Raw genomic sequence first — 55283 nt, 5'->3', positions numbered from 1 at the left:
GGATTCGGTCGAATCGTCGTAGACGTCGCGCGTCAGCGGGGCGCCGATCATGTCCGTATAGGCGTCCCGGATCGCCGCCATCAGCAGGTCTGTGACACGTGGCGAAGGCACCCTCGGCCACCAGGAGGTGTTCGTCATCGCGGCCCGGGCCACTTCCAGCCCTTCGAGGACGGTGCGAGCGAAGCCGACGGATTCCGTTCGGCCGATACTCGCCAGGTGGCCGGCGAGATCCTCGTGCGGCGTGATCTTTCCACGCGCACAGTAATCGTTGTCGTCGGAGACCAGCACCACGAACCCGGCGCTGTCGGCGGCTGCCAGATCGCAGAAGGTGTGCCAGATCAAGGCATCTCGATATCCCTTGTCGGTGGCGTCGAACGGCCGATGCGACGCCAGCGACCAGTCCACGAGCTGATCGTGAGCCGCCTCGGGGATCGGAGCAACCGTGAACCCGATCTCCTTGAACCGGTTACGGAGCTCGGACCGCAGTTCCTCGGTCGTGATCTCCGGCAGTTTGCGGAGTTCGGCGACCGACGGCAGATAGGTCAACGCAGGCGCGTCGAGGCGCGAGCTGCGCAGCTGATCGTGGATGGCGCGTACCGCGGTATTGAGCTCCCGGCGGGCACTCTTGATCCTCTGCTCCATATGGCGTGCCGATTCACGCACGACCACCTCCGGCACCGCGACGTCGACCTCTTCGGCCTCCACCGCCGCTACGAGCGCCTGCCATTGCGCGCTGCCGAAGTTCGGGTCCGACCTGATGATGTTGGTGTCGATGACCAGCAGCGGTCTCGGCATGTCGACATCATCGAATTCAGGTGTCATATCCCCTCATGCCCTCTCGATGCGGCGCCGTTCGATCGGCTCGGCGCTGACGACCATCGATCGATCGACAGCCGCCCTCCTAGTTACCGACCGCCAATGCCATTCTGAGCCTTGGCCGGACGGCGAGGTCGGGTCGGCTCGCTGCACGGCATCCTCGGCGAAGCGGGCGCGCGCGGCGAGGAACAGCCGGCGCGGGCGGTTGCTCGCACCGGCATGGCCGGGATGATCCATTTCGGCCGTATCCAATTCGGCCAGCTCACCGTCGGTGACGCCGAGGATGCGCCCGGCGAGCGGGTCGGTGAAGATACGCGGCCCGTCCGCCGAGACCTGCCGGGCCTATCACTGCCGCTACCACCGGCAACCACACATGGACTACGGATTCATGGCGCTACTCCGCACCACCTCAACGCGGTGAGTGAGCCAGGCATCCAGCGACCAGCGGCCGGGCCCGGCCCACAACAGGAAGATCAGCCCGAGCAGCATCGCGAAATCCGTTCGGGCGTCGTGCGCCATCCCCCAAAAGCCTTCCACACCCTGGAATCCACCGGGCTGCAGCTCACGCAGCTTGGTCAGCACGATCGCCAAGCTGATATCGATCAGCAGCGGCACCGCCGCCAGACGGGTCAGCAGACCTATGACTATCATGGCGCCGCAGGCGATTTCGACGACACCGTCGAGATTGGCGAAGAACGTCGGCGCCGGTATCCCGATCCTGTCGAACCGACCCGGCCCCAGCTTGTCCGGGTAAAGGAACTTCTGGATCCCCTCGCTGAGGAACACCAGCCCCACCGCCACACGGATGCAGATCACCGCAGCCGGACCGTCCGCGCGCAGGATGTGCGTCCACGACCACCGATCCGTTCCCGCCATCGGCACTCGCCTCCCGTTGTCGTCACCCGATACGGCACGAGAGCCTACAGACGAGCACTACGCACGTAGGGTCTCCTCGCTCGGACCGGCGGGCCGCACGACAGACCTCGGCAATGCCCTCGTCACCACGATGAACAGCGCCCAAGACATTCCAGCCGTCCTCGCCGCGGGTACGCGGTCCGACAAAGCAGACCTCCACCTCGATATACGACCGCGGCGTTGCCGGGGCAGATTTGCACTGGCGTCGGTACACGCCTTGAACACAGAGATTCACGTGCCGCAGAGCGGTCAGGACTTGTCGCCGGGTGTTCGAAGCAGCCGTGTCTGCAGCGCCAGATACAGTCGCACCGCGTCGGCAGGCACTGCGAACGCTGCACCGGTGAGCCCTTCTATTCGCTTGAGACGGTGCAGGACCGTGTTGCGGTGCAGGTGAAGGCGCTCCCCTACCGCCGACGTGGAGCCGCCGAGTTCGTACCAGGCCAGGGCGGTTTGGACGAGAGCGTCGGCGTCGTCGGGATGGAGTCGATCGAATGCGGCGAGCGTGTCCGAGAGGACGTCCGCGGCGAGTCCGGGGTTAGCCGCGATCAAAGCGCGGGCCGGTGACGAAGAATAGGTGTGGATTCCGGTGTCCGCCGGGCCCAGGCACCGGAATGCGAGCCGTGCTTGGTCCAGCGCGGCAGGCGTCGATACGAGGTCGGTGAACGGTTTGCTCGCACCGGCTCGCGCCTGCACGGTACCTAGCGCGCGGTCGAGCGTGGCGGGCGAGACTGCGGCGGCAAGGGTCACTCGATCGTCGGAGAGAAGGGTGCGGACGGTGGTGACTCCGGTCGCGGCAAGGCGAACGTCGCCGACCAGGACGACAAAGATGGCTCGGGCTGGCAGGCGCATCCTTCTGCCCAAATCCTCGCGCTGCGTCGGCGGGAAGGCGGGATCGAGCAGCGCCCGCAGCAATCGTTGATCGGGTTGTTCGGTCCCGACGACGACTACGCGCCGGTAGGCGTCGGCCGCCGCGACGGAGTACTCGTCGACGGTGGCCCACATCAGCGTGGACAGCTGAGGCAGAGCGGAACGGTCGTCATGATCAGCGCGTTCGACGATCACCGCCCAGAACGCCATGCCCGCGAGGCGGAAGGCGTGCAGCAAACTGTCCAGCGGGATCCCGCGCTCGGCCTTGAGGCGTCCGGCTCGGCGAGCCGGCTCGAGCGAATACGGATCCCCGGCAAGGGAATCCAGCAATGCCGCGAGGCTGTCGGCCACCAAGGTGGCCAATTCGTGGTGATCGAGTGCGGCGTCGTCGTAGTCGCCGTCGTCCTGTTCGATTCTGGCGGTCACCATTTCGGAGATCGCAGCCAAGTCCGCGCGCAGCTCGCGAACGAGGCGCGGGCGCTCGGCGTGCGTGTCCTGGGTCACTGTCGCCAACTTAGCGTGCATTGTGCGTGCGCACAACGGAAGTGTTCGAAGTGGAGGCGTTCGCCCGTCGCCACGCCGGACGGCTCCCGGCGACACTGAATTCCCTGATGAGTCACAGCATCCAGAGTGCTTCTCGCAGAACGCCTCTCAGGTCACATCGACACAACTACGATCGGAGTCGCCCATCATGTCCACTGCCACCCGCGAACTGTTCGAGCGCTACCACGCTTGCTGGGCGGACCGCGACCCAGACCGAATCATCGAACTCCACACCACCGACTCGGTGTTCCACCTGCACTCGGGCCAAGAACCCGCCCGAGGTCGCGCCGCCATCCGCGAGGCCGCGGCGGGGACATTCGCCCTGGTTCCCGACCTGACCTTCCACCTGATCTCGTTGCGCGTCGGAGACGATTTCTGGGTGGTCCAATGGCAGCTGACCGGGACCTCGGCGACCGGCAATCGCGTGTGCGTCGACCTCGCGGACTACGTTCTGGTCGAGGACGGCGCAGTCAAGGAGAAGCATTCCTACGTCGACGGAGTCGCGATGCAGGCCGCGCTGAAGTGAAAGCGCCTCGGTCACATCGCAACCCCATTGACCATGTCATCGAATAACGAAGCCCGGCCGCTGACGGTCCTCTCGTCGCGTTTGGCGAGCGGATCGGCCGGCTCGTGTGCGCGCGTTCGGATGCCCTGCCCCTCGACAGATTCGCGTAGGTGAGAGTTGCCCCCGCCCGCAAGGGTGGGGGCAACTCGAACACGTGGTGACCGGTTCTCCAGCTCGGACGTTCGAGGGATGGGTCGCCCAAAACGTCTCGGCGTTCCGGTAGGTCGCACCGCGTCCGGCGCATGAGGTCGCGTGGACGACAGAATCGCATCTCTGGATCGGCTCGGTGGGCCACCTGAACTAGATCCTGTCCGCCTACATGGCCTCAGCCACATGACATCTCAACCATCCGCACATGGCGAGTCGAGGGTGTTCAGTTCGATCGGCCATCGGCCATCGGGCAGCTTTCGCAGTGCCTCAGAGCTTCCACACGTAGGTGTTGGGAGCTGGTTCGACATACTGCAACAGACCCCAATCGAAATGTGCCCAGTAGACACGATTACGCCCGGAGTCGGGGTCGATTGCTCTGAAGGCTGCCACGTCTCCGACCCCGCCGAATCCGTCGACGACGTCAGTCGGTCCCAAGGTTCCATCGTGGAACTCGTTCCGCGTGCACGACCAGGGGGTCAAGTCGGCAACAGATTCCAACCGCGGCCGTGGGCAGTCGGGGTGCCGAAGAAGCTGCCTGAACAGCCGGGGATGAGGCGGAATCTCCATCCATTCAATCTGCAGACCGGGCCAGAACGGCAAATCCCACACCGCATACCGACCCTCGCGGTCGCCGTGGTGTTCGATCCGCTCCGAAGCCGGTGCACCCCAAGCTGTTATGTACTCAGCGATTGACCTGAAGTCGTTCGTCGCATCAGCGAACCACCACCGATGCTCGGCGACCGCAGCGTCGGCGCGGGTCGCACCGATCCGATCGAGCAGATCCGCCGCCTGAGCAGGAGCACTCGTGCACATCGCGTGAAGCATCGACAATTGGAAGTCATACAGCGTTGTCACAAGTTCGCCGGTCATCGTCCCTCCCCGTCGGCGCAATCCATGTCGAAAGTACCAGCTGACCGAAACGCACTGACATGCCGCTGCGCGGGTGATCTGAGCAGTGAGATCGACTGCGGCGCAGACCGTCCGATGATGCCGCGGGACGCGCGTACCCCTGGTGACAGAGCCGACCGCATGTCCCCTGAGCGCCCTGAACCCGGCGCGTAGCGTCCTCGGGAACGCTACGCGCCGAGCGTCTCCAGAACCCGCCGCGCCTGGTAGTCCGCCCCGAGCTGATTGGGATGGAACGGCGCGGCGGGGCCGACCGGGGTGCTGGAGAACGGGACCAGCCCTTCCACCCAGCGCACGCCTGGGGGTTGGCAGGCGTCGTGGCCGGTGCTGCCGGTGTAGGTGTCGACGAATTCCACGCCGGTGGCCGCGGCGATGCGGGTGAGCATGTCATTGAGCTCGATGAGCTTGTTGCCCAGCCAGATCGCGTCGGCGTCGGAGATGGGGATCTCCGGGAAACAGCCGCCGGTGGTGCCGACGGCTTCGAAGTAGTCCAGCAGCAGGATGCGGGCGTGCGGGGCGCGTGCCCGGATGCCCACGATGGTCGCGGTCACCCGGGTGGCGGTGACGTCGATGGCTTCGGTCATGACGTCGGTGTCACCGGTGATCATGGTGTCCAGGCAGGGCGTGGCGGCGGGATCGGTTGTCAGGCAGGTAAATACGGACTTGGCCAGGGCGGCGTCGTTGCCGCCGATGCCCAGGGTCACCAAATCCGTGGCAGAGGTGAGGCTGTCGAACTGCGGCGGATTGCTGCCCAGCGCCGTGGTCTGCGGGCTCGTCATATGTTTGGTCTCCGCACCGCCGCAGGTGGCGTCACGAAAGACCGGTGTCGACAGCGCGGCCGCCACTTGCTTCGGGTAGTTGCGCGCGCTTTGCAGGCAATGCACCGGCGTGAACTGCGTCGTGATCTGGCTGCCGGTGACATCGGCTGCCCACGAATCCCCCAGCGCCACATACTCCGAATAGGTGCGATCGGCGGCCGCCGATTCCGTGGCCAGTCCCGTCACTGCCGTCAGTGGCAGTATCGCCACCGCGGCGGCCGCCAGCAATGTACGCGTGGTCCCAAGCACTGTTTCTCCGCTCGAACTGCCCGACCCGGTGCGAATTGGACTAACGTCCAGCGGAAATCTAACACGGCCGTCGGGCATCGACCGACCGGAATCGCAACCAGCCATCCCGACGGCCCGAGCCCGCGAAATCTGCCGGTCTCTCTCCCTCTCCCCCCGCCAGCCGCAACCACGCTCGAGCGCCTCGGGGACCGGTGCTGATCGCGAAGCCTTCGAGTTGACGTCCGGTTATCACTGAAAAGTCTTTGCGTACGCGGATTCCCGCCAGGTGCCCCCAGCGGGCGCCGGGTAGGAACGTACGCCGCCGGCTTCAGAGCCATTCGATGCGGCGGAAGACGACATACAGCGTGCCGCAGAGCGTCGCCATGAGCGCGAGCACGGCCGGGTATCCCCAGACTTGCCGCAGCTCGGCCATGTGCTCGAAGTTCATGCCGTAGATCCCGGCGATCATGGTCGGGACGGCGAGGATCGCGACCCAGGCCGAGATCTTGCGCACGTCGGTGTTCTGCTGCATCGCGGTTTTCGCCAACGCGGCGCCGATGAGGGCGCTGAGGGAGTCGTCGAAGTCGTTGATGCGTTCGGCGACGGTGGTGTGGTGATCGGCGACGTCGCGCAGATAGCGGCGAACTTCCTTGGGCAGCGGTGTTTCCGGTTCGCTGAGCTGGTGGATCGGGGCGGCGAGTGGCTTGACCGCGCGCCGCAGTTCGACGATTTCGCGTTTGAGCTGATAGATGGGTTCGATGGCGATCCGGCGGCGCGGGGTGAAAATCTCCTCTTCCATGGCGTCGACGTCGAGCTCGACCGCTCGGGTGACCTCGATGTACGAGTCGACGACGAAATCGGCGATCGCGTGCAGCACGGCGCCGGGGCCCAGCTGGAGTCGCTGCGGGTCGGCCTCGAGGTCGCGCCGTACTCCGGCGAGGCCGGAGTGCTCGCCGTGGCGGACCGCGACGACGAAGTCGGGTGCGGTGAAAATGAGGATTTCGCCGGTCTGCACGATTTCGCTGACGCTGTGGAGTTCGTGCTCGACGTAGGCGACGGTGCGCATCACCGTCACGAGAATGTCGTCGTAGCGTTCCAGTTTCGGCCGTTGATGTGCTTTCACCGCGTCTTCGACCGCCAGTGAATGCAGCCCGAAGGTCCGCGCGATGTCGCCCATCTGCATCTCATCGGGTTCATGCAGCCCTACCCATACGAACCCGGTACCGCGGGCGCGGACCTCGGCCAGCGCGGCGGCGTGGGTGAATTTGCCGGGGAGCCGCTGCCCGTCGACGTACACCGCACAATCGACGATCGCCCGCGCGGTGGGGATCGGGACCTTCGGCAACACCGGAACCTGCCGGTCGGACCGGCGGAACGACGGGAGATGCGGAATATGCGACACCTAACGATGCTAGTCGGTTGCACATTCTTCCGCGCTCTCTCAGTCGCAGCATCTACCAGCGAGTTGAGCGCGATCAGAGCGATTGCCGACCACTTGCCGACGGTGACAGATTCGGACGCGAGGCAGGGCGCATCGGAGGCGTCACCGCCGGAAAGCGGCTTGTGCGGATCAGCGGAAGGCGTCGATCCCGGTCAACGCCCCACCGAGGACGAGTGCGTGCACATCGGCGGTGCCTTCGTAGGTGACGACGGTTTCGAGATTGGTCAGGTGCCGCATGACGGGGTATTCGAGGGTGATCCCATTCGCACCGAGCACCTGTCGCGCGGTTCGAGCCACATCCAGTGCGGCGTTGACGTTGCCCAGCTTGCCCATGCTCACCTGTTCGGGCCGCAGCGTCCCGGCATCCTTCAATCGACCGAGGTGCAGCGCCAGCAAGGTGGCGCGGTTGACCTCGAGGGCCATCGTGGCGAGCTTGTGCTGCTGGATCTGGAACGACGCGATCGGCTTGCCGAACTGGACGCGCGTGGTGCTGTAGTCGATCGCGGATTCCAGACAGGCGCGGGCAGCGCCTGCCGCGCCCCACACGATGCCGAAACGGGCTTCGCTCAGGCAGGTCAGCGGACCACGCAAGGATGTCGCGCCCGGCAGCATCGCCGAGGCGGGCAGCCGAACCTCGTCGAAGATCAATTCGGAGGTGGTCGACGCGCGTAGCGACACCTTCTTCCGAATGTCGCGGGTGGTGAATCCCTTGGCGTCCTTGGGAACCAAGAAGCCTCGAATGCCCTCGTCGGTCCGCGCCCACACCACGGCCACATCCGCGAGCGAGCCATTGGTGATCCACATCTTCGCACCGCGGAGCACCCAATCGTCACCGTCCCGGCGAGCGTAGGTCCGCATCGAGCCGGGATCGGAACCCGAGTCCGGCTCGGTCAGGCCGAAGCATCCGATGGCGTCACCCGCGGCCATGCGCGGCAGCCACTCCTGCTTTTGCTCCTCGGACCCCCAGTGGTGGATGGCGAACATGGCCAGCGAGCCCTGCACCGACACCAGACTGCGGATGCCGCTGTCGCCTGCCTCCAGTTCGAGACAGGCGAGCCCGTATGCCGTGGCGCTGGTTCCGGCGCAGCCATAGCCCTCGAGGTGCATCCCGAGCACCCCGAGTTTGCCCAGTTCGGTGAACAGTTCGCGAGGGACGCGGCCCTCGTCGAACCAATCCCCCACCGACGGCAGGATGCGCTCGCGCACGAACGCGCGAACGGTATTGCGCATGTCTCGTTCCTCGTCGGTGAGGACAGAGTCGATGGCGAGAAAGTCGAGTGGGGCCACTGCGGTGGACATGCTTGCGGATCTCCTTGACCTGACAGGCCGCGATACCTAGCCTAATCTTCGATTTTCGAAAATCGATGATTGGATCCTCACACATGGTCCCCCCGCTTGCCAACCTCCGCGTCCTGGACTTCTCCCGCATCCTCGCCGGCCCCTTCGCGACGATGCAGCTGGCCGACCTGGGCGCCACCGTCACCAAGGTCGAACGACCGGGCACCGGGGACGACACGCGCACCTGGAAACCGCCGCACGACGACCGAGGACAGGCGACCTACTTCCAGGCCGTCAACCGCAACAAGAGCACGATCGTCCTGGACCTGTCCGACCCGGCCGACCGCGCTCGAGCCCGGGAGATGGCGGTGACCGCCGACGTCGTCGTCGAGAATTTCCGCCCGGGACTGATGGCGGACTTCGGGCTCGACTACGACCAGCTCCAACCGGAGAATCCGGGCCTGATCTATTGCTCCATCACCGGTTTCGGACGCGGCCCCGGCGCCGGACTGCCCGGTTACGACCTGTTGATCCAGGCCCTCGGCGGCCTGATGAGCGTCACCGGGGCCCCCGACGCAGAGCCGCAGAAGGTCGGTGTCGCCCTCGTCGACGTGCTTGCAGGACTCTTCGCCACGACCGGCATCTTCGCCGCGCTGCACCACCGCACAGCGACGGGCGAGGGGCAGCGCCTCGACATCGACCTGCTGTCCTGCCTGCTCGCCGGACTGGTCAATCAAGCCAGTGCCTACACCTCGGCGGGTGTCGTACCGACTCGGATGGGAAACCAGCACCCCAGCATCGCGCCCTATGAACTGCTCACGTGCGCCGACGGTGAACTCGTCCTGGCCGTCGGAAACGACCGCCAGTTCTCCTCGCTGTGCGAGGTGCTCGGCGAACCTGAACTCGCGACCTCCCAAAGGTTCTCGACCAACACCTCTCGCGTTCGGAACCGGGTGGAATTGCGTGCCGACCTCGAGCGGCTGCTCGCCGCCCGGACCGCCGCAGAATGGACCGACCAACTGGCCGAAGCCCGTGTCCCGGCCGGAGTCGTCAACGACATCGCCGCAGCCTTCGCCCTCGCCGAGAAGCTGGGCCTCCAGCCTACCGTCGAAGTGCCGCGCGCCGACGGCAGCACCGTCTCGCTCTGCCGAAGCCCCCTCAACCTCTCGGTGACGCCGCCGGTCTATCGGTCAGCGCCACCGGACCTGCCCACCACCACTTCTGAGCGGTAGAGGATTACCGATCGGGTGGGTGACTATGGGTAAGCTCGCCAGGTGAGTCTCCCAGCCGCCTCCGCAGGTCGTAAGGGTCCTGGTACTGCGGGCGAACATGCGCTCGAAGAGCTCCGGCGGGCGATCGTGTCGGGTCGGTACCGCCCGGGTCAGCAGGTGCGGCAGGAGCGGATCGCCGCCGATCTCGGCGTCAGCCTCGCGCCGGTACGCGAGGCTCTTCGCGCGCTCGAACAGGAAGGCCAGGTCGTCTATCGGCCTCGGCGTGGTTACTTCCTCACCGAGCTCCGGGTCGCGGATCTGCGTGAGATCTACGAACTGCGGACGTTGCTCGAGACGCGGGCCGCACTGCACACGGTGCCGCTCCTCGACGCCGACTCCCTCGACCGTGTCGCGCTGGCTGCCCGCGACTGCGCCGAAGCGGCCGAGCGCGGTGATGTGGCGGCCGAGCTGGAGGCGAATCGCCGGTTCCATTTCGGCCTGCTGGAATCGCCCGAAATGGTGCACACCATGCGGGTCATCCGGCTGCTGTGGGACTCCACCGAGGCCTATCGCGCAATGTATTACAACTCGCCCGTCGAACGTTCGCGGACCGTCGCAGACCATGAGGCGATTCTCGAGCTGGCACGCCGCCACGCGGTCGGCGAGGTGATCGTCGCACTCGACGAGCACCGGGACCGGGCGTTGCGCGTGCTGACGACGATCCTCGACGACCCGGCTGCGGACGGACGGTGATCGCAGCGCGGCGCGCGAACGCCGATGCCGGTGCGCGCATGGTCTCGCCGATCGCCGCGCCCGGGTGATCGACTACCTCACAGGCTGTTTCGAATCGCAGGACCATAACTCCATCCGCTACATGAATGCGACTGGGCCGCATAGGAATTCAGCCACAGCCGTTAACGGTCCACGTCGGAGTCGATCAGCTGGAGCTCGAGCCACAGCTCCGACCGACTCGTCGGCGACTCGAGACTGATCCCGAGCAAGCGTTCGATGCGGTCCAGTCGGCGACGCAGCGTATGCCGGTGTATGCCCAATGTCTTTGCCGCCGGATCGATCTGCCCATTGTGAGCAAGCCACACCTCGAGTGTGGAGCGGAGTGCTTCCGAACCACCGCGATCGCTGTCGAGCAGCGGCGCCAGATGAGCTTCGGCGTAGGCGCGTGCACGATCACGATCGAAGCAGGCACTGAGCCCCTCACTGATCACTGCCGTGAACTTCGTTGTCTCCTGGCGTCGCGCGGCATCGTCGGCCGCCTGGCGACTTTCCCGGATCGCGCGCGCGAGCTCGCCCCAACTCGCCTCGCCGGAAATGCCCGGGAAGAGGCCCGAAACCGATGTCAGGCGCGCGAGTGCGGAGTTCGCCGAGGCGTGCGAAGCGATCACCGACAGGTGATCGTCGATGAGAGCGAAGGCGATCGCTCCGTGCGGGTGCACCTCGAACAGCTCGCATGCTGCCGAGAGGCGTCGCGGATCTCCTTGCGCGGTGAACACCACGATCGGTTCGGTTGGCAGACCTCCCCACAACTCGTCGGCCATCGCCTCCACCGTGGAGATCTGTCCGGCGATCAGCATCTTCATCGCTGCCTCTCGCGCACGAGCGAGCGCATCTCGTGACTGCTCGGTTCGACGGACGAACAGGGTCAACAGCGACGCGGCGATGGTGACGACACCGTGGTCGAGAGAACCGACGACACCCTCGCGACCGGCCACCAAGTAGCCCAGCACGCGGCCGTCCGCGGCGGTGAGCGGATGCGAGATGACATCCTCGCCACCTTCGGTCGAGAACACGATCTCACCGGGTCCGGACCGTCGTGCCCGCGCGGTCTGTTCGACCGCTCGTCGCGCACTGCGATGGGTGCTGTCGACGATGTCGCCTGCGGCGTCGAGCAGAGCGGCCCAGCCGCCGATGAGCTGCGCGGTGCGCCGAACCAAGGTCTTGGCCCCGTCGGCTGCCAGTGTGGCGTGGATCAGTCGCCGCTGTTGCTGGTGGCTGAGCTGAAGCCGGGCGTGGTCTTCGGACGACAACGCCTGATAGACGGCCTTTTCCAGCAGGATGAACGGCACCTCGAGTGGCACCTCGACCAGAGGCAGACCTTCTGCGCGCGCGGTGTCGAGGACCGCCGCGGGTACGTCGTCATACCTGAGACCGACACCGAACCCCAGCGCCGCAACACCGGCGGCGACCAAACGCCTGACCCAGTTCGCAATCTCCTCGTCGGAGTCGGACAGCGCCACTCCGGTGGTGAGTAATAGCTCTCCGCCGCTGAGAAACGCTGCGGGGTCGTCGAGTTCGGACACGTGGGCCCAGCTCAACTCCCGGTCGGCATGTTCGGCCCCCGCCCGGAGCGTGATTCGCAAGGTCGGGTCGGCGACGAGTTGACGGACGGTGAGCGGCACCCATCAAGTGTGCCACTTTGGCCCATCGGAAGTAGGAAATGCCCAATGTGGCCACTGGCAACAGGTTCGACCGACAGCGACACTTGCCCTAGCTCTGGCCCTGTCCAGATCCGAGCAGGATCGACCCGCTCGGCACATGACAAACAAACCCAATCCAACGAGGACGAATCCGTGACCGACTACACCTACCGGCTGGCGCAGAAACGGCAGCTCGTCACCGAGCTACCCGGCCCACGCTCACTCGAATGGGCTCGGCGTCGCCGCGCCGCGGTAGCGGCAGGCGTCGGCTCATCGGTCCCCGTGTACGCGGTCGATGCCGACGGCGGCGTGATCGTCGACGTGGACGGAAACTCGTTGATCGATCTGGGCTCCGGCATCGCGGTCACCAGTGTCGGCGCGTCGCATCCCTCCGTCGCCGCGGCTATCGCCGAGCAAGCAGCACACTTCACGCATACCTGCTTCATGGTCACACCGTACGAAGGCTACGTCCGCGTCGCGGAGGCACTCGCCGAACTGACGCCCGGTGACCATGAAAAGCGTTCCGTGCTCTTCAATTCCGGTGCCGAGGCCGTGGAGAACGCCGTCAAGATCGCACGCCTGGCGACGGGGCGCTCCGCGATCGTGACCTTCGACCACGCTTATCACGGGCGCACGAACCTGACGATGGCCCTGACCGCGAAAACCATGCCCTACAAGGCGCACTTCGGCCCGTTCGCGCCGGAGGTCTACCGAATGCCCGCGTCCTACCCTTATCGAGACGCCCACACTCTGACCGGCCCGCAAGCCGCGCAGCAGGTGATCGACCAGATCGAGAAACAGCTCGGCGCCGACGCGGTCGCGGCAATCATCTACGAACCCATTCAAGGCGAGGGCGGGTTCATCGTGCCAGCGGACGGATTCCTGCCGACCCTGGTGTCCTGGGCCAAGGACAACGGGATCGTGTTCATCGCCGACGAGGTGCAGACCGGCTTCGCGCGTACCGGCGAGTGGTTTGCCAGCACGCACGAAGGCATCGTTCCGGATCTGATCACGATGGCCAAGGGCATCGCGGGCGGCATGCCTCTGGCCGCGGTGACCGGCCGGGCGGACCTGCTCGACTCGGTCCATAGCGGAGGGCTCGGCGGAACCTACGGCGGCAATCCGGTCGCGTGCGCGGCGGCACTGGCCACGATCGAGACGATGTCGCGCCTGGGCCTTCCCGCACGTGCCCGGGAGATCGAAGCCCTGGTCAAGCCGCGTCTGCGCAAGCTTGCGGACGAGATCGACATCATCGGTGAGGTTCGTGGCCGAGGAGCGATGCTCGCGATCGAGCTGGTCCACCCCGGCACCGACACTCCGGACCCCGTGACCACGAAAGCTGTCGCCGCGCAAGCATTGTCGGAGGGTGTCATCGCTCTCACCTGCGGAACGTACGGCAATGTGATCCGGTTGCTCCCCCCGTTGGTGATCAGCGACGACCTCCTCGACGAAGCGCTCGGCGTACTCGAGACCGCTCTCCGCTCAGCCGCCGCGGCGCGCTGAATACATCCAGAGATCAATCACGAGGACATGACCATGATCGAAACCAAAACGCTGCTCGCCCAGCTACCGACATCCGTCTGGATCGGCAACAAGGAGACCGCGGCGGCAGCGGGCGGCACGTTCGCGGTGTACAACCCGGCCACCGGTGAGGTGCTGCTCGAGGTCGCCGACGCAGGCGCCGACGATGCTGCGGCCGCTTTGACCGCCGCAGCCGCCGCCCAGCAGGAATGGGCCGCGACTCCCGCACGGGAGCGGGCGCAGATTCTGCACAGGGCATGGCAGATCGTGATCGATCGCCGTGACGAGTTCGCCCTCCTCATGACGCTGGAGATGGGCAAACCGCTCGCCGAGAGCCAGGGCGAGGTGAACTATGGCGCCGAGTTCTTGCGATGGTTCTCCGAAGAGGCCGTTCGCATCAACGGGCGCTACAGCGAATCACCGTCGGGCAACGGGCGCATCCTGGTGACCAAGGAGCCGGTCGGACCGACACTCGCCATCACGCCCTGGAACTTCCCGCTGGCGATGGGCACTCGCAAGATCGCGCCCGCGCTCGCGGCAGGCTGCACGATGATCGTCAAACCGGCAGCGGAGACCCCGCTCACCATGCTTCTGCTTGCCGAGGTGTTCCGCGACGCCGGGCTCCCCGACGGCGTGCTGTCGGTGCTGCCGTCGACGCATGCGGCGGAGGTGACCGCTCCCCTGCTCACCGACGCGCGGCTACGGAAACTGACATTCACCGGGTCGACCGAAGTAGGCAAGATCCTGTTGCGGCAGGCCGCGACTCGAGTGCTGCGGACATCGATGGAACTCGGTGGCAACGCGCCGTTCGTGGTGTTCGACGATGCCGATGTCGACGCCGCGGTCGACGGAGCGATGGCAGCGAAGATGCGCAACATCGGTGAGGCATGCACCGCCGCCAACCGCATCTACGTCGACAACGCCGTGCATGACGAATTCTGCGCAAAGCTCACCGCCAGAATGAAAGCACTGCGGATCGGACCTGGCGATGTCGAAGGCACCCAAGTGGGTCCGCTGATCACCGACAAGCAACGCAAGCGTGTCGCCGCACTCGTGTCCGACGCGGTCGACAAGGGCGCTGTCGTCGCCACCGGCGGAGACAGCTATGGCGACACCGGATACTTCTACCACCCAACGGTTTTGACCGGCGTCTCCCCGGACGCGCGCATCCTCAGGGAGGAGATCTTCGGTCCTGTCGCGGCCATTGTCGGTTTCGACGGCGAAGCGGCCGGAGTGGCCGCCGCCAACGACACCGAATACGGCCTCGCCGCCTACATCTACACCAACGGTCTCGACCGCGCCCTGCGGGTTACGCGTGCCCTGCAGGCCGGGATGGTCGGCGTCAATCGCGGCATCATCTCCGATGTGGCAGCGCCATTCGGCGGAGTCAAGGAGTCGGGACTGGGGCGCGAAAGCGGTAGCGAAGGTATCGATGAATACCTCGAAACCAAGTACATCGCCTTTCCCTGACTGTTCCGGCCACCAAGGCAACGGATTGAGACGCACACCCGCTGGCATGACCGGAGGGCTGGGAACTACGGGGCGATCTGCTGACGAGGACGCAGTCCGCCGAGAACTCGATCTTGCATATACGTATACATCTACGTATAGTCATGGTTGTTGGGTAACAACGGATTCCAAGGAGCAAGCAACCATGTCCATCACCCTCACCGACCAGGACAAGCTCACCCTGCAGACCGCCGCGTACGGTGCCGTGTCGCTGATGTCGGCCGCCGCTGCTGCCGGTGGCTCGCCCCACAAGGCCGCCACCGACGGCAGCATCGCCCTGTCCTCGGCGACCGGCCTGGTCGGGCACGTGCTCGCCAAGCCGAAGGGCATGAAGCTGAATGGCAACTCCGTCGCCGGACTCGCCGACCAGGTGCTGCCTGCGCTGACCGCCGCGGTGGGCCTGCTCGAGAAGCAGGATCGGGCGGAGGCCGAAAACTTCCGCAGCACTGTCCTCGTCGCCATCGAAGCAACCGGCCAGCGCCACAAGGGCGAGCCCAGTCCCACCATGGCCGACATGGCTCGCAAGATCACCGCGGCCCTCGACGCCGCTTGATCGGGACCGAGAACCGGCATCGGACCGGTGATCTGGGGCGATGCGCGTCGAGAGGCCGGGCAGAGCTCGTATTGGCTCGAACGCCACCTGACCGCCATCGAAGCGGGAGCGAATCCGCAAACCCCCACCCCACGGCATCGGCCCCGACGATCTTGTTGTCGGGGCCGATCAGCACGGGTGTCCGGAGGGGGTCACCATGTTCGATCGGGCCTCAGCGTGGGCACGCGGCGAGCAGCGCGGCACCGAGTGTTTGCTGCATCGTGGCGTTGAGCCGGTCGTTCGGGATGTCGGTGTCTGCGCCGGTCCAGGTCATCGCGGCAACCCGGCTGCCGTCGTAGCTGGCGATCAGATAGGACTTCGAGCCGATACCGTTACCGCGGTTGCCCCATAGCCGCTCGGGGTTGCCGCAGGGGTCGGTCCCCATCATGAAGGCGCCGAGCCCGTAATACCCGGACACCCCTGGGGTTCTCATCTGTGTGAGCAGTTCGGCGGAGATGAGTTCGCCACCGAACAGCGCGTGGCCGAAGCGACCGAGATCTGTTGCGGTGGAAACCATATAACCGGCGGGCCCGAACCATGACGGACTCTGTTCCGCCGCCGCAAGCCGTTCATGTCCAACGCCGGTGCCACCGTCGTCGTCGAGACAGGTGCGGCCACCGGATCTGCCGAGCCGCAGCCGACCAGCACCGCCGAAACCGATGCCAGCAACCCGATTCGTCGTACCACCGCGCTCATCGACGCTCCCCCCTCGCCAGACATCCACACCATAACCGTTCGGCGGCGCGGGTGTTCGAATCCACCTTTCGGATCGGGAGAGAGCGGCCTCGAACGGATGGGACGGCGCGCAACTGGTCTCCGGCGTGTTCGTGCGTGAATGTTGCTGGCCTACAGCGGCATCGGGCGTCGACACTGCTGGTGGACATGACCGGGAGCGTTCGCTGTCGGCGTGCCGATCACGTCGGGAGCAATTCTCGTGCAATGTACGGTGAGGTATGGAAATACGTTCGGACCGCGGGGAGTCCGATCAGCCCGGGGCATCGATAACCAGGTTTCGCCGTCCACTCGCGATCGTGGCCGGCATCGTGGTGGCGATGCTCGTCGCGGGCTTGCTGCCGAGCTGGTGGTGCGGTCGCGACGCCGACAGCTGGTTCCGTGGGGATCCGGCGCGGGTGCGTGGGCTCGCCGAGGAGTCGGTGGCCTTCGAAGTCGAGGACGATCGACGACGAGCCACGGGCTCGGCAGGGGTGATCGACGGCATGTGGGGGCTGCTCGCGCACCAAATGACCGCGCTGGGACTGGCGCAAGTGTGTCTGGCGCACCCCGAATGGCGGGAACGCTACGCCCCTGTCGTGACCCGCGCGGCAACCAAGAGTCTGTTGCCCGAGATGCGCTCGGTATTCACCGATGCCTGGCACGGGGAGGACGGAGCAATCCATCTCGACAGTACGAACGGCCACGCCTATCTCTCCTATCCCGCCCTCGCGCTCGGGATGGCGCGCCTCATCGATCCGGCGTTTCCGGCCGACCTCGCGACGCGACATGACGCGCTGATCGCCTCCTACGAGCGGAGATTACTCGCCTCACCGACCGGGCTGCTGGACACCTTTCCCGGCGAGGCCTACCCCACCGACGTGGCAGCCGTCGCCGCCGCGATCGCGGTCCACGGCCGCGCGACCGGCATCGACCACACAGCGGTCCTCTCGCACTGGGCGCAGCAGGTGCGCGCGGTACAAATCGATCGGGACACCGGGCTGGTCATCCAGCGCATGGGTGTGAACGGGCGTGCGCACGACGCCCCCCGCGCCTCGGGGACCGGACTGGCGGCTTACTTCGTGGGCTTCGCGGACCGCGCGCTCGCCGAGGAGTTGGCGACCGGGTTGTTCGGCCAAGAGCGAAGTTTCCTCGGCTTCAGTGCGATTCACGAGTACGGCGACGGCTATCACGGCGCGGGCGATATGGACAGCGGTCCCCTGATACTCGGGAAGTCGGTCGCGGCCACCGGTTTCGCGCTCGCCCCGGCCCGTTCCTTCGGTCACCACGACGTGTTCACCCGCCTGTATCGCACCGCAAACCTCGTCGGCTTGCCACTGCGGAGCGGGACCCGCTTGCGTTTCGCCACCGGTGGGGTGATCGGCAACGCCCTGCTCCTGGCGTTCCTCACCTCCGGACCGGAGCTGGCGCGATGAGCCTTCCCAGTACCTCGCGGTTGCTCGCCGGCCTGCGGCTGATCCGTATGCCCTTGATCCTGGTCGTGTTGTATCTCGCCCTGTATCCCGTGATGGCGGCGTTGTCGCAGCGGCAGGGGTTCGGTTCGCCCGACGGCACCGGCCTGAGCTACCTGGCCGTCAGCGTCGCGCTCCTGACGTTGCGCATGGCGCTACTGGTCGTTGTACCGGCTGTCCTCACCTACCGTGTTGTGGCGTACGCGGTTACGCACATCCTGCGCCGCGTCGATTCGACAACTCCGCCCGACGGGGCTGGATCGAATGTCCGCGAGGCGGGCGAGGCGCATCGAGTAGGACCTGAGCGCGCACAAACTTCGTGACCAACCGCTTCGGGATGCGCAGGGGCACTCCGCTCGATGCCGCATGTGCAAGTGTTCGAGTTGTAGCGGTTCGAGCGTCCGTCTCTGTTGGTTGTTCAGTTCCGACCAGAGGTGATGTAGTAGTACATGGGGTCGATCATGTCGATGAGATGTTCGATTTCGTTGTCGGTGAAACGGTTTCGGCGGCTGATGGTGATCAGCACCAGGTCGTTGATCGCTTTGGCGATGGTGTCGAATTCGCTGATGGGTGGCGTGGGTGCGGTGCTCGTTGCGCCTCGCGACGGGTTTGCGCGTTTCAGTTCGGCGCTGGCGTTGGCGGCCAAAGTGCGAAGGATGCCGCCGGCGCCGCGTGGGCTTGCAGCGGCAGTGTGGTCGTAGAACTGGATGGCGGCTTGGATCAGTGCCGCTGGGCTGGGATGAACAAGGGAGTTGTCGGTTCGATCGGCGTCTGCGCGCTTGGCAGGCTGGTTCGCCTCTCTGTCGAGTTGGGCGAGGGATCGTGCTTTCGCTGTCAGGTAGCGCGCAACCAGGATGTCGCGGATGGTGCCGTATTCCGCGGTTCGGAGCAGGTCGATGGCTGCCTGTTCGTAGTCTTCTACGGTCGAACCAATCCGGTCGAATTCGGCGGTGGGGTCGGACCGGTCGAACCGGCTGGTGAGATCATCGAGGCGCAGTAGGGCTCGGATGTTGCCTTCGTGGCGGTGGCGTTCGCTGATGGTTGAGGGGAAGCAGGCCAACAACTTTCGTGTCCAGCTATCCATGTTGTCACCGAAGATCGTGGCGTATGGCTTCTGCTGTTCGGGATGGGTTGCATAGGCCATGCGGATTCGGCGCAGTCCGATGATGACATCGGCGAGTTCGTTTGCTCGCAGGGTGTCTTGTGGCTCCCGGGCGATGCTCGGAGCGGGTCCGCACAGCTCGATCAGCGTAGTGGCGATCGTGTGATGCGATCGCATTTCTCGGTCAGGATCTTCTTCGCCGAGGGCGCGGGCATGTTCGGCGTGGAATCGCGCCAGTTCGTGGTGTAACTGCCAGCCGAGGGCATCGGCGAATGTCATCTCGGTTTCTTTGATGGACCGGATCCGACTCAGTCCGGTGGGCTCGTAATCGGGTTTCCTGCACAGGGTCATTTCGGCGGCCGCCCCTGCGCGGGTGCAGCGTATCCCCATCATGCAATCCAGGCGCGCTGCCGGATCGACGAGGGCGATCCCGCGGCGCGCCCAGTCCCGGGCCGCGACCACCGGTTGCCGATCCCCGCGGCGCCGGTGTTGCAGGTGGCGTTCGGCCAGCTCGGCCGCCCAGAACAGCATGTCGGAGCGCTCATTACGGGTCGATGCATGGTCGAACTGTTCTTCCAGGCGAGGGATGTCGTAATGCCGGGCAGAGAACCGCGCCTCCAATCGTTGCGCGGCGACCCCGTCGCGCCGAGTGCCGGCGTGATGGCCTCGCGTGGCGAGCGCTGCGATCTGCTCTGGGACCGGAAGATTGTCGGCTGTCAGATTCTCGATGACCGCGGCGGCAAGTGCTTCGAAGGTTTTGAAGTGCTTCCACATGGTGGCCTTCGGGATCGGGCCCTCGGTACCGTCGCGTCGAATGTATCCACGGGCACTGCCGCACACATCGGCGAGCGTGAGACGTTCGATCGAACTGCCCGGACGAGGTGTGGTGATTCTGTCCATCATCACCTCCTCGGCGGCAGCGACGATCATCGCTTTGGTGTGTTCTTCGAGTGCACGGCCGGCTCGCGCCTGGTAACTCGTTGCACCGCGGTGCATTGCTGTAGACGACACGGCCTCGAGTTTATTGCAGTGCACATAGTTGTGTACTTGTCTATTCCGGCTAGGGTCAGCCATTGAAGGTGAAACCGGCAGCCCGGTTCGAGGGAGGACTCATCTGTGGACACGACTGGCGCGAAACACGCTCTGCTGCAACAGAATCTGGCAGCAGCGCGCGAGCCGACAGGTGCGGCGGGAATCGCCAAACGCGCCGCGAAGAACATTCCCAGCCCGCGCGAGCGCATCGAAATGCTCTTGGACCCGGGTAGTTTCATCGAAGTCGGCGCTCTCGTGAGGCAACCTGGACGTGCCGATGCCCTGTATGGTGACGGCGTGGTCACCGGCCGGGGCACGGTCGATGGGCGTGCGGTAGTGGTGATTTCGCATGATCAGACGGTGTATGGCGGATCGATCGGGGAGATGTTCGGGCGGAAGGTTGCCGCGGCGATGGACTTGGCGGCCGATGTCGGGTGCCCGTTCGTCGCGATCAACGATTCCGGTGGCGCCCGGGTACAGGACACGGCGACCTCGCTCGCCTGGTACGCGGCCCTGAGCCGACGGCAACTACGCATGTCCGGTGCAGTACCACAGGTGTCGTTGATGCTGGGCAAATGTGCTGCGGGGGCGGTCTATTCACCGATCAACACCGACGTGCTGATAGCGACCGAATCCGCCTACATGTTCGTGACCGGCCCCGACATCATCCGCGAGACCACTGGTGAAGAGGTCACCCTCGAAGAGCTCGGTGGCGCGTTCAACCAAGCCCAGAACGGCAACATCCACCACATCGCCGTCGACGAACGCGCGGCATTCGCCTGGGCGCGTAACTATCTGAACTTCATGCCGTCCAACTGCTTCGAGCAGCCACCCATCGTGAATCCTGGCCTCGAGCCCGGCCTCACCGACAGCGACCGCGAATTGAATGCGATCATTCCCGACTCGGACCGGGCCGGATACGACATGTACGACGTCCTGGCAAGGATCTTCGACGACGGCGACTTCCACGAGGTCGGCGATGCCGCCGCCCGCAACCTGATCACCGGATTCGCGCGGGTCGACGGCCGCAGCGTCGGCGTGATCGCCAACCAGCCGCTGGTGGCCAGCGGGGCGATAGACGCCCGCTGTTCGGACAAGTCGGCGCACTTCATCCGGCTCTGCGACGCATTCGGACTCCCACTGATTTTCGTCGTCGACACTCCGGGTGTCCTGCCCGGCGTCGAAGAGGAAAAGATCGGCGTCATCAAACGCGGCGGCCGATTCTTCTACGCCGTCACCGAAGCCACCGTGCCGATCGTCACCGTCATCGTGCGCAAAGCCTACGGTGGCGCCTACGCCGTCATGGGATCCAAACAACTCGGCGGCGACATCAACCTCGCCTGGCCCACGGCGCGCATCGCCGTCATGGGCGCCGAGGCCGCCGTCAGTCTGACCCAGCGCCGCCAACTCGCAGCCGTCCCGGAGAGCGAACGGCCCGCCCTGCGCCAGCAGCTGATCGACTTCTACAACGCCACCATGGCGACCCCGTGGACCGCCGCCGAACGCGGCTACATCGACGCGGTTATCGAACCGGCCCACACCCGGCTGGAAATCCGCAAAGCACTGCGCCTGCTCCGCGGCAAAACCATCCAGCACGGCCCCCGCAAACACCACCTCATGCCGCTCTAGAACACAACCGGCCGCTGACACGACATCCGTCCTTATCGACCCGACCGGACATCCGGTCTGCCTGTCGCTGGATCGACCGCGGCCGACACACAGGCGCGGGCCGAACATCCTCAACTCGGGATGGGCGTGAGTTGCCTGCGGGGTGCGGCGTTGGAAATGACGGGGCCACAACGACTATCGAGATAGAACTTGAAGCGCCATCATCAATCGGTCGGGACAGGTGCAGATAACTCAGCATGTCCGCTGACTGCCTCTGGTTAGCCTGAATCAGTAGCTTTTCACTGCGCCATCGACGGCCGACTGCAGTTCCGTACGGGCGAAACGAGCGATTTCGATGGGCCGCGAGGGCAGTTCCAGAACGGGTCTCCGGAAATGGAACGATGCACTGCGCACCTCCTCCTTGGTGGGTTCGATCGAGGGATCCAGACGTTCCCCGTAGCTGATGCCGATGCAGACCAGAGCGGGCGGCGCGCCCAGCTTGGCCGCCCGGAACGCGATGTGCCCGATGCCGCTGCCCACCGCCTGCACTCGGGCCGGATCGACGGTGTTGCAGGTGCCCTCCGGGAAAAGCGCCAGATAATCACCACGGGTCAATCGTCGAGCGCAGACGTCCATCATTTGCTGGCCTGCCGCGTTCACCGCACGAATGCCGTGGTCCTTGCCGCGGAATACCGGGATACCGCCCATCATGTCGATCTTGCGGCGCTGTTCGGGGTCGTCGAACAGCTCGTCCTTGGCCAACATGCGTACCCGCCCGATGAGGGGGCGCAACGGCGAACACCAGGCCATGGCCGCGACGGCGTGCGGATCGTTCTGCGACAGGTGGTTGAGCGCGAAGATTGCGGGCTGCTTGCTACGCAGTAGCTGCTGCAACTGCCCGCGCGCGCCCTCGTCGAATGTTACGCGCGGCCGGAACCGGTAACCCATCACCGCATGAGTCGCCAAGGCCCGCAGTCGATTCTGGCGATGTCGCAGATAGTGCTCGTAGACGGCGGTGCTGTTTTCCAGAAGGACGGGCGGTTGGTGCATGGCGCGACACACTACCGAGCCGGTCTCGGCACCGACAGGCGACAAATCACCGCCGCGCACGCGCGTCGCACTCGAGGTGCCGAGCCGGAACGAGCTCGTCGTACCGGCTCGAGACCATGCCGATCCGGCTGTCCGCGGACACGGTTCCGGCTCCCCCGGTGCGCTCGATGCATCGATCACCCCTGCTCATACCGGCAAGATCACGCCTGCGATATTCTGAATATCGTTGTATCCATATTTGGCGAATTGTGGGTGCGCGACACCGCATCACCGGTCGCGCGACACAGGCGGACACCCTTTGGTGAACGGAGAATCGGTGGCGAGAATCACACCGGCAGCGCGCGTCTACGGAGGCCTGTCGGCGAACGAACGGCGGACCGAGCGCCGGAGCCGGCTCCGCGAAGTCGCGATCGAAACATTCGGCGCGGGGGTTGGATACCGCAACACCCGGCTGGCTGAGCTCTGTCGAGCCGCGGGCCTGTCGACCCGGCAGTTCTACCAGGAGTACGACACACTCGAAGATCTCCTGAGCGAGTTGTACCTGCACATCAACGACACGGTAGAACAGCGCGTGCTCGATGAAGTCGGCCGAACGATAGGGCAACCACTGACCGACCGAGCAACGGCAATGGTGCGTTCCTATCTGTTCGCTCATTGCGCTGATCAGCGCTGTGCCCGGATCGCCTTCGTCGAAGTCGTCGGCGTCGGCGAGCGGATGGATACCCAACGCCTGCAGTGCCGGTCGCGGTGGCTGGACTTGCTCTGCGACCTGTTCGACAGCTTCGCCGCGCGTGGGGAGCTCGCTCCCCACGACGTCCGCCTCACCGCCAGCACATTCGCCGGCGCGATCAACGGACTGATGCACGACTGGGCCGTCGGCTGGATCGATGCCACCACGGACCAGCTCACCGAGAGCGTGTTGCGCATCCTCTTCGGAGTTCTCGGCATCCCGCACCGGACCGAACCACCGGCTCCCCCGCTCGAAGCCGAGCAGCCACCGGTGCGCCGCCGCCCACGCGATCGCCGGGCAACCATTCTCCGCGTCGCCTCCCGCGCTTTCGCCGAACGCGGCTATCACCGCACATCGATGACGGATATCGCCTCGGCGATCGGCATCACGCATGCCGCGCTGTATCGGCACTTCCGCACCAAGCAGGACCTCCTCGGCTCCTGCCTGCGCGAAAGTCTCGACTTGATCATCACCCGTGTCGATGCTGCGCGCGAAAACTCTGCCAACGACAGCGGAGCGCTGCAGGAGCTGGTGCGGGTGACCCTGGAGATCCGGGGACTCGCCCGGCTGTGGCAGCTCGAATTCCGTAGCCTCACACAGGCCGACCGAGTGGGCGTCCTCTCCCGCGCGGTTCGCCTGACTCAGCTCATCCGCGAGGCCATCCACCTGCGCCGACCCACTCTGACCACGACGGATCGCGAAGCACTGAGCTGGATCGTGCTGTCAGTGGTGACCAGCCCGTCCAACCACCGCACTCAGCTGCCCACGGAGCTCTTCGCCACGGTGCTCGACTCCGCCATCGATGCGGTCACCGGCGCCACCTGTCCCGGTGGCAGGACCGCGTCCAGGCTCGATGTCACCGAGTTCGACGAGGCGGGAACGCCATCCGGCTCCGAACCACGACCGGAGCAGATGATCGTCGCCGCCGCGCGGTTGTTCAACGAACGTGGCTTCGGCGCGGTGAGTATCGAGGACATTGGCGCTTCGGTCGGCGTCAGCGGGCCCGCGCTGTATCACCACTTCGCCGGCAAAACCCATCTCCTCAACGAGATCATCGACCGCAACAACGAATGGGTCGAGATCTACGCCCAGCGCGCACTCACCGAAGGCGGGGAACCAACGGCATCGTTGCGGCTCGTGCTGCGGTACTACATCCAGTTCGCCATCGAACAGACCGACCTGGTCGGCACCGCTGTCAGCGAGGTCGGGCACCTTCCCGACGATGCCGCGGCCAGGTACCGCCGAATCCACCGTGAAGGCAACATCGGCTGGGCGCGCCTGCTGCAGTCGCTGCGCCCGGAGCTGTCGATGCCCGTGGCACGAGTGCTGATTCACACCATCACCACCGTCATCACCGATGCGGTCCGCAACCCTCGGCTGACCCGCCGCAACGACCTGGCCGACCTGCTGTACGTCGTCGGCGAGCGGATCGCCCTCGCCGAGCTTTCCACCCAGCCTTCGCCTGAGCTTTACCCAGAGTGACTTAGGACTGAATCCAGGTGGACGTTCCAGCTCAGCGCCACTACACGCCGTCCAGCGAACTTATCATCGAGTTACTTAGCTTGCGTGGACGCAAATGCTGCGACATCATGGCTCCGCGGCGCGATGTGCGCTTCGTCAGCACCTGCCCCATCGCGGCGGGTCCCGTCGAGAGGTGATGGGCCGGTGGGCCACTACAAGAGCAACATTCGCGATCTGGAGTTCAACCTGTTCGAGGTCTACGGTCTCGACACCGTTCTCGATTCGGGCACCTTCGGCGACCTCGACGGCGACACCGTGCGCATGATGCTGTCCGAGGCGGCGAGGCTGGCCTCTACAAGATCGGCCTCAACGCCGTGCGGTTCCTGCTCGCCGTCGGTGACCTACTCGTGGCATGGCGGCTCATCGTCGCGGCTGAAATCGCTCTCGCGGCACTCGATTCCGACGTTTCCGCGGCCGACGCCGCCTTCTACCGCGGCAAGATCACTGTCGCCTCGTTCTTCACCACTACCGTCCTCCCCCACCTGACCGCCGAACGGGCAGTCATCCCCGGCACCGACCTCGCGGTGATGGAACTCGACGAATCCGGATTCTGAATCCACATGCTTTCGATCGGGGCCGCATGCGGCCCCGACCTCACGCCGGGCGCGATGCTGACCCAACCCGCCCACCTCGACGGGCAGCCGACGCGACGGGTCGACGGCTCGTCGAGGTGGGCGGGTGCGGTGCTGGCTGGTCATCCGAGTGGCGGTTGGACTACCAGGACAGTCGATCGCAGCGTTCGGCCATGCTGGCCGCTTCGACCTGCAGGGTGGCGTGGTTGAGGTTGTAGGAGTCGGCCAGGAGTTCTTGCGCCGCAACCAGCACCGCGTCCGGGTTGGTGTCGTCGTCGATCGCCAGGTGCGCCGAGGCCACCTCCATCCCGGAGGTCAGCGTCCATATGTGCAAGTCGTGAACCTGCTGCACGCCGGTGAGATCTTCCAGGGAAGTACGGACCTCCTCGACGTCCATCCCGGCGGGAGCATGCTGGAACAGGATCCGCAGCGCGTGCCTGCCCAGGTTGTAGGCCCGGGGCAGGACGAACAGGCCGATGCCGATACCGATGAGCGGGTCGGCGTAGCGCCACCCGAACAGCAGGGTTACCAGACCGCTGATCAGCACGCCCATGGAGCCGAGCATGTCGGCCATGACTTCCAGGTAGGCGCCCCGAACGTTGAGGCTCTCCCCCGCCCCGCGGCGCAGCAACAACAGGGCCGCGACGTTCATCACCAGGCCCGCCACGGCGACGGTGGTCACCGGAAGGCCCGGCACCTCCGGTGGTTCGGCCAAGCGGCCGATCGCTTCGTAGAGCACCCAGCCCGCCACCGCGAACAGCAGCACCGCATTGAACAGCGCGGCAAGCACTTCCGCGCGATACATCCCGTAGGAGCGGTCGACCCGCCGCGTCGACCGGCGGGCCACCAGGATCGCCACCAACGCCATCACGACACCGAACACGTCGGTGAACACGTGCGCGGAATCCGACAGCAACGCCAGCGACGAGGTCGACAACCCGACGACGAGCTGCGTCACGAACGTGACCAGACCCAAGCCGATGACCAGGATCAGCCGCCGCGCATATTTCCCGGAGGCGCTGCCGGCATCCGCCACCGACACCCCGTGATCATGTCCTTGCCCCACGTCGACCTCCTCGTTCACCCCGTGCCGATTTCATCTGTCAGCACATCACCTTCATCGCGCCGCGACCGAACATCTCTCCCGCGACTCGGAAACATAGTAACATGCGCATGTAATTATCCAAATGTGGGAGGTCGTCCATGATGTCTGTCCAGTCGCCCGTGCAGGCGAGGCGAAGCCGGGACCTGGCCGGTGTTCGGTGGTTGTTCTTCGCGCCGTTCGCGGTCTTCGTCGTCCACACCTTGGAGGAGCTGCCGGGATTCGCGGCGTGGGCGTCGCAGCATTTCGCGCCGATGTCGACTGAGAAGTTCGCTCTCAGTCACATTCCGCTGATTCTGTTGGTGCTGTGGTGTTCTTGGCGGGCAGCCCGGCCCGAGGCGGCTGCGGGTTGGGTGATCGTGGCGGTAGCGTTTCAGTGGCAGTTCGCGGTCAATTCCGCGTTCCACCTTGGCGGCGCGGCATGGTTCGGCGATTACTCGCCGGGCATGGTCACCGCTGCGACGGTGGCGTTACCGGTGACGGTGTTCGTGTTCGCGTGGGTGCGTCGCGACCAGATGTTGAGCGCACGCCAGCTCGCTGCCGCAGTGGCGATCGGCACCGCTGTCGCGGCGGCCGCGATCGGGGTCCTGTTCATCGGGTAGTCGCCGCAACCGCGTGGCTCGGTAGGCGGTTGGTTCGTCCGCCGAGCGAGCCTCGGGGGTGATCCACATCACTGGTTGATGCTGTCAGGAATTCGGGGGCTGTCTCGTTCAGGGAGCACGCGAACCAGACAGGAGCGAACCATGAAGCACCGCATCGTCGTCCTCGGGGCCGGATACGCCGGAGCCTTCTCCGCCGGATACCTGGCCCGCCAACTCCACTCCGACGACTTCGAGATCACGGTCGTCAACGCCGAACCCGATTTCGTCGAGCGGCTGCGCCTGCATCAGCTCGCCGCCGGGCATGATCTCCGCCACCGGCCGCTGGCGGAGGTGTTCGCGGGCACCGGCATCCGGCTACGAGTGGCGCGGGTAACCACCGTCGACGCCGAGCATCGGACGGTCACAGTCGTCGACGGCGAGGGCATCGACCGGCTCGAATACGACACCCTCCTCTACGCGCTCGGCAGCACCGCCGCTGGCCATGGCGTTCCGGGCGTCGACGAGCACGCCTTCCACGTGGCCGCGCGGCCGTCCGCGCTGCGCCTGCGCGCACGCCTGGACGAACTGGGCGAGGACGGGAAGGTGCTGGTAGTCGGTGGCAATCTGACCGCGATCGAAGCCGCCACCGAGATCGCCGAAGCACGTCCAGGACTTCAGGTCAGCCTCGCCACTAGTGGCGAGCTGGGCGGCTGGCTGGGCGCGAAGGCCCGCCGTCACCTGCTGCGCGCCTTCGACCGGTTCGGTATCACGGTCCACGAGCACACCGCCATCGAGCGCGTCGAGGAGGCGGGGGCGGTCGCCGCCGACGGCACCGCTTTCGCCTCCGACGCGACCGTGTGGGCCGCAGGCTTCGCCGTCCACCCGATTGCCGCCGCCAGCGGCCTCGAGGTGATGCCCAACGGCCAGATCACGGTCGACCGTCAGATGCGGTCGGTCTCGCACCCGGATGTCTACGTTGCCGGTGACAGCGCCTTCGTCATCGGCGAGAACGGCCGGCCGTTGCCGATGTCCTGCGCTTCCGCGGGATACACCGGCCTGCAGGCGACGGCCGCGATCATCGGGGATCTGACCGGGCGCAAGATCAAGGCGACCGCGCTGACCTATTTCGGCAACCACATCAGCCTCGGACGCAAGGACGGGATCTTCCAACTGGTCGACGGTGACGCTCGCTCGAAGCCCGGGGCGCTGCGCGGCCGTTCGGCGGCCCGAGTCAAGTCGGCGATCGTGGCAACCAGCGGCTGGGCCGTGAGCCGCCCGACCTTCGGAAAGCCGAGTCACACGTACCGCTTGGCCACGACCCGAGTGCACTCACCCGACGTGATCGGCGCATAGAGTCGTGCTCATGGACACTGCCACCGTGGCGCGTTTCGAGGCCAGCCGGAATCGACTGGCCTCGCTCGCCTACCGCCTCCTCGGCTCGGCCGCCGATGCCGAGGACACGGTGCAGGACGCGTTCCTGCGGTGGCAGGCCGCCGACCGGGAGTACGTCGAGGTGCCCGAGGCGTGGCTGACCAAGATCGTCACCAACCTGGCGCTCGACCGGCTCCGTTCGGCGAAGGTGCGGCACGAACGCGCGGTCGGCGCCTGGATGCCCGAACCGCTCCTCGACGGCGACCCGATGCTGGGCCCGGCCGACACCGTCGAGCAGCGCGAATCGGTGACCCTGGCGGTGCTGACGCTCATGGAGCGTCTGTCGCCGGTCGAACGGGCCGTTTATGTACTGCGCGAGGCCTTTTCGTACAGCCACGCCGAGATAGCCGAGATTCTCGGCATCACCGAGTCCGGGAGTCAGCAACACGCCCACCGAGCCCGGCGTCGAATCGCCGCCGCCGGCAACGGCACTGACATCGACCATGCCTCCGCACGTCGAATCGTCGAGGCATTCGTCGCTGCCGCCTCCTCGGGCCGGACCGAACGGCTGGTGGCGCTGCTGACCGACGACGCGACCGGCATCTCCGACGGCGCCGGACTGGGGTTGGCCGGGAAGCTGATCCGGTACGCGACCCCCGAGCGGATCGCCAGCGCGGTGCGGGCCGGCTTCAAACCGTCTCCAGCCAAGCGGAGACTCGCCGGTGGCTCGCCCTCGATCCATGCCGCCGTGGTCAACGGCTGCCCGGCCATGCTCGCCACACTCGACGACCGGGTCGTGGGCGTCGTGATCCTCGAGATCCGTGACGACAAGATCGCAGCCGTGCGCGGCATCGCCGCCCAGGACCGACTCGGTCGCGTCACCGAGGAATGGCAGCGGCGGGAGCATGATGTCCCGCTGATCGAATCGTGGTAACCGGCTGTCCGACAATCGATCTCACGTTCGTCAGTCGATTCCCGTCGAAACATCCGGCGGGCATCGCGGCTTGACCGTGGTCGACATCACGGGTGGTAGTGAGCAGAGTGGCGTGGTGCTTGCGCGCGAGTTCGCGGAGGTGACCGATCACCTTCCGGTGAGGTCAGGGCAGATCCTAGCGATGGTCGCCGAGTTCGAGGCCGACTCGGCCATCGGCACATTCGCACCGTTCGAGTCTGCGGAACACGTTCCATACCAGACGATTACGGCATATCCACCCGATTTTCGGCGGAACCACCGGGACCCTGATTGCGACCGGCCTGCGGCCACACGTCGGGCGAATAGTTTTGGCGATGTGTCTGTTCGGATCCGGTTCTCGGATTCAGGAGAGGCCGGAGCGTCGGTTGGGATGGTCAGTCGCAGCAGTCGCAGTCGTGTCCGGTCACACCAGCGTCGCCGAGTGCGGCCGGCGTGGGGCAGCAGGTGTCCCCGCGCCAGGCATTCATGCCTTCCTTGACCGCGATGGCGGCGATGACCAGTGCCGCGATCGGGTCGGCCCATGACCAGCCGAACAGGGTGTTCAGCAGCAACCCGGCCAGCAGGACAGCCGATAGGTAGGTGCAGAGCAGGGTCTGTTTGGAATCGGCGACTGCCGAGGCGGAACCGAGTTCGCGCCCCGTACGGCGCTGTGCCCATGACAGGACCGGCATAATCACCAGACTGGCTGCGGCCAAACCGATTCCGATCGGGGAATGTTCGGCTTCACCGACGCCGAGGAGGCCGCGGATCGAGTCGACGGCGACATACAGCGCGAGAGCGAAGAACGAGAACGCGATGACGCGCAGCGCAACCTTCTCCCGCGCGGCGGGGTCACGTCCGGCGAACTGCCAGGCGACCGCCGCCGCAGAGGACACCTCGATCACCGAGTCCAGCCCGAACCCGATCAACGCGGTCGAGGACACCCGTGTCCCCTCGGTGAGGGCGATGATCGCCTCGATCACGTTGTAGGAGATCGTCGCCGCGACCAACCAGCGAATCCGCCGCGCCAGCACCGCCCGCCGCTGCGGTAGCGGCCCCGATGCGGCGACCACCGATGGCCTGCCCAGCGATGCCGACATCAGCAGCACCCTTCGGTCCCGGAGGCCGGGCAGCACGCGGGATCCACCGCCAGCACCAGCCCGAGCAGATCCTCGAGCGCGGCGGCTATGCGCGGATCGGCGAGCTCGTAGCGGCTGCGTCGCCCTTCCGGGACCGCGACGACCAGACCACACCCGCGCAGACAGGCCAGGTGGTTGGACAGGATCTGACGCGACACCCCGATCCGCTCGGCCAGATCCGACGGATACCCCGGCCCAGACCGCAGGCTCAGCAGAATCTGGGTGCGAGTCGGATCGGACAGCGCGTGCCCGAAACGGGCGAGCGCGTCGGAATGCAGCGCGGTCTCCACGACACCAATAGTACAGATTCAAATGTATTCAGATCAAGATGAACTATCAGGTCGAGGGCGCAGCCCCGCACCACCCGCGCTCGGTCGTGCGCCGACGACGATTGCCGTTCCTACGTCTCCCACTCGGAGCGCCGACATCGGCTACCCGCTCACCCGGAAACTACGTCCGAACACCGAAGCCACTTCGAAAAACTAACCCTGAACACCGAAGGGTTCGCCCAGCGGCTCGGGCCGCGCAGCCCCGTGTGGGCGACTTCGGGAGGTAGCCCCTTGGTGATCAGCCATTGCAACGTCAGGGGTGACCGGGGCGATCCGATGGTCGCCTGCCAGCTCCCGCGCCGAGCACGCGCGTCCGGCCTCGTTCAGCGTGGTGAGTGTGGCGATCTGAGCGGGGGTGAAGTCGTTGCGCTGCCATTGTGAATCCATTGTGCTGCTGGTCATTTCGTCTGTTCCTCGCATCGGTTTGGTCAGGGCTCGAGATAGAGCCGCTCGTTGGGCAACCGGGGGTGCCCACTCAAGCTCGTATCGACGCTCACTGCGTCGAGATAATGGCGGTCTCGGTGCTCGGCAACGAACACCAACGCAGCGGTCAGGCAGGCGACGAAATCCATACGCACCCCGTGCAGAAACACCGAAAGGTGCACGTCCGGCTCGCTCGGCAAGGGCGACAACGGCTCGGCTCTCACAAGACCGACTGTCGTTGCGGGCCCAGGACAGCGTGGACCGCATACAGCACCGCCCGCCCGGAGGGCCGGAACACCGAGTGCGCCGCGGTGATCCATCCTCGGTACTCCGAGCCCTGATCGGCAGGAGACGGCAACGCCACGAAGTCACCGTTACCCAGCACCGCCACACGGTGGCTGCGGTACAAGGCTGCTTCGGCGGCGATCATGGTTGCGGGAATGTCGGAGCGGACCAGAAAGGTCCATGTCGCCGTGCGGGGCATGGTGATAATCGGTCCGCCGCCATGTCTTTTGGCTTCCAGCTCCACCTTGACCATCTGGCCGACTTCAGCGGGCATCGCAACCGCCCACACCATGCCTGCCGTGAAACCGATTCGCCCCGTATCGGGTTGGAGTACGGCAGGCAGGTGGCATACGGCGCGGTAATACTCAACCCGTGAACGCGGGGTATCCCCCACTGCCACTGCGCTGGGGTCAGTGCGTGTCGGCGCTGACGTCGTGTGTGTAGTCGATATCCCGTCATCACGTTCGGACAATTCCATCGGGCAGCACCCTCCCTGCTTGCTCAAAGACTTGGTGAGCGCCCGCCGCCGGAGACCTCGAGGGGACACCATGTCAGTCCGACGGCGGGGCTAGATCTGAGCTTGACCGCTGGCAAAGGCTCGAAGGGTCAGTAGAGGGACAGGCTGTCGACAGCAAAGGACAGCGGGGAAGGATCGATCTACGCTCAGATGTATGGGTCAGCACGCAGGAGAGCGAATCGCCGCGCAGCGCAAGATCGCCGGGCTGAGCCAACGTCAGTTGGCCAGCCGGGCCAAGTACAGCCTCAGCATGGTCAAGGCTGTCGAGCAAGGCCGTGAGGTGCCATCCCCAGGCTTTCTTTCGGCAATGGCTCGAGCACTGCGGATAACGCCGGAGCAGCTCACAGGCGCACCTTACGACGATGGCAAGCCTCTGTCAGACGCCGTCAATGACCTGTCCATATTGCTTGCAGAGGGGCAGTACGCCCGAGCAACCGAGCCCGCCGATCTCGTAGTGCTGGAAGCAGAACTTGGGGCGGCACAACGGCTTTACCGCACCGATCGCACTCGACAAACGATCGAAGTACTTCCGGGCCTTATCCGCCAGTTGCACGGGGCCGTGCGAGAACTGGCCGACGACGAGAAAGCCCGTGCCTACACCCTGTTGACGTCAGCGTACGTATTGGCAGAGTGGTCGGTTCGCAGGACCGGTCATCTCGTGCTCGCCCTTCCAGCACTGGATTTGGCCGACACCTACGCCCCGCTTGCCGACGACGCGAAATACGGCGCGTTCTCGGTCCTGGCTCGAGCTCGAGTACTGACGCACTACGGCGAGGCAGAGGTAGCAGAGCAGCTGATCGCTTCCGCGATCAGTTCGGCGGACAACAGCCAAGCCGGCATGGTGCTGGCTGGCTATTCCCATCTGGCCGGAGCGATCAACGAAGCGCGAAAGCTCAACTACCCGAATGCGACAGCTCACGTCCAAGCGGCACGCGAGCTGGCTCGGCATACCGGCGAAACCGACCTGTACATGACATCGTTCGGCCCGCTGAACGTGGATATCCACGCCCACGCAATCGAACTCGAAGCAGGCGACCCGAACCGAGCGGCGTTGGAAGGGGCTGAACTGACGTATCCGGCCGGCGCAGCTCCCACACGGATCGCCCATCATTGGCACGACAACGCTCGCGCGTGGTTGATGTCCGGTAAGCCCGATCGGGCACTTGCCGCGCTCAACAAGGCGAGAGCGGCAGCGCCCCAGCAGACTCGCCTGCACCCATCAGTGCGTGAAACGCTCTTCGGTATCGCAGCGGCGCAGCGGCGTCAGACCGATGGACTCGTCGGCTTCGCGTCCTGGCTCGGTGCAAGCCTCTAGACGCAGCGACAGCTGGTTTTCAGGAGGTCGAGTCAGTACTCGAGCCGAATGATGTCCGCCAGTACACGCATTTCCGGTATGAGAGTGCGGCGTTTGGCGATGATCCGGCCGAGTAGATCCCTGGCCATCCGTTGCTCGACCAACCACGGCCGCGCCTCGCGAGAAAGTTGGGCAAGAACGTCGAAAGCGGCGTCATAGTCGGCCGCCACCGGTACCGGTGCGTCCATCTCTCGGCTGGTTCGTCTGAAGAAGCGAACTCCCATCCACCCCGGGTGTGAGCACGCCTTCTGTCGAGAGGAACCCTGCGATGGCCATCTACCTGTCCAACGACCTCCCTGATCACGTCGGGGGTGTGCGATGACCACCCCGGCGGTCGTGGTCGAGGATCTGCACGTCGCCTATGGCAGAACGTGGGCCCTCGACGGTGTCGACCTGGAGGCTGCTGCTGGGACGACGATCGGGGTGCTCGGCCACAACGGCGCGGGCAAGACCACCCTGATCCGTGCCCTCACCACCCTGGTGCGGCCCACCATCGGCCGCGTGGAGATCGGGGGCCTCGACGTGGTCGCCGACGCCACCGAGGTTCGCCGCCGGATCGGGGTGACCGGTCAGTACGCTGGACTCGACGAATTCCTCACTGCGCGTGAGAATTTGGAGCTGATCGGTCGCCTGGCTGGGCTGCGCCGCGGCGCTGCCCGCGCATGTGCCGACGCGTTGATCGACCGGCTCGGGCTGCACGAGTACGCGACCCGGCGGGTGGGGGAACTCTCCGGCGGCTCCCGCCGCCGTGTCGATCTGGCCGCCAGCCTCGTCGGTGATCCGTCGGTGCTGTTCCTCGACGAGCCGACCACCGGTCTGGACCCTCTGGCCCGCGCGGGATTGTGGGACGTCGTCGACGAGCTCACCACCGCGGGCACCACCGTCGTGCTCACTACCCAGTACCTCGAGGAAGCCGACCGGCTCGCCGACCACATCGTGGTCCTGAGTCGCGGGCGGGTCGCCGCGCGTGGCACCCCGGCCGAGCTGAAACGGATTGTCGGCGGCAAGGTCCTGCACGCCACTCTCCCCATCCACCAGATCGCGGATCTGCCGTTCACCCCGGACAGCGACCGGGTCGACGGCACTCGGGTGCGGGTGTCGGTCACCGTCGATGACGCCCGCACCGCGACTGCACTGGTCGCCGACCTGCACCGCGGCGGTATCGACGTCGCCGACCTGGATGTGACCTCGCCGAGCCTCGACGACGTCTTCACTCACCTCGCCCACACCACCGGAGCCCACCGATGACCACCATCACGACCGTGATCGGGCGTTCCCCGATCGGGAACCAGCTCGCCGCCCTGACTGTCCGGAACCTGCGCACCAGCGCCCGCGTCCCGCAGCTGCTGATGTTCTCGCTGACCATGCCGATGGCGATGCTCGTGCTGTTCAGCCAGGTGTTCCGCAGCGTCGCCGCCGGACCCGGCTTCCCGGCCGGGGTCAGCTACATCGACTTCCTCACCCCGGCCATGCTCGCCGTCTCCACGGTGATGGCCGGCACCAACGCCGGAGTCTCGGCCGCGATCGACCACACCAACGGCCTGCACGACCGCTTCGCGGCGCTGCCGATGCGGGCAACGTTGCCCGGAGTGGCTCGCACCATCAACGAGGCGGTCTTCACTCTCGCTCGAGCTGCGCTGCTCGGGATCGCCGCGGTGCTGCTGGGTTTCGACTTCCACGGCACCGCCGTGGATGCCGTCGCCGCAGTCGTGGTTCTGGTGGTGCTGGCGGGGGCGATGAGCGCCCTGTTCGGTCTGATCGGGGACCGGCTACGCCGCCCGGACGTGGTCCAGTTCGCCGGGATGACGGTGATGATGCCGCTGATGTTCGTCTCGAGTGCGTTCGCACCGATCGAGACCATGCCCTGCTGGATGCAGGCCATGGCCACGGTGAATCCGGTCGCACACGCCACCGACGCCCTGCGCGGGCACGTGCTCGGCACTGCCACCGCCGGCGACACCGCCACCGCCCTGGTCGCGGCGATCGGATTGTGGGCCGCAGTCACCGCTGTCCCCGTCCTCACCGGCCTGGTTCGGTCGGCACGCGCTCGTTGACCGGCGACGCACCCGCCCTGCCCTTCCCTGCCAGAGGGAAGGACGGGGCCGGGTTCTTCGCCCGGAACCGGGCACTCCGATGGCCCCTACCCCGCCGGGGATAGAGGCACATCTGGGGTGCTTCTCAGCGGATACGCCCGGTGTGGGCGTCGGCGGCGCTCATGCGGCGGCGTCGAGCAGATGCAGTTCCTCCGCCACGATCAGATCGACCTCTTCCTCGGTCAGATCCGACAACAGATGTGTCGTCAGCATCGCTCTCACCTCCTCACCGCGCTTCCTGATCGGTCGAATCGAAGAACTCGACATCGACACCCATACAGACGTGACACCCCGGATTCGGACGCAGGAAATGCGTCCCGATCGCGGTCCGTACCGGTAATGACCAGCCAAGGCTCGCCACTGCGGTACCAGGCGAGGATGCTGGAGACAGAGAGGAGCCAGGATCATGAGCGAGGAAACGGCCACTACCGCGGCCACACCCCGGCCGGAACATGGTGATCTCGAGCAGCTTTGGCGCCGCTTTTCCAGCGACCTGCGGGCCTTCATCGCCCGCCGGGTCTCGCGCCCGGAGGACGCCGACGACATCCTGTCGATCGTGTTCCTGCGGATGGCCAAGAGCTTGGACAATTTGCGAGATCAGGACCGGCTTCTGGGCTGGATGTATGCCATCACCCGCAACGCGATCACCGACTACTACCGGTCCGCGCCCCATCGCCGCGAACTACCCGTCGACACCGTCCCGGACAACCCATCCACTGGCGAAGCTGAACCCGACACCGAACAGGCCGCCGAGCGAGAACTCGCCTCGTGCTTGGTGCCGATGCTCTCCGGGCTGCCCGCCGAGCAGGCTGCTGCGGTGAAGATGGTCGACCTCGACGCCCGCACGCACGCCGCTGCCGCCAGTGAAGCGGGAATTTCGGTGTCGGGGATGAAGTCCCGCGTCCAACGTGGCCGCGCCGCCCTCCATGCCCGATTGCACGCCTGCTGTCAGATCAGCCAGGACCGCACCGGCCACGTGCACGACTACCAACCCCGCAGCGGAACCTGCGACGGCGGAGGCGGAGGAGCCTGCGCCTGTGGAGCCACACCACCCTCGGACCAGTAGACCGACACCCCGGCTCGGGCAAACAGCCGCCGGTCATCCGCAGGGTCACCACAACCAGACAAAGGTGCGGTGCGAGCCACTCGAGGCTCGCACCGCACCGTGCCGGGTGAGTGCTACTGGCAGCCGCACCCGCCGCCGGACGTCGCCGCCGGACCGCAGCACGCCGCCTTCTCGCTGTCATCGCAGCATGTGGTCTGCCGTTCGGTGCTGCAACACGCGGCCGCCGCAGGCTGCGATGGTGCGTCTGATCGTTGTGCCGCCGGGGACGAGAACTCGTTCGGGTTGGTCATGGTGACTCCTTGATTCGTGGGGATAGGCATCAGGACAGACGGAGGAGAACAGGAAAGGACGCACCTGGGCCGCAGTGGGAGCATTCGATGCAAGACAGTCGCGGCACGGTCGAGATTTGGCAGGGTCCTGCGAGCGCTGAGGCTGTCGTGTCCAGGTTTAGCTGACGGAGTTCGGACGTCGTCACCGATTACGACTCGAAAACGTCGGCGCGCCCGCAGAATCGGCGGCCCTGGTGTCGCTGCTGAGCACGATCGGTGGTGGTGCGCCCGAGTCGGCAGCGGGGTTCGAGCTGGCCGACATGACGCGCGGAGGCTTGTGTTGGTTCAGGTGGGGCGGGGTGCGTTCATGATGACAGCGACTCCGATCAGGCACAGGATGGCGCCGATGAGGTCGTAGCGGTCGGGGCGGAATCCGTCCAGGGCCACTCCCCACAGCAGGGATCCGGCGACGAAGACACCGCCGTAGGCGGCGAGGATGCGTCCGAAGTGGGGGTCGGCTTGCAGGGTGGCGACGAATCCGTACAACCCGAGGGCGATGACTCCGGCGCCGATCCACGCCCAGCCACGGTGTTCGCGGATTCCTTGCCAGACGAGCCAGGCGCCGCCGATCTCGGCGACGGCGGCCAAGGCGAACAGCAGGATCGAACGCAGAACGGTCATGACCGGGTGAGCCCAGGGAACCGGGCTCACCGCGTCGCGGCGGTGGTGCAGCCGCATCCCGCACTCGCGCATCCGCCGTCGGTGGCGTTGTCGGTGGTCGCGCATCCGGTGCGGCGGGCGCGGGTGCGTGACCAGATCAGCCCGGCCACGCCGATTGCGAGCAGGACGAATCCGAGGGGTTCCAGCCACGACAGGCTCACCAGAATCGTTCCGCTGCCGATGATTCCGGCGGCGAGGAGGATCGGGGCCAGGCAGCAGGCCACGCACAGGGCGGCGCCGAGCCCGATCGGCGCCCACCAGCGGCGGGTCTTGGTCTGTTCAGCAGCCACAACGGCCTCCTTCGATACCGCTGCCGATGCCGGTGGTGATGTCTGTGTCGAACGGCACGGGGCAGCACGGGTGTTCGCTGCATTCGATGAGGTCGTCGCATCCGGCGGCCAGGGCGGCGCGCAGAATGTCGCGCACGGCGGTGAGTTCGGCGAGTTCGGCGTCGACCTCGGCGAGTTTGGCGGCGGCGCGGGCCTGCAACCCGGCCTCGGTGCGGCGGCGCCCGAGCTGGGTGGCTTCGAGCAGGTCGGCTACCTCGTCGAGGGTGAACCCGAGGCGTTGGGCGGCCTTGATCACCCGCAACACCGTGACCGCCTGCTCGGGGTACATGCGGTGCCCGCCAAGGGACCGGTCCGGTTCGGCGAGCAGGCCGCGGCGTTCGTAGTAGCGCAAGGTCTGCGCGTTCACACCGGCCGCGGCGGCCAACTCCCCGCTGCGCATGCCCGTCATCGACCGGCTCCGGCGACGGCGGTCTGGGCGCGAGCTGCCAGCGCGTCGAGCACCTCGACGTAGGCGGTGGGCGCCTCGATCCGCATGACAGTGCCCGCCAAGGTGGATTGAAAGGTGAAGGTGAAGAACGAGCAGCATGCCGACTCCCTCGCGGCCAGATCCCGCCCGACCGGCTCAGCGTCTGCGTCGGCGGTGAGCGTCAGCTCGAGGCGGGCGGGATCCGGGCGGTGGGTGGCCCGCACGGATTCGGCGAAGAACTGGTCGAACTCGGCCAGCCGCGTCGGACGCTCCACTGTCGGCAGCGTGCATGCCGACAGGTTCATCATCGGATCGGAATGATCGTTGGTGGTCATACGATCACGGTAAGCCTGTACCTAGGTACAAGATGCAACCCCGAAAATGCCGGGCGGTCCGGGCAACTGGTCCGGTCAAGGGTGCGTGCTGATCGGTTGGCTCACGCAGTGGTCGCACTGACCGGCGTGGGAACTTTCGAGCACGGTCATCGCGCTGGCGCGGACTTGTTGCAGGTGAGCGAGTTGGGTGTCGATGCGGTGAAGCACCTGCTCGAGTCGCCAGCGTTGATTGGCACACGTGGTGTCGCCATCGTCGAGGTCGCGGAAGGCGTCGACGACTTCATCGAGAGTGAATCCGAGTGCTTGCAAGGACTTCGTCAGCCTGATGTGGTCGGCAGCGTCTGGTCCGTAGTGGCGGTAGCCGGACGGTTCCCGTTGCGGGGCGGGCAGGACACCGCGGCGTTCGTAGTAGCGCACTGTGTCGACGGTGACGCCTGCATCCTTGGCGACCTGGCCGATCTTCATCGTCACCTCTCCTGCGATCGGTCTTGACTCTGGACTTAGGTCCAGACTTTACGGTTGCCGGTGACAGGACACCACAACGACAACGAGGAGCAGATCGGTGACCGACACCCACGACATCCCGCCCGATGCACCCATTGTGTGCACGATCCGACCCGGCGACGACGAGCACGCGATAGTCGATGCCTACCGCGGCTTGTTCGCCGAAGCGTTCATCAGCGGGCAGCGCACCGAATGGGGGGTGCGCTGGACCTTTCGCCAGCAAGACGACATCGAGACCCAGGTGCGGCAGCAGGCGGCGTTCGAGCAGGGATGCTGTCCATTCCTGTGCATGGCGATCACCGTCGCCGACGGCACCGTGGTGTGGGATGTGATCGGACCGGCCAACGCGGGCGCGTTCCTCGACGAGTACGTCCAGTTGCCGCAGACCGTGTTCGGCAGCGTCGACGCGCTTCGCGATCGCACGATCGCGTCGGGAATGACTCTGAACGACCAACGCTAGTCAGAGATCGTCGAGCCGTTGCCCGCCGTGCAAGCCGACGATGACCCGGTGGTGATCGGGCCGGGTTCACTGGTCACGAGCGATGTTCTTTCGGCGCTGGCGTCGGAATGGTGGCGGCGGACAGGACGGCAGCGGCGGCGGCGAGGGCGCCCAGCAGGAGGAAGGCGTTCGAGTAGCCGCCGAGCGCGCTGGCCAGAGCGGTGGCGGCGAAGGGCGCCAACGCCATGGTGATGGTCAGCGGCGCCGACAGCAGTCCGGTGAGCTGGCCGTAGTGGGCTGCGCCCCAGCGGTCGGTGATGGCGGTGGCTTGCAGCAGGGTGAACACTCCGCGGGCCATGCCCGCCGCGATCGCGGCCGCGACCAACGCAGCCGCGGTGGTGAACACCCCGAGCAGTGCGGTGGTGGCGGCGATAGCGCTCACGATGGCGATGGTGCGAGTACGCACGCTCGTGCGGGCCACGAACGCCGAGTAGCCGAGGCGGCTGGCGACTTGCCCGGCGCCGCCGAGTCCGAGCGCGATCGCAGCCAGGCCGGTGCCGAGACCTCGTTCGGTCAGCAGCGGAACCAACGCGACGATCACCGCGAATGAGGCGAATCCGCTGGCGCTCAACGCGATCGCCAGCGCGACGAACGGGCGGCTGCGGGCGATGGGGCCGGGATCGGTCACGTGCGCGTGGCCAGGTTCGGCGGTCGGGCGCGGCGGCCAAGGCAGTCGCAGCCCCAACCAGTGGCCCGGCACCGTCACCGCGGCGAGCACGATCGCCAGCACCAGATACGTTGCCCGCCAATCCATCCGGTCCGACAACACAGCCGTCAGCGGAGCGAACACGGTCGAAGCCAACCCCGCGGCCAAGGTCAAGACCATCAAGGCACGCACCCGGTCGGCACCGTGCCAGCGCGTGAGCGCGGCGAAGGCGGGTGGATAGAGCACCGCGCCCATCGCGACCCCGGCCAGCAGCCATCCGGTGACGAACCACGCCAGCGATGGGGCGGTCGCGATCACGACCAGTGCGGGCACAGCCAGCAGCGATCCGGCGGTCATCACCCCGCGGGGGCCGTGGCGATCGAGCCAGCGCCCGACCGGGATCCCGGCCACCGCGGCGACGAGTTGACCGGCCGAGAACGCGGCGGTCAGCGCGGTCGCCGACCAGCCGGTGGTCGAGGCGATATCGCCGAGCAGAACAGGGAAGGCGTAGAACAGGATTCCCCAGCTGGTGATCTCGGTCAGACACAGCACCACCAGCACCCGCCGCAACCCGGAGGCGGTCGCGGCGGGTACGGGCGGCGCCGAAACGACGTCTACCACGGCGGATCAGTGGGCAGCGGGGACGGTCAACGGCAGCTCTTGCAGCGCGACCGGCGCCGACAGTGCCAGCTCCGACTCTGGTGCCGGTGCGCCACCGCAGCCCGAGCTCTCCGCAGCTTGCTCGGCGGGGGCGTCGAACACCCCGGAACCGCCGCAGACACCGGTATCCGGGAGCACCAGATCGACACGCTCGGCAGCTTCGTGATCTCCGGCCAGCGAGGCCGCCAGGGAACGGACCTGCTCGTAGCCGGTCATCGCCAAGAACGTCGGCGCCCGGCCGTAGCTCTTCATCCCGGCCAGGAACACACCCGGCTCGGGATGAGAAAGCTCCTTGACCCCATGCGGATACACCGTCCCACACGAATGGATGTTCGGGTCGATCATCGGCGCCAGCAGGGTGGGCGCCTGCAAAGTGGCATCCATGCCGAGGCGGATCTCCGACAGCCACGACAGGTCCGGACGGAAACCGGTCAGCACGATCACCTCATCGACGTCCGAGACCGGGTTCCCCTCGGCGGGAACCAGGTTCAGGCGTCCCTCGCTGTCGCGCTCGACGGTCTCGGTGCGGAATCCGGTGACCACGCTGATGTGTCCGGCCTCGACCGCGGCCCGTGCTCGCACACCCAGCGCACCGCGGGCGGGGAGCTGGTCGTCCTTACCGCCACCGAAGGTCGAGCCGATCTCACCGCGCCGCAGCAGCCACGACACCTGGGTGCCGGGATGCTGCTCGGCCAGGCTCGCGAGCGCGACCAGCGCGGTCATCGTCGAATGCCCGCTACCGGCGACCGCGATGTGCTTGCCCGCATACCGCTCGACCACCACCGGATCGCTCAGGTCCGGCACCCGGTAAGTGATCCGGTCGCCAGCTGCGGATTCTCCGATGGCGGGCAGCCCGTCCCCGCCGAGCGGATTCGGTGCGCCCCACGTCCCCGAGGCATCGATCACCGCCCGCGCCGCAAGACGCTCCTCACCACCCTCGGCGGTGCGGACGTGCACGGTCAACGGCTCGCTGTCGCGCCCGGCGTCCACAACCCGGTCGCGGCCACGACGCGCTACCCCGACCACCTCCGCGCCGAACCGGACCCGCGGTCCCAGCGCCTGACCGAGCGGACGCAGGTAGGCCTCCACCCACTCGGCTCCGGTCGGGTAAGTGCCCGGGTCGGGTTCGGCCCAACCAGCCTCGGCCAGCAGCGGCCGCGCGGCCGGAGCGATCAGTTCGGCCCAGCGGGAAAACAGCCGCACGTGGTTCCACTGCGCGACCGCGGCACCGCCGTGCTCACCACGTTCGAGAACCACAACCGGCAGGTCACGGGCTACAAGCTCGGCAGCGGCAGACAGTCCGACCGGACCGGCGCCGACGACGACAACAGGCAGGAAGCTCATCAGAAATCCTCTTTCATCGATGCGGATCGATCAATCAACGAAGATCCTATCGACGCCCATCGATGAATGCAACCATCGATACAGATCGATATAATCGGGTGCATGTCCACCGCCTTGCCTCTTGCCCAGGTCCTGCCGCTCGGGCAGGCCAGCACCTACGCCGAATGGTTCGCCTGCCTGGCCGAACCCGTGCGGGTGCAACTGCTCCACGCGGTCGCCACCACCCCGAAGGGGATCACCGTGGGCGCGCTGACCGACATCGTGGGCACCAGCCAATCCACCACCTCCCACCACCTGCGCAAGCTCGCCGACGTCGGATTCGTGCGCCTGCACAGGGAAGGCCGGACCACGATCGTCACCGTCAACGAAGCCTGCTGCGCCGGACTCCCGCACGCCGCCGACGCGGTCATGGGACTCCTCGGACCCCAGCCGAGCCACCCCGCCGAGGTCCCCACCGACATCTCCGTGCGGGCAATGGACGATCAGGACTGGGACGCGGTCTTGCGGATCTACGCCGAGGGCCTGGCTACCGGCAACGCCGGTTCCCACACCGAACTGCCCGGCCGCGACTACCTCGCCGAGCACTGGCTGCCGGAGCACCGCTGGGTCGCCGAACGTGACGGCGCCGTCGTCGGCTGGGCGGCCGCAGCCCCGGTCTCCGACAGCGACGCCTACGCCGGAGTGGTCGAAACCGACGTCTACGTCGGTGCCGAGCATCGAGGCCGCGGAGCCGGAAAGGCGTTGCTGCGCAAGCAGATTCTCGCCGCCGACGAAGCCGGGCTGTGGACGTTGCAGACCTCGATCTTCACCGAGAACCGCGCCGCACTCGCCCTGCACCACGGCGGCGGATATCGCACCGTCGGCGTCCGCGAACGCATCGTCCGACATGACGGGATCTGGCGCGACACCGTGCTCCTGGAACGACGTTCACCGTTCAGCTGACCCATGCGGCCCACCGCCGGGTCAGCCCCACGATGCGTTCACTCGCGGATCGTGAGCTGGAGTTCGTGGAAATCGAAGTGCCGCACTGGATATCGGTACGCATCTTCGACAGTCATCACTGCGGAGAAAAACGGGTCCCACCGCGCCGGGAACGCCATGGCCAGGGTGAAGTTGGCCTCCGGTTCATTGGCTAGCTTGTATTGCAGCTTGGCGATGACGCGATCACATCGCCTGGCCACCCGATGCCTGTTGAACACCAGCGCCGCGGCACAGGAGCCGTAGTAGTTGATCACGTCGAACATAGGCGTTCCGGCGTTGAGCAGTCGGGCATAGGTTCGACCGACTCCGCCGGGCAGCCTGCCGAACAACCGAACCAGCGGCAGCAGCCGCGCCACGACCATGAACCCGAAGACCATGTGGAACAGCAGCTGCTCATTGGTCCAGCGCGTGCCGCGGGAGGGACGATCGAAGTCGTCGTCGGTGCAGGAGTCGACCAGCTCGTGCAAGCGCCGCCGAGCTCCTTCGAGTTCGGCGGCAAGCGCCCGTCGATCCACTGCACGCCTCGTCATCACCACGACTCACCCTCGTCTTCGATTGTCGCCCCTCGCCAGTGGACTAAGCGTTCACCGAGAGTTTGCTTGCCGATCGGATTCGATATCTGTCAATATAGCCGCATGTCTAAGTCGCAATTGTCGATCACGCCGCTGGAGCAGTGCGCGGCCGCGCCGCTGGTGCGCGAACCGTTGACCGCGGACGCGGCTGTGGAGTTGGCGGCGGTGTTCAAGGCGTTGTCGGACCCGGTGCGGCTTCGACTGTTGAGCGTGGTCGCCAGCCGCGAGAACGGTGAGGCGTGCGTGTGCGACATCTCGGAGGGGATCGAGCTGACCCAGCCGACCATCTCCCACCATCTGAAAGTGCTGCGCGGGGCTGGTCTGCTCACCAGCGAACGCCGTGCGTCGTGGGTGTACTACCGGGTCGTTCCCGAAGCGATGCAGCGGCTTTCGGATGTATTGCTGGTCGAGAGCGGCGCAGCTGGGGTGATGGCGTGAGCGTGGAGACACAAACCCCGCACACCGGAGTCGTTGCGAAACTGTCCATGCTGGACCGGTTCCTGCCGGTGTGGATCGGCGTGGCGATGGCCGCCGGGTTGCTGCTGGGCAGAATGATTCCAGGCCTCGGCGACGCGCTCGGCGCGGTCGAGATCGACGGGATCTCGCTGCCGATCGCGATCGGTTTGCTGATCATGATGTACCCGGTGCTGGCGAAGGTGCGCTACGACCGCCTCGACACCGTCACCGGCGACCGCAAGCTGCTAGTCGGTTCGCTGGTGTTGAACTGGGTCCTCGGCCCGGCCCTGATGTTCGCCCTCGCGTGGTTGCTGTTGCCGGATCTGCCCGAGTATCGGACCGGGTTGATCATCGTCGGGCTGGCCCGCTGTATCGCGATGGTCATCATCTGGAACGACCTCGCCTGCGGCGACCGCGAAGCCGCCGCGGTGCTGGTGGCGTTGAACTCGATCTTCCAGGTGATCATGTTCGCGGCGCTGGGCTGGTTCTATCTGTCCGTGCTGCCCGGCTGGCTCGGCCTGGAGCAGACGACGATCGACACCTCGCCGTCGCAGATCGCGAAATCGGTGCTGATCTTCCTGGGTATCCCCCTGCTCGCGGGTTACCTCACCCGCCGCTTCGGCGAACGCGCGAAGGGCCGCGACTGGTACGAGTCGACACTGCTGCCGACGATCGGCCCGTGGGCGCTGTACGGGCTGCTGTTCACGATCGTGATCCTGTTCGCCTTGCAGGGCAAGCAGATCACCTCCCAGCCCCTCGACGTCGTGCGCATCGCTATCCCGCTGCTGGCCTACTTCGCAATCATGTGGGGCGGCGGTTACCTCCTCGGCGCTGCGATGGGCCTGGGCTACGAACGGACCACGACGCTGGCTTTCACCGCCGCGGGCAACAACTTCGAACTCGCCATCGCCGTCGCGATCGCCACCTACGGCGCGGCTTCGGGGCAGGCGCTCGCCGGGGTCGTCGGTCCGCTGATCGAAGTTCCGGTGCTTGTGGGCTTGGTGTATGTGTCGCTGGCACTTCGGAAGCGATTCACACCGGTTCCCGCCGCCGCTGCCGAGCACGGAGCTCAGCAGTGACCGCGACACCAGCCGTGTTGTTCGTCTGCGTGAAGAACGGCGGCAAGTCCCAGATGGCCGCCGGCCTGATGTGCCACGCCGCACAAGGCCGAGTCGAGGCCTACTCCGCAGGTACCGATCCCGGTGGAGCACTCAACGACTTGTCGGTGCAGTCGCTGCTCGAGGTGGGCGTCGACATCCGCGATGGGCGCCCCAAACCCATCGACTCGCGGCTGCTGCGCGCGGTCGATCTGGTCGTCACCCTTGGCCGTGAGGCTCGAGTCGACCCTGTTGGTGATGTGCGAGTCATCAACTGGGACACCGACGAACCTTCCGAACGCGGAATCGAGGGCATCGAACGCATGCGCCTGGTCCGCGACGACATCGCCGCCCGCGTGCATCAGCTGCTGACCGAACTCTGTCCACCCAACTGATACCGTCATTCCTCGGAGCATCGGAACACGTTATGAGCGACAGTCCCCTCGCCCACGCCGGCCACGTTCGTGACGATCTGACCATCGACCAGCAGCTAGCGCTCGAGACCGCGGCCACGCGGTTGCAGCGCGAGTTCGACGGCACCTTCGGTGTCGAGACGATCGAGCGGTTCCTGAACTCCTCCTACGACCAGTTCGCCGGACGCGCCACGGTCCTGAACTTCCTCCCCTTGCTGGCCGAACGCTTTGCCCGCCAACGCCTCAACGCCCTGGCCCGAGTCGAGGGCAAGGCCCACACCGGCAAGCCGACAGTGCTGTTCCTGTGCACCCACAACGCAGGACGGTCCCAGATGGCGCTCGGATTCTTCACCCACCTCGGAGACAACGCCGTCGCCTGGTCCGGCGGTAGCGAACCCGGCGATGCGATCAATCCCGCTGCCATCGAAGCGATGGCCGAGGTCGGCATCGACATCACCACCGAGTTCCCCAAGCCATGGACCGAGGAGATCCTTCGCGCCGCCGACGTGATCGTCACCATGGGCTGCGGCGACGCTTGCCCGATCTATCCGGGCCGCCGATATGAGGAATGGAGCCTCGACGATCCCGCCGGGCTCGATGTCGAAGCGATCCGGCCGATCCGCGAGGAGATCGAGACCCGAGTCCGGCACCTGCTCGCCGAGCTCGACATCCCGGCTTCCTGACCCAGCAGCACTCCGTTGTTCGAAAGGCTCTCCCGCTCATGGCTTCCAAGCCCAGTGTCCTGTTCGTCTGCGTCCACAACGCCGGGCGTTCCCAGATGGCGGCCGGGTTCTTGACCCACCTGGCCGGTGAGGACATCGAGGTCCGCTCCGCAGGAAGCGCGCCCGCCGACTCGATCAACCCCGCAGCGGTCGAGGCGATGGCCGAACTCGGCATCGACATCTCCGATCAGAAGCCGAAGATCCTCACCTTCGACGCCGTCGAGACCTCCACCGTGGTCATCACCATGGGCTGCGGCGACACCTGCCCGATGTTCCCCGGCGTCAGCTACCGCGACTGGGTCCTGGAAGACCCCGCAGGCAAGGGTGTCGAGTCAGTGCGCCCCATTCGCGACGAAATCAAAAAGCGAGTCGAGGAACTGGTCGCCGAGCTGCTGCCTGCCCGCGCCTGACCTGCCGAGCCTAGGTGCGCTCATCCGCGGGGATTGTGGTGGAGTTGGCGCGAGCTGACCACGAAATTGCGGATCCTGTCGCTCGACGTGGCTACCGTGGTTCAACGAATCTCCGCGGCGACATCGTTGGCCGGATTCGCGACTTCGTAGTGGCTACACTGTCGGCAGTCCAGCGGATGTTACAGGGGGCTGTATGCCCGGTCGGTTCGGTGTCGGTCGCTTTCACATGACCAGGGCCCAATACCTATGGGCGATTGCGGGGCTCGCTGTTGTCGTCGCGGTGCTCGTGATCGCCAACGCCGAGCTCCACAATATATACCAGGCCGAACCCGACTTCGTGCTCGGCGCCTCGCTGTCGCTGAGTGCCTTCTTCTTCACAAAAGCGTTCTCCCGCAAGGATGTTCCAGCTGCGGTGCAGCTGATCCTGGAACAGCGTGACGAAAGCATCACGGCGGCGACGGATCGGGTATTCGAGGAGCGGCTGCACCGCATGGGCGTGCAAGAAAATATCGTGCTGCTGACTCGCAGCCTCGCGGTGACGAGTAAGCGCATCAACGAGTTCTACGACATGCAGGCCATGGAGCCCCGCTTCTCCATCACGGCGCCGCTACTGCGTGTCGCGATGAGCGATATCGACGATGCGCTCGCCGCGGTGGGCCGCCTAGCCGAAGCGGTCGGCACGACGGAGCAGATGCAGGTCTACGACCTCCCTGACAATCTCAAGTCGCAGCTCCATGACGCGCTCCGCGATGTGCGGGAGGCATCGGCCCGGCGCAATGAGACCTTCGAAGCGCTGCGGTCGCAGTTCGCGGCCCAGCCCGTGGACGAATTGTGGGGCGCGTTAGCGGTACTCACGTCGGATACGCTCGAGGCGCAGCGTGACCTGGAGTCACTGCTCAGCAAGACCATTCTTTCGGCGCCCGGGGACCTGATCGTCGTGCTCATCGGATACGTCCAGGCCTCCCTCATGCGCGCCCGCACCGTCAGCGAAATGGTGCGGAGCCGAGGTATGGCGGAGCCGCCCGCACTGGTCATCCTTACCGAGGATCTGCAGCGGGCGGAGCGGAAATTGACGCGGATCCAGGAGGATTCGACGCTGCCGACCTCGACGTCCGGGTCCGGCGAGTAACACGCTGTCGCACCTTTCACGAACCCGACGACGCCTCGACCGAGTTCGACGAAACTTGACGTCACCAGCGAGTGCGTCCTGCTGTCTGAGCGAGTCAGCTGACCGCATGCTCATGCCGACCAGGCGGCGCCAGACCTTGTGCTGTCCCTGCCTCTTGGACTCGAGCGCATGACTTCCACACCCGATGTCTTGCGTTACCGGGTCCATCAAAGCGATCACGCATGAATTGACTCAGGCCCTGTTCGACGATTCCTTCGCCTGCGGGAACGAAGTCGCCTTCACCGGCAAGGTTCGCAGTCGAAGCGGCGGCCAAGTGATCGACGCCGAGGGCGTGTTCATCTACCCGGTGAACGAGGCGGGCAAGATCCTTGCGGTGCGTGCCTTCTGGGAGATGGAGCGCACCATGCGGACCATGAGACGTGCCTGACTTCAGCCGGTTTCACCGGAGAAACGCAGCGTGGACGCCCCGTTCTCCAGGGCGGGTCCGAAAGCGTTGACTGCGCATTCGATACACCCAGGTTGCCGCCGACCAAGCCGGTGTTCGGGAGCAGACGCTGAGCGTGATCGTGAGGAGAAGGCCGGTCGTACGCTCAGCAGCCACAACCGCCTCCGGTGACGCTGTCGTCGCTGTCGGTGAAGGGCACTGGGCAGCAAGGGCTTTCACTTGCAGGCGATCAGGTCATCGCATCCGGCCGCCAGTGCGGCGCGCAGGGTGTCGCGCACCGCGGTCAGCTCGGCGAGCTTGGCGTCGACCTTCGCCAGCTTCGCGACCGCCCGGGCCTGCGATCCGGAATCTGCGCGGCGACGCCCGAATTGGGTGCCAGCCGCCTCCTGCGGCTGTCGAGATCACACCACTGTGACGGCTCCGCGAACGCGCTGCCGGTAGCGCATCGGCGACTCGCCCACTACTCGCTTGAAAGCGGTGCTGAACGCGCTCTCCGAGCCGTAGCCGAGTTGGGCGGCCAGCTCGCCCACGCGGACGTCGCCTGCGCGAAGGGCGCGCTGCGCCAGGAGCATTCGCCAGGTATTGAGGTAACTCAACGGCGGCACGCCTGCCACTTCGCGGAACCGCACCGCGAACGATGTCCGCGACATGGCCGCGGCGCGGGCGAGCTCCTCCAAGCCCCAGGCACGGCCCGGCTCGGCGTGCATCAGCGCGAGCGCGGGGCGCAGCCGCTGGTCGGTGAGCAGCCGCAGTAGTCCGGGCGGTGCGTCGGCCTGGCAGGCGTAGGCCCGCAGGACCTCGAGCAACAGCAGCCGCGCGTACTGCCGGATCGCGAATACCGAGCCGATCCGGTCGCCGGTCACCTCGTCGAACAGCCGCATCAGTGTGGCGTGCAGCCGGCCCGATTCGGCGGCGGCTGCTCGCACGTGCGCCACCGGCGGCAGTGCCCCCAGCAGCAGTGCCCGCCCAGCCGGGGTGAGGTCGACGCAGCCGCCGACGAGGACGTCGTCGGCGACGCGGTCGGCGATCGCGAAGCGCTCGGCGGAAAAGTCGGACTCGGGCAGCACCTCGAGTCGCGGCGTATCGCCCGCCTCGAACGCCACCCAGGACCGCCCGATCAGGATCGCGACATCGCCCGGCTCGAGCTCGATCGGCGCGTCGAGGCCGTCCGTGGCCAGCCGGGCCCGCCCGGCCACCATGGCGAAGAACTTCACGGGGTCGTCGAGCAGCGTGCGCGACCACCAGCCGCCGCGCGCGGTGACGCCACCGGTCAGCGTGGTGGTCACCTCGACGAGGTCGAACACTTCGGACAGTCGATCGTCGGGCATGTTCGTACTATCGCGCAGAAAATCCGGACGAACAAGTATTCAGAGTTCGACTGGTCGGGAGAAAGCTGGAGATCGCACCCAGCAAGGCACGCAGACAGGAGACAGCGATGCGGTACCGCACCCTCGGCCGGACAGGTATCAAGGTCAGCCCCTATGCCCTCGGGGCGATGATGTTCGGCGCCATCGGCAACCCCGACCACGACGAGTCCCTCCGCATCATCCACCGCGCGTTCGACGCGGGGATCAACCTCATCGACACCGCCGACATGTACTCGCACGGCGAATCCGAGGAAATCGTCGGCAAGGCCCTGCGTGGCCGCCGGGACGACGTCGTGGTCGCGACCAAAGCGCGGATGCCGATGAGCGACAACCCGAATCATCAAGGCGCGTCCCGGCGCTGGCTGGTCCGCGCCCTGGACGACTCGCTGCGACGCCTGGGCACCGACCATATCGACGTGTTCCAGATCCACCGCCCGGACCCCGACACCGATATCGAGGAGACCCTTTCGGCACTCACCGACCTACAGCGGGCAGGCAAGATCCGCGCCTTCGGCACATCCGCCTTGCCTGCCTCGGAAATCGTCCGGGCGCACTGGGTATCCGAGAAGCGCGGACTGGCCCGACTGCGCACCGAGCAGCCCGTCTATTCGATCCTCAACCGCGGCATCGAGCGCGAGGTACTCCCGATCACGCAGGAGTTCGGCATGGGCACACTCGTGTGGTCGCCGCTCGGCGGGGGTCTGTTGACCGGTCGCTATCGCAAAGGCCAGGACGTCGCAACACATCGCTCGCAGTTCGGCTTCCAGCATCTGAAGGACGATCGGCGATTGGACGTCGTCGAGCAGCTGATCCCGCTCGCCGACGAAGCGGGCATGCCTCTGACGCATCTGGCGATAGCCTTCGTACTCGCCCACCCTGGCGTCACCTCGGCGCTCATCGGCCCGCGCACGATGGCGCATCTCGACGATCTGCTCGCGGGGGCAGAGGTCGTGCTCGACGACGACCTCCTGGACCGGATCGACAAGATCGCGCCGCCCGGTACGGATGTCGGCACACTCGACATGGCCTATCAGCCCCCGGCGATCCTGCGCACCGAGCTGCGCCGTCGGTCGCCCGGCGATCGCCCCGCGAATTGAGGACCGTACCAGCACGTTTCGGCCAGAAACATCGCGAAGCGGCCAGTGGTTCGGCACATAGGCCAGCTTCAGTACGACTCGTCAGCCTGGCCGATCACCCACGGCCCCGACGTAGGGGCGGCAGTGGGCGTTCTCTCCAGCGAAGCGCCGGGATATCGCCCGCGGGCGGCTACCCACCGGTGAGATCGCCGGCACATTGGGAAGCGTGACGGCGTCGAGGACGGGCGAGGTCGGCGTGGCGAGGTCGGCGTTTCGCGAGGACACTGAGGGCGTAGCGCCAACTCGTCCCTAGGAGCACATGCGATGCCAACCAACGGGCCTTTCGGCATCGATCCGGAAGATTTCGAACGCGCACTGCGTGAGGCAGGGACCGAGCTCCGCGATCTGCTCGGGAAAGCCGGCGTATACCTGGACCGCGTAGATCACGCGAGCGTCGGTTCACTGGCGTCGCTGCTCGGTCAGTTCGTCCAACCGGAACGGCCACGCCCACCGAAACCCGAAGGCGAGACCACCGGTGAGACCGGCAGCGGGGTGTGGGCGATCTACAGCATCGACGACATCGGCGAGGCCAGGGTCGACCAGGTCTTTCCGAGCGAGCTCGAGGCCTTACGCGCGCATCGCGACAACACCGATGCTCGCCGTCGCGTGCGGTTTCTGCCCTATGGGGTTCCGGTAAGTGTGTTGGATGCGCCCTGACGGCGTTGACTCGCTCCACGAGTCACAGGCGGAGACAGACCGGCCAGCGCACCACCGGTCGCCGGGGTTTGTGGGGTCAACTCGTCCGGATGGATATTTCAGCCGCAGTTCCAGGGTTGTCGCGGCGGGTGGCGCGTCTGGAGCCGGCCAGTAGCAGGCCGGCGGCGATCAGGAGGACCAGCAAAGGCGAGGGGCCGCCAACCGCGACAGTGACCAAAGTCCAACCGGCCACCATCCACGCGAGGAACGGCGGCGGTGTGATGCCGCGGCGGTCCAGCCACAGCACCATGAGGCCGATCAGGAGGAACGGCACGCCGAAGCTGAACACGGTGTACCACAACGTGGCCTCGGCGTAGTTCATGGCAGTGGCATCCGCCGCCCACCCCTCTCCGCTGAACCACGCCTTGGCGTAGCGCGGGGCCGTTTCTATGAGAGCGCCCAGCGTGTGCCCGACTCCTGGAAACAAGACAATGAGCCAGCCGGCCCACTTGATCATGTGAACTCCCCATTTCTCGTGCGCGGGGCCGGGTGGCCCCATTCGGGTTGTCTCCGCGACCGCGGGCGTTCACGTCGCCGCGCAGACCGTCACCCTCGAGTTCTTATATACGGTTGCGTATACCACCGAGCCTAGCCGTTATATACGGTTCCGTATAGATGGGAAAGCATGAAAGGAGTCACGCTGTGGGCGTGGCCCGCACACCGCGCACCTCGATGCGGACCGCATCGACACCGCTGATCAGCGCGCAGTCGACCCGAGGTACTACTTCTTGCCCCCAGGGCCACGCAGAGGAGCGCGCGTCTGCGCGGCCCCGGACTCTGAACCCACGCTGTTACCGCACGGCGTGCTCGCGTTCCGCAGTACGGGCGTGCCGGGACAGCGGGATGTCGAAATGCACCGTCTGGAACCCCTCGCCGGGAGTGCGCGCGTCGTGGACCAGGCGGGCGCAGCTGCGCCAGAACTCCAGCGCGCCCGGTGTGCGCGCGTCGGTGTGCAGGTACAGGTCGTCGAATTCCGTTGTGGTGTCGACGTATTCGACCGCCATTGCCACGAGTCGGCGGGCCAGTCCGCGGCGCTGATGTTCGGGCCGGACGTAGACCCGGAAGAGCTGGGCGGTGCGCGGATCGGGATAGCGCTCGGTCAGCCACCGCGGGTGCGGTGGGTGGCGCGGCCCCTGGGCGCGCACCGCGGTGGTGGCCACGATGCGCCCGGCATGTTCGGCGACCCAGAGCCGGTTGAGCGGGTGACGCAGGTAGGCCGACTCCGGGTCTATGACGTCGTGGTGGTGTTCGGGCAGGTAGCCGATGCCGAAGACGTGGTAGAAGGTGTCGAGCATGACGCTGCGCGCGCCGGCGACGTCGGCCGGGCGGGCCACGCGCAGCCGGTAGCCTTCCGCGCTCACCGCAGACCGCCGAGAGCTCGATCGAGGGCCTCGAGACCCTCTACCGCGACCGGACCAGGTCCGGTGTAGCCGAAGGGCACCGCGATGATGCGGTTGTCCCGTACCGCGCGCAACCCGGCGAATTCCGGGCGTGCCTTCAGCGCGGCGGTCGCCGACTCGGGGGTTTGGGTGCCCTGGGTGAGCAGGATGATCACCTCGGGGTCGCGCTGGATCAGCGTCTCGGTGTTGGCGTCGAAGTTGCGCTTGGTCACGTCACCGAAGATGTTGTCCAGGCCGAGCATCCGCATCTGGGTGGCCACCGTGCTGGTGCTGCCGTAGGCGCTGACCTTGGCCCCGTCACGGGAGATGATCAGCGCGGCGGCGGGTTTCGCCGTCGCGCCCGCCGGGTGCCGCGCCGCGACCGCGGCCAGGCGGCCGCGCAATTCGGCCGTGGAAGCGGTGGCGGCGGCGCGGGAGCCGAACAGAGTGCCGTAGAGCTCGATGTCGGCGAACACGTCGTCGAAGGTGCCCGCGGCGTCACGGCAGTAGCCGCGGGTCACCAGCAACGGGATGTTCACCTTCGCCAGGTCGTCGGGCGTCACTGCCGCACCCTCGAAACTCACCACCAGGTCCGGGGCCCGGTTGATGATCTCCTCGCGTGCGAGTTCGCCGGTAGGCGCGACGATCTCGATATTCTTCAGCGATTCGGCGTACTGGCCGGGAAACGGCGCGGTCTCGAAGGTGCGGGTGACGATGCGGTCCGCGGCGCCGGCAGCGGCGATGAGCGGTGCGGCTACCGAGCCGACGGTGACGACTCGCCGCGGCGGCGCGGTGAAGGTGACGTCGCGGCCGCAGCTCGAGATCGTCAGCGGGAAGCCGTCGGCGGCAGGTGTGGTGGCGGGGGCCGGTCCGCCGCAGCCGGTGACTATGACGGCTGCCAGCAGGGTGGCCGGGAGCGCGGCGCGGCGGCGCAGGAGACGGGTGAACACGGGTATTCCTTTCGAACGGGTGAAATCACGTGGAGGACTGGCGGAAGCGCCGGATCAGCACCAGCAGCAACGGGGCGCCGACCACGGCGGTGACGATGCCCAGCGGCAGCTCACGCGGCGCGAACGCGGTGCGGGCCACGACGTCGGCGGTCACCAGGAACAGCGCGCCCAGCAGCGCCGAGACCGGCAGCAGCTGCCTGTGTGTGGCGCCGACGCACAGCCGGGCCACATGCGGCACGATCAGCCCGACGAATCCGATCGCCCCGGCGACCGCCACCACCACGCCGACGGCGAGCGCGACGACACCGAGCGCGAGCATGCGCAACCGGACCGGGGACATGCCCAGCGCCCGCGCGGTGTCGTCACCGGCGGCGAGCACGTCGAGGCGGGGTGCGAGCAGCATCAACGTGGCGAGGGCGGCCAGGGTGACCGTGGTCGTCGTGGCCACGCTCGACCAGGCGGCCGAGCCGAGTGAGCCGAGCAGCCAGAACAGCACCGTGCGAGCGCCTTCCTGGTTGTCGGAGGCGAAGATCAGGAAGCTGGTGGCCGCGGAGAACAGGTAGCCGATGGTGACGCCGCCGAGCAGCAGCCGCAGCGAGGTCATCGCGCCGTTGATGCGCGCGACCGCGAACAGCAGCGCCGTGGCGGCCAACGCACCGGCGAAGGCGCTGGCGGCCAGCGCGCCCGCCGCGACCGACACGCCGAACAGCAGGGATACGGCGGCGCCCGTGGAGGCGCCGGAGGTGACACCGAGGATGTGCGGATCGGCCAGCACATTGCGCACGAGCGTCTGCAGGGCCGCACCGCTGAGCGCCAGCGCGGCGCCGACGAGCGCGCCGAGCAGAACCCGGGGCACGCGCACGAGCCAGACGATGGAGTCCTGCGCGGGCGTCCACTCCCCCGCGGCGGGCAACCCGACGGTGTGATGGCCCACGATTCGCGCGACCGTCGCCGGCGGCACCGACACCGGGCCCAGGCCGGTCGCCAGGATCAAC

61 protein-coding genes and 1 pseudogene (2 of these 62 running past the window's edge) are annotated in these 55283 nt (G+C 66.4%); 31 read left to right on the top strand and 31 right to left on the bottom strand.

Annotated features, from left to right (window positions below):
• From AC3EO7_RS26550 to AC3EO7_RS26535, 4 genes are all read right to left on the bottom strand, one after another.
• Positions 1 to 795, bottom strand: the 5' portion of a protein-coding gene (locus tag AC3EO7_RS26550) for a PIN domain-containing protein (RefSeq protein ID WP_435592691.1). It extends 351 nt beyond the left edge of the window; the window shows 795 of its 1146 coding nt (coding positions 1-795); its start codon is at positions 793 to 795; its stop codon lies off the left edge, out of view.
• Between the two features lie 33 nt (positions 796 to 828).
• Positions 829 to 1068, bottom strand: coding sequence for a hypothetical protein (locus AC3EO7_RS26545; RefSeq protein WP_435592690.1), 240 nt, complete (start codon positions 1066 to 1068; stop codon positions 829 to 831).
• 126 nt (positions 1069 to 1194) lie between these two features.
• Positions 1195 to 1656, bottom strand: coding sequence for a DoxX family protein (locus AC3EO7_RS26540; RefSeq protein WP_435592706.1), 462 nt, complete (start codon positions 1654 to 1656; stop codon positions 1195 to 1197).
• Positions 1657 to 1980: 324 nt separating this feature from the next.
• The gene (locus AC3EO7_RS26535) at positions 1981 to 3102 is read right to left on the bottom strand and encodes a PucR family transcriptional regulator (RefSeq protein ID WP_431966002.1); all 1122 of its coding nucleotides are present in this window, start codon (positions 3100 to 3102) and stop codon (positions 1981 to 1983) included.
• A 187-nt stretch (positions 3103 to 3289) separates the two neighbouring features.
• Between AC3EO7_RS26535 and AC3EO7_RS26530 the strand changes: the two genes are divergently transcribed.
• Positions 3290 to 3667, top strand: a complete 378-nt coding sequence (locus AC3EO7_RS26530) for a nuclear transport factor 2 family protein (RefSeq protein ID WP_435592689.1) — start codon at positions 3290 to 3292, stop codon at positions 3665 to 3667.
• 456 nt (positions 3668 to 4123) lie between these two features.
• On the opposite strand, the gene AC3EO7_RS26525 is transcribed toward AC3EO7_RS26530, so the two are convergent.
• The 4 genes from AC3EO7_RS26525 to AC3EO7_RS26510 all read right to left on the bottom strand — a co-directional run bounded on the left by AC3EO7_RS26525 (position 4124) and on the right by AC3EO7_RS26510 (position 8548).
• Complete coding sequence (locus tag AC3EO7_RS26525; protein WP_431966006.1) at positions 4124 to 4726, bottom strand: hypothetical protein; 603 nt, start codon at positions 4724 to 4726, stop codon at positions 4124 to 4126.
• Positions 4727 to 4932: 206 nt separating this feature from the next.
• On the bottom strand, positions 4933 to 5829 hold the full coding sequence (locus AC3EO7_RS26520; protein ID WP_435592688.1) for an SGNH/GDSL hydrolase family protein: 897 nt from the start codon (positions 5827 to 5829) through the stop codon (positions 4933 to 4935).
• 307 nt (positions 5830 to 6136) lie between these two features.
• Positions 6137 to 7201 (bottom strand): magnesium and cobalt transport protein CorA, encoded by a 1065-nt coding sequence (locus AC3EO7_RS26515; protein WP_435592705.1) that lies wholly within the window; start codon positions 7199 to 7201, stop codon positions 6137 to 6139.
• Positions 7202 to 7378: 177 nt separating this feature from the next.
• A complete protein-coding gene (locus AC3EO7_RS26510) occupies positions 7379 to 8548 on the bottom strand; it encodes an acyl-CoA dehydrogenase family protein (RefSeq protein ID WP_435592687.1) in 1170 nt (389 codons plus the stop codon).
• 83 nt (positions 8549 to 8631) lie between these two features.
• Here AC3EO7_RS26510 and AC3EO7_RS26505 point away from each other — a divergent pair, with 83 nt between their 5' ends.
• Entirely contained in the window at positions 8632 to 9759 is a 1128-nt protein-coding gene (locus AC3EO7_RS26505) for a CaiB/BaiF CoA transferase family protein (RefSeq protein ID WP_435592686.1), read from the top strand.
• 42 nt (positions 9760 to 9801) lie between these two features.
• Complete coding sequence (locus AC3EO7_RS26500) at positions 9802 to 10491, top strand: GntR family transcriptional regulator (RefSeq protein WP_431966014.1); 690 nt, start codon at positions 9802 to 9804, stop codon at positions 10489 to 10491.
• Positions 10492 to 10652: 161 nt separating this feature from the next.
• On the opposite strand, the gene AC3EO7_RS26495 is transcribed toward AC3EO7_RS26500, so the two are convergent.
• Positions 10653 to 12152, bottom strand: a complete 1500-nt coding sequence (locus AC3EO7_RS26495) for a PucR family transcriptional regulator ligand-binding domain-containing protein (protein WP_435592685.1) — start codon at positions 12150 to 12152, stop codon at positions 10653 to 10655.
• 171 nt (positions 12153 to 12323) lie between these two features.
• Between AC3EO7_RS26495 and gabT the strand changes: the two genes are divergently transcribed.
• From gabT to AC3EO7_RS26480, 3 genes are all read left to right on the top strand, one after another.
• On the top strand, positions 12324 to 13673 hold the full coding sequence (gene gabT / locus AC3EO7_RS26490; protein ID WP_435592684.1) for a 4-aminobutyrate--2-oxoglutarate transaminase: 1350 nt from the start codon (positions 12324 to 12326) through the stop codon (positions 13671 to 13673).
• A gap of 33 nt (positions 13674 to 13706) precedes the next feature.
• On the top strand, positions 13707 to 15161 hold the full coding sequence (locus AC3EO7_RS26485; RefSeq protein WP_435592683.1) for an NAD-dependent succinate-semialdehyde dehydrogenase: 1455 nt from the start codon (positions 13707 to 13709) through the stop codon (positions 15159 to 15161).
• Positions 15162 to 15345: 184 nt separating this feature from the next.
• The gene (locus tag AC3EO7_RS26480) at positions 15346 to 15753 is read left to right on the top strand and encodes a hypothetical protein (RefSeq protein WP_435592682.1); all 408 of its coding nucleotides are present in this window, start codon (positions 15346 to 15348) and stop codon (positions 15751 to 15753) included.
• A gap of 211 nt (positions 15754 to 15964) precedes the next feature.
• On the opposite strand, the gene AC3EO7_RS26475 is transcribed toward AC3EO7_RS26480, so the two are convergent.
• The gene (locus AC3EO7_RS26475) at positions 15965 to 16663 is read right to left on the bottom strand and encodes a serine hydrolase (protein ID WP_435592681.1); all 699 of its coding nucleotides are present in this window, start codon (positions 16661 to 16663) and stop codon (positions 15965 to 15967) included.
• 160 nt (positions 16664 to 16823) lie between these two features.
• Between AC3EO7_RS26475 and AC3EO7_RS26470 the strand changes: the two genes are divergently transcribed.
• Positions 16824 to 17939, top strand: coding sequence for a hypothetical protein (locus AC3EO7_RS26470; RefSeq protein WP_435592680.1), 1116 nt, complete (start codon positions 16824 to 16826; stop codon positions 17937 to 17939).
• Complete coding sequence (locus AC3EO7_RS26465) at positions 17936 to 18298, top strand: hypothetical protein (RefSeq protein ID WP_435592679.1); 363 nt, start codon at positions 17936 to 17938, stop codon at positions 18296 to 18298. The genes AC3EO7_RS26470 and AC3EO7_RS26465 overlap by 4 nt, the downstream gene beginning before the upstream one ends.
• 95 nt (positions 18299 to 18393) lie before the next feature.
• Here the strand turns inward: AC3EO7_RS26465 and AC3EO7_RS26460 are convergent, their stop codons facing one another.
• Positions 18394 to 20088 carry a hypothetical protein gene (locus AC3EO7_RS26460; protein WP_435592678.1) on the bottom strand — a complete coding sequence of 565 codons (1695 nt, stop codon included), beginning with the start codon at positions 20086 to 20088 and terminating at the stop codon, positions 18394 to 18396.
• A gap of 105 nt (positions 20089 to 20193) precedes the next feature.
• Between AC3EO7_RS26460 and AC3EO7_RS26455 the strand changes: the two genes are divergently transcribed.
• Positions 20194 to 21738, top strand: coding sequence for an acyl-CoA carboxylase subunit beta (locus AC3EO7_RS26455; protein WP_435592677.1), 1545 nt, complete (start codon positions 20194 to 20196; stop codon positions 21736 to 21738).
• A gap of 267 nt (positions 21739 to 22005) precedes the next feature.
• Here AC3EO7_RS26455 and AC3EO7_RS26450 read toward each other — a convergent pair whose 3' ends face one another.
• Positions 22006 to 22767 carry a lysophospholipid acyltransferase family protein gene (locus tag AC3EO7_RS26450; RefSeq protein WP_435592676.1) on the bottom strand — a complete coding sequence of 254 codons (762 nt, stop codon included), beginning with the start codon at positions 22765 to 22767 and terminating at the stop codon, positions 22006 to 22008.
• A 316-nt stretch (positions 22768 to 23083) separates the two neighbouring features.
• Here AC3EO7_RS26450 and AC3EO7_RS26445 point away from each other — a divergent pair, with 316 nt between their 5' ends.
• From AC3EO7_RS26445 to AC3EO7_RS26435, 3 genes and pseudogenes are all read left to right on the top strand, one after another.
• Entirely contained in the window at positions 23084 to 24979 is a 1896-nt protein-coding gene (locus tag AC3EO7_RS26445) for a TetR/AcrR family transcriptional regulator (protein WP_435592675.1), read from the top strand.
• Between the two features lie 183 nt (positions 24980 to 25162).
• Positions 25163 to 25309: pseudogene (locus AC3EO7_RS26440) on the top strand (acyl-CoA dehydrogenase N-terminal domain-containing protein); the annotation flags it as partial.
• Between the two features lie 23 nt (positions 25310 to 25332).
• Positions 25333 to 25572 (top strand): acyl-CoA dehydrogenase C-terminal domain-containing protein, encoded by a 240-nt coding sequence (locus AC3EO7_RS26435; RefSeq protein ID WP_435592674.1) that lies wholly within the window; start codon positions 25333 to 25335, stop codon positions 25570 to 25572.
• A gap of 160 nt (positions 25573 to 25732) precedes the next feature.
• Here AC3EO7_RS26435 and AC3EO7_RS26430 read toward each other — a convergent pair whose 3' ends face one another.
• A complete protein-coding gene (locus AC3EO7_RS26430; RefSeq protein ID WP_435592673.1) occupies positions 25733 to 26656 on the bottom strand; it encodes a cation diffusion facilitator family transporter in 924 nt (307 codons plus the stop codon).
• 137 nt (positions 26657 to 26793) lie between these two features.
• Between AC3EO7_RS26430 and AC3EO7_RS26425 the strand changes: the two genes are divergently transcribed.
• The 3 genes from AC3EO7_RS26425 (at position 26794) to AC3EO7_RS26415 (ending at position 29578) form a co-directional block, all read left to right on the top strand.
• Positions 26794 to 27294, top strand: a complete 501-nt coding sequence (locus AC3EO7_RS26425) for an HXXEE domain-containing protein (RefSeq protein ID WP_435592672.1) — start codon at positions 26794 to 26796, stop codon at positions 27292 to 27294.
• A gap of 141 nt (positions 27295 to 27435) precedes the next feature.
• Positions 27436 to 28626: an NAD(P)/FAD-dependent oxidoreductase gene (locus AC3EO7_RS26420; protein WP_435592671.1), complete on the top strand. Its 1191-nt coding sequence runs from the start codon at positions 27436 to 27438 to the stop codon at positions 28624 to 28626.
• Positions 28627 to 28636: 10 nt separating this feature from the next.
• Positions 28637 to 29578: a sigma-70 family RNA polymerase sigma factor gene (locus tag AC3EO7_RS26415; RefSeq protein ID WP_431966046.1), complete on the top strand. Its 942-nt coding sequence runs from the start codon at positions 28637 to 28639 to the stop codon at positions 29576 to 29578.
• A gap of 413 nt (positions 29579 to 29991) precedes the next feature.
• Here AC3EO7_RS26415 and AC3EO7_RS26410 read toward each other — a convergent pair whose 3' ends face one another.
• The 4 genes from AC3EO7_RS26410 to AC3EO7_RS26395 all read right to left on the bottom strand — a co-directional run bounded on the left by AC3EO7_RS26410 (position 29992) and on the right by AC3EO7_RS26395 (position 32046).
• Positions 29992 to 30696, bottom strand: coding sequence for a cation efflux transmembrane domain-containing protein (locus AC3EO7_RS26410; protein WP_435592670.1), 705 nt, complete (start codon positions 30694 to 30696; stop codon positions 29992 to 29994).
• Positions 30696 to 31025, bottom strand: coding sequence for an ArsR/SmtB family transcription factor (locus AC3EO7_RS26405; protein WP_435592669.1), 330 nt, complete (start codon positions 31023 to 31025; stop codon positions 30696 to 30698). Before AC3EO7_RS26405 ends, AC3EO7_RS26410 begins: the two co-directional genes overlap by 1 nt.
• A 467-nt stretch (positions 31026 to 31492) precedes the next feature.
• A complete protein-coding gene (locus AC3EO7_RS26400) occupies positions 31493 to 31711 on the bottom strand; it encodes a hypothetical protein (RefSeq protein WP_435592668.1) in 219 nt (72 codons plus the stop codon).
• Positions 31708 to 32046, bottom strand: a complete 339-nt coding sequence (locus AC3EO7_RS26395) for a hypothetical protein (RefSeq protein ID WP_435592667.1) — start codon at positions 32044 to 32046, stop codon at positions 31708 to 31710. The genes AC3EO7_RS26400 and AC3EO7_RS26395 overlap by 4 nt, the downstream gene beginning before the upstream one ends.
• A gap of 397 nt (positions 32047 to 32443) precedes the next feature.
• Here AC3EO7_RS26395 and AC3EO7_RS26390 point away from each other — a divergent pair, with 397 nt between their 5' ends.
• The gene (locus AC3EO7_RS26390) at positions 32444 to 33604 is read left to right on the top strand and encodes a helix-turn-helix domain-containing protein (RefSeq protein WP_435592666.1); all 1161 of its coding nucleotides are present in this window, start codon (positions 32444 to 32446) and stop codon (positions 33602 to 33604) included.
• 32 nt (positions 33605 to 33636) lie between these two features.
• On the opposite strand, the gene AC3EO7_RS26385 is transcribed toward AC3EO7_RS26390, so the two are convergent.
• Positions 33637 to 33831, bottom strand: coding sequence for a hypothetical protein (locus AC3EO7_RS26385; RefSeq protein ID WP_431966058.1), 195 nt, complete (start codon positions 33829 to 33831; stop codon positions 33637 to 33639).
• Between the two features lie 130 nt (positions 33832 to 33961).
• On the opposite strand from AC3EO7_RS26385, the gene AC3EO7_RS26380 reads away from it, so the two are divergent.
• The 4 genes from AC3EO7_RS26380 (at position 33962) to AC3EO7_RS26365 (ending at position 37105) form a co-directional block, all read left to right on the top strand.
• Entirely contained in the window at positions 33962 to 34891 is a 930-nt protein-coding gene (locus tag AC3EO7_RS26380) for an ATP-binding cassette domain-containing protein (protein ID WP_435592665.1), read from the top strand.
• On the top strand, positions 34888 to 35697 hold the full coding sequence (locus tag AC3EO7_RS26375; protein ID WP_431966062.1) for an ABC transporter permease: 810 nt from the start codon (positions 34888 to 34890) through the stop codon (positions 35695 to 35697). The genes AC3EO7_RS26380 and AC3EO7_RS26375 overlap by 4 nt, the downstream gene beginning before the upstream one ends.
• Before the next feature lie 445 nt (positions 35698 to 36142).
• Positions 36143 to 36802, top strand: a complete 660-nt coding sequence (locus AC3EO7_RS26370) for a sigma-70 family RNA polymerase sigma factor (RefSeq protein WP_431966064.1) — start codon at positions 36143 to 36145, stop codon at positions 36800 to 36802.
• 69 nt (positions 36803 to 36871) lie between these two features.
• Positions 36872 to 37105, top strand: coding sequence for a hypothetical protein (locus AC3EO7_RS26365; protein ID WP_431966066.1), 234 nt, complete (start codon positions 36872 to 36874; stop codon positions 37103 to 37105).
• Between the two features lie 311 nt (positions 37106 to 37416).
• Here AC3EO7_RS26365 and AC3EO7_RS26360 read toward each other — a convergent pair whose 3' ends face one another.
• The 5 genes from AC3EO7_RS26360 to AC3EO7_RS26340 form a co-directional block, all read right to left on the bottom strand.
• The gene (locus tag AC3EO7_RS26360) at positions 37417 to 37752 is read right to left on the bottom strand and encodes a YnfA family protein (protein WP_435592664.1); all 336 of its coding nucleotides are present in this window, start codon (positions 37750 to 37752) and stop codon (positions 37417 to 37419) included.
• Between the two features lie 26 nt (positions 37753 to 37778).
• Positions 37779 to 38081: a hypothetical protein gene (locus tag AC3EO7_RS26355; RefSeq protein ID WP_431966070.1), complete on the bottom strand. Its 303-nt coding sequence runs from the start codon at positions 38079 to 38081 to the stop codon at positions 37779 to 37781.
• The gene (locus AC3EO7_RS26350) at positions 38071 to 38529 is read right to left on the bottom strand and encodes a MerR family transcriptional regulator (protein ID WP_435592663.1); all 459 of its coding nucleotides are present in this window, start codon (positions 38527 to 38529) and stop codon (positions 38071 to 38073) included. The genes AC3EO7_RS26355 and AC3EO7_RS26350 overlap by 11 nt, the downstream gene beginning before the upstream one ends.
• Entirely contained in the window at positions 38526 to 38882 is a 357-nt protein-coding gene (locus AC3EO7_RS26345) for a hypothetical protein (RefSeq protein WP_435592662.1), read from the bottom strand. Before AC3EO7_RS26345 ends, AC3EO7_RS26350 begins: the two co-directional genes overlap by 4 nt.
• 75 nt (positions 38883 to 38957) lie before the next feature.
• Entirely contained in the window at positions 38958 to 39347 is a 390-nt protein-coding gene (locus AC3EO7_RS26340) for a MerR family transcriptional regulator (protein ID WP_435592661.1), read from the bottom strand.
• Positions 39348 to 39444: 97 nt separating this feature from the next.
• On the opposite strand from AC3EO7_RS26340, the gene AC3EO7_RS26335 reads away from it, so the two are divergent.
• Positions 39445 to 39846, top strand: a complete 402-nt coding sequence (locus tag AC3EO7_RS26335; protein ID WP_435592660.1) for a hypothetical protein — start codon at positions 39445 to 39447, stop codon at positions 39844 to 39846.
• Positions 39847 to 39919: 73 nt separating this feature from the next.
• On the opposite strand, the gene AC3EO7_RS26330 is transcribed toward AC3EO7_RS26335, so the two are convergent.
• A complete protein-coding gene (locus AC3EO7_RS26330) occupies positions 39920 to 41152 on the bottom strand; it encodes an MFS transporter (protein ID WP_435592659.1) in 1233 nt (410 codons plus the stop codon).
• Between the two features lie 6 nt (positions 41153 to 41158).
• Positions 41159 to 42535, bottom strand: coding sequence for an NAD(P)-binding domain-containing protein (locus AC3EO7_RS26325; protein WP_435592658.1), 1377 nt, complete (start codon positions 42533 to 42535; stop codon positions 41159 to 41161).
• A 102-nt stretch (positions 42536 to 42637) separates the two neighbouring features.
• Between AC3EO7_RS26325 and AC3EO7_RS26320 the strand changes: the two genes are divergently transcribed.
• Positions 42638 to 43477, top strand: coding sequence for a helix-turn-helix domain-containing GNAT family N-acetyltransferase (locus AC3EO7_RS26320; protein ID WP_435592657.1), 840 nt, complete (start codon positions 42638 to 42640; stop codon positions 43475 to 43477).
• Positions 43478 to 43515: 38 nt separating this feature from the next.
• On the opposite strand, the gene AC3EO7_RS26315 is transcribed toward AC3EO7_RS26320, so the two are convergent.
• A complete protein-coding gene (locus AC3EO7_RS26315; protein ID WP_435592656.1) occupies positions 43516 to 44046 on the bottom strand; it encodes a DinB family protein in 531 nt (176 codons plus the stop codon).
• Between the two features lie 105 nt (positions 44047 to 44151).
• Between AC3EO7_RS26315 and AC3EO7_RS26310 the strand changes: the two genes are divergently transcribed.
• From AC3EO7_RS26310 to AC3EO7_RS26280, 7 genes are all read left to right on the top strand, one after another.
• Positions 44152 to 44526 (top strand): ArsR/SmtB family transcription factor, encoded by a 375-nt coding sequence (locus AC3EO7_RS26310; RefSeq protein WP_435592655.1) that lies wholly within the window; start codon positions 44152 to 44154, stop codon positions 44524 to 44526.
• Between the two features lie 47 nt (positions 44527 to 44573).
• A complete protein-coding gene (arsB, locus tag AC3EO7_RS26305; protein ID WP_431966183.1) occupies positions 44574 to 45623 on the top strand; it encodes an ACR3 family arsenite efflux transporter in 1050 nt (349 codons plus the stop codon).
• 53 nt (positions 45624 to 45676) lie between these two features.
• The gene (locus AC3EO7_RS26300; RefSeq protein WP_431966185.1) at positions 45677 to 46036 is read left to right on the top strand and encodes an arsenate-mycothiol transferase ArsC; all 360 of its coding nucleotides are present in this window, start codon (positions 45677 to 45679) and stop codon (positions 46034 to 46036) included.
• Between the two features lie 32 nt (positions 46037 to 46068).
• Positions 46069 to 46737, top strand: a complete 669-nt coding sequence (locus tag AC3EO7_RS26295) for an arsenate reductase ArsC (protein WP_435592654.1) — start codon at positions 46069 to 46071, stop codon at positions 46735 to 46737.
• Between the two features lie 38 nt (positions 46738 to 46775).
• Positions 46776 to 47186, top strand: a complete 411-nt coding sequence (locus tag AC3EO7_RS26290) for an arsenate reductase ArsC (protein ID WP_431966090.1) — start codon at positions 46776 to 46778, stop codon at positions 47184 to 47186.
• Between the two features lie 226 nt (positions 47187 to 47412).
• Positions 47413 to 48315, top strand: a complete 903-nt coding sequence (locus tag AC3EO7_RS26285; protein WP_435592653.1) for a hypothetical protein — start codon at positions 47413 to 47415, stop codon at positions 48313 to 48315.
• A gap of 226 nt (positions 48316 to 48541) precedes the next feature.
• Positions 48542 to 48742 (top strand): hypothetical protein, encoded by a 201-nt coding sequence (locus tag AC3EO7_RS26280; protein WP_435592652.1) that lies wholly within the window; start codon positions 48542 to 48544, stop codon positions 48740 to 48742.
• 419 nt (positions 48743 to 49161) lie between these two features.
• On the opposite strand, the gene AC3EO7_RS26275 is transcribed toward AC3EO7_RS26280, so the two are convergent.
• Positions 49162 to 50088, bottom strand: a complete 927-nt coding sequence (locus AC3EO7_RS26275; protein WP_435592651.1) for a helix-turn-helix transcriptional regulator — start codon at positions 50086 to 50088, stop codon at positions 49162 to 49164.
• Between the two features lie 107 nt (positions 50089 to 50195).
• Between AC3EO7_RS26275 and AC3EO7_RS26270 the strand changes: the two genes are divergently transcribed.
• Together AC3EO7_RS26270 and AC3EO7_RS26265 are read left to right on the top strand one after the other, a co-directional pair.
• Positions 50196 to 51224 carry an aldo/keto reductase gene (locus AC3EO7_RS26270; RefSeq protein ID WP_431966097.1) on the top strand — a complete coding sequence of 343 codons (1029 nt, stop codon included), beginning with the start codon at positions 50196 to 50198 and terminating at the stop codon, positions 51222 to 51224.
• A gap of 303 nt (positions 51225 to 51527) precedes the next feature.
• Positions 51528 to 51920: a hypothetical protein gene (locus AC3EO7_RS26265; RefSeq protein ID WP_431966099.1), complete on the top strand. Its 393-nt coding sequence runs from the start codon at positions 51528 to 51530 to the stop codon at positions 51918 to 51920.
• A 76-nt stretch (positions 51921 to 51996) separates the two neighbouring features.
• Here AC3EO7_RS26265 and AC3EO7_RS26260 read toward each other — a convergent pair whose 3' ends face one another.
• The 4 genes from AC3EO7_RS26260 to AC3EO7_RS26245 all read right to left on the bottom strand — a co-directional run.
• Positions 51997 to 52416, bottom strand: coding sequence for a DUF6463 family protein (locus tag AC3EO7_RS26260; RefSeq protein WP_431966101.1), 420 nt, complete (start codon positions 52414 to 52416; stop codon positions 51997 to 51999).
• Positions 52417 to 52750: 334 nt separating this feature from the next.
• The gene (locus AC3EO7_RS26255) at positions 52751 to 53320 is read right to left on the bottom strand and encodes a GNAT family N-acetyltransferase (RefSeq protein ID WP_431966103.1); all 570 of its coding nucleotides are present in this window, start codon (positions 53318 to 53320) and stop codon (positions 52751 to 52753) included.
• Positions 53317 to 54288 carry an ABC transporter substrate-binding protein gene (locus AC3EO7_RS26250; RefSeq protein WP_435592650.1) on the bottom strand — a complete coding sequence of 324 codons (972 nt, stop codon included), beginning with the start codon at positions 54286 to 54288 and terminating at the stop codon, positions 53317 to 53319. The genes AC3EO7_RS26255 and AC3EO7_RS26250 overlap by 4 nt, the downstream gene beginning before the upstream one ends.
• A gap of 25 nt (positions 54289 to 54313) precedes the next feature.
• Positions 54314 to 55283: the 3' portion of a FecCD family ABC transporter permease gene (locus AC3EO7_RS26245; RefSeq protein WP_435592649.1), read on the bottom strand. The gene runs 86 nt beyond the window's last position; the window shows 970 of its 1056 coding nt (coding positions 87-1056); the start codon falls outside the window, past its right edge; its stop codon occupies positions 54314 to 54316.

This window comes from Nocardia sp. bgisy118 (assembly GCF_057708605.1).
Note: the sequence above shows the minus strand (reverse complement) of the source record. Positions and strands in the feature narration are given on the sequence as shown.

Excerpts from the sequence above, each read along its gene's own strand:
- AC3EO7_RS26530 (WP_435592689.1), top strand. The coding sequence starts at position 3,290 with ATGTCCACTGCCACCCGCGAACTGTTCGAGCGCTACCACGCTTGCTGG.
- AC3EO7_RS26525 (WP_431966006.1), bottom strand. The coding sequence starts at position 4,726 with ATGACCGGCGAACTTGTGACAACGCTGTATGACTTCCAATTGTCGATG.
- AC3EO7_RS26510 (WP_435592687.1), bottom strand. The coding sequence starts at position 8,548 with ATGTCCACCGCAGTGGCCCCACTCGACTTTCTCGCCATCGACTCTGTC.
- AC3EO7_RS26505 (WP_435592686.1), top strand. The coding sequence starts at position 8,632 with ATGGTCCCCCCGCTTGCCAACCTCCGCGTCCTGGACTTCTCCCGCATC.
- AC3EO7_RS26485 (WP_435592683.1), top strand. The coding sequence starts at position 13,707 with ATGATCGAAACCAAAACGCTGCTCGCCCAGCTACCGACATCCGTCTGG.
- AC3EO7_RS26480 (WP_435592682.1), top strand. The coding sequence starts at position 15,346 with ATGTCCATCACCCTCACCGACCAGGACAAGCTCACCCTGCAGACCGCC.
- AC3EO7_RS26465 (WP_435592679.1), top strand. The coding sequence starts at position 17,936 with ATGAGCCTTCCCAGTACCTCGCGGTTGCTCGCCGGCCTGCGGCTGATC.
- AC3EO7_RS26450 (WP_435592676.1), bottom strand. The coding sequence starts at position 22,767 with ATGCACCAACCGCCCGTCCTTCTGGAAAACAGCACCGCCGTCTACGAG.
- AC3EO7_RS26425 (WP_435592672.1), top strand. The coding sequence starts at position 26,794 with ATGATGTCTGTCCAGTCGCCCGTGCAGGCGAGGCGAAGCCGGGACCTG.
- AC3EO7_RS26420 (WP_435592671.1), top strand. The coding sequence starts at position 27,436 with ATGAAGCACCGCATCGTCGTCCTCGGGGCCGGATACGCCGGAGCCTTC.
- AC3EO7_RS26415 (WP_431966046.1), top strand. The coding sequence starts at position 28,637 with ATGGACACTGCCACCGTGGCGCGTTTCGAGGCCAGCCGGAATCGACTG.
- AC3EO7_RS26410 (WP_435592670.1), bottom strand. The coding sequence starts at position 30,696 with ATGTCGGCATCGCTGGGCAGGCCATCGGTGGTCGCCGCATCGGGGCCG.
- AC3EO7_RS26395 (WP_435592667.1), bottom strand. The coding sequence starts at position 32,046 with ATGCCCGCTGAAGTCGGCCAGATGGTCAAGGTGGAGCTGGAAGCCAAA.
- AC3EO7_RS26390 (WP_435592666.1), top strand. The coding sequence starts at position 32,444 with ATGGGTCAGCACGCAGGAGAGCGAATCGCCGCGCAGCGCAAGATCGCC.
- AC3EO7_RS26385 (WP_431966058.1), bottom strand. The coding sequence starts at position 33,831 with ATGGACGCACCGGTACCGGTGGCGGCCGACTATGACGCCGCTTTCGAC.
- AC3EO7_RS26380 (WP_435592665.1), top strand. The coding sequence starts at position 33,962 with ATGACCACCCCGGCGGTCGTGGTCGAGGATCTGCACGTCGCCTATGGC.
- AC3EO7_RS26375 (WP_431966062.1), top strand. The coding sequence starts at position 34,888 with ATGACCACCATCACGACCGTGATCGGGCGTTCCCCGATCGGGAACCAG.
- AC3EO7_RS26370 (WP_431966064.1), top strand. The coding sequence starts at position 36,143 with ATGAGCGAGGAAACGGCCACTACCGCGGCCACACCCCGGCCGGAACAT.
- AC3EO7_RS26360 (WP_435592664.1), bottom strand. The coding sequence starts at position 37,752 with ATGACCGTTCTGCGTTCGATCCTGCTGTTCGCCTTGGCCGCCGTCGCC.
- AC3EO7_RS26350 (WP_435592663.1), bottom strand. The coding sequence starts at position 38,529 with ATGACGGGCATGCGCAGCGGGGAGTTGGCCGCCGCGGCCGGTGTGAAC.
- AC3EO7_RS26345 (WP_435592662.1), bottom strand. The coding sequence starts at position 38,882 with ATGACCACCAACGATCATTCCGATCCGATGATGAACCTGTCGGCATGC.
- AC3EO7_RS26340 (WP_435592661.1), bottom strand. The coding sequence starts at position 39,347 with ATGAAGATCGGCCAGGTCGCCAAGGATGCAGGCGTCACCGTCGACACA.
- AC3EO7_RS26325 (WP_435592658.1), bottom strand. The coding sequence starts at position 42,535 with ATGAGCTTCCTGCCTGTTGTCGTCGTCGGCGCCGGTCCGGTCGGACTG.
- AC3EO7_RS26320 (WP_435592657.1), top strand. The coding sequence starts at position 42,638 with ATGTCCACCGCCTTGCCTCTTGCCCAGGTCCTGCCGCTCGGGCAGGCC.
- AC3EO7_RS26315 (WP_435592656.1), bottom strand. The coding sequence starts at position 44,046 with ATGACGAGGCGTGCAGTGGATCGACGGGCGCTTGCCGCCGAACTCGAA.
- AC3EO7_RS26310 (WP_435592655.1), top strand. The coding sequence starts at position 44,152 with ATGTCTAAGTCGCAATTGTCGATCACGCCGCTGGAGCAGTGCGCGGCC.
- arsB (WP_431966183.1), top strand. The coding sequence starts at position 44,574 with ATGCTGGACCGGTTCCTGCCGGTGTGGATCGGCGTGGCGATGGCCGCC.
- AC3EO7_RS26300 (WP_431966185.1), top strand. The coding sequence starts at position 45,677 with ATGGCCGCCGGCCTGATGTGCCACGCCGCACAAGGCCGAGTCGAGGCC.
- AC3EO7_RS26295 (WP_435592654.1), top strand. The coding sequence starts at position 46,069 with ATGAGCGACAGTCCCCTCGCCCACGCCGGCCACGTTCGTGACGATCTG.
- AC3EO7_RS26290 (WP_431966090.1), top strand. The coding sequence starts at position 46,776 with ATGGCTTCCAAGCCCAGTGTCCTGTTCGTCTGCGTCCACAACGCCGGG.
- AC3EO7_RS26285 (WP_435592653.1), top strand. The coding sequence starts at position 47,413 with ATGACCAGGGCCCAATACCTATGGGCGATTGCGGGGCTCGCTGTTGTC.
- AC3EO7_RS26275 (WP_435592651.1), bottom strand. The coding sequence starts at position 50,088 with ATGCCCGACGATCGACTGTCCGAAGTGTTCGACCTCGTCGAGGTGACC.
- AC3EO7_RS26270 (WP_431966097.1), top strand. The coding sequence starts at position 50,196 with ATGCGGTACCGCACCCTCGGCCGGACAGGTATCAAGGTCAGCCCCTAT.
- AC3EO7_RS26265 (WP_431966099.1), top strand. The coding sequence starts at position 51,528 with ATGCCAACCAACGGGCCTTTCGGCATCGATCCGGAAGATTTCGAACGC.
- AC3EO7_RS26260 (WP_431966101.1), bottom strand. The coding sequence starts at position 52,416 with ATGATCAAGTGGGCCGGCTGGCTCATTGTCTTGTTTCCAGGAGTCGGG.